54 protein-coding genes and 1 riboswitch (2 of these 55 running past the window's edge) are annotated in these 57,671 nt (G+C 53.5%); of the genes, 40 read left to right on the top strand and 14 right to left on the bottom strand.

Translation table 11 applies throughout. The features are described from left to right. A protein-coding gene (locus G462_RS0101335; protein WP_026957383.1) for an FIST signal transduction protein crosses the window boundary here: on the top strand, positions 1-1,068 show its 3' portion. Its footprint begins 279 nt before the window's first position; 1,068 of the gene's 1,347 nt are visible here — the last part of the coding sequence; its start codon lies off the left edge, out of view; the stop codon is at positions 1,066-1,068. 67 nt (positions 1,069-1,135) lie between these two features. Here G462_RS0101335 and G462_RS0101330 read toward each other — a convergent pair whose 3' ends face one another. Beyond that, complete coding sequence (locus G462_RS0101330; protein ID WP_026957382.1) at positions 1,136-2,464, bottom strand: anaerobic C4-dicarboxylate transporter; 1,329 nt, start codon at positions 2,462-2,464, stop codon at positions 1,136-1,138. Positions 2,465-3,109: 645 nt separating this feature from the next. On the opposite strand from G462_RS0101330, the gene G462_RS21395 reads away from it, so the two are divergent. From G462_RS21395 to G462_RS0101305, 5 genes are all read left to right on the top strand, one after another. Further along, positions 3,110-3,643, top strand: coding sequence for a GNAT family N-acetyltransferase (locus G462_RS21395; protein WP_051326442.1), 534 nt, complete (start codon positions 3,110-3,112; stop codon positions 3,641-3,643). A gap of 825 nt (positions 3,644-4,468) precedes the next feature. Next, a complete protein-coding gene (locus G462_RS21390) occupies positions 4,469-5,395 on the top strand; it encodes a glycoside hydrolase family 16 protein (RefSeq protein ID WP_051326441.1) in 927 nt (308 codons plus the stop codon). Between the two features lie 158 nt (positions 5,396-5,553). Further along, positions 5,554-6,696, top strand: a complete 1,143-nt coding sequence (locus G462_RS0101315; protein WP_026957381.1) for an S-(hydroxymethyl)glutathione dehydrogenase/class III alcohol dehydrogenase — start codon at positions 5,554-5,556, stop codon at positions 6,694-6,696. Between the two features lie 61 nt (positions 6,697-6,757). Next, positions 6,758-7,597 (top strand): S-formylglutathione hydrolase, encoded by an 840-nt coding sequence (gene fghA, locus G462_RS0101310; RefSeq protein ID WP_026957380.1) that lies wholly within the window; start codon positions 6,758-6,760, stop codon positions 7,595-7,597. Positions 7,598-7,931: 334 nt separating this feature from the next. Further along, the gene (locus G462_RS0101305; protein WP_026957379.1) at positions 7,932-10,916 is read left to right on the top strand and encodes a PKD domain-containing protein; all 2,985 of its coding nucleotides are present in this window, start codon (positions 7,932-7,934) and stop codon (positions 10,914-10,916) included. Between the two features lie 104 nt (positions 10,917-11,020). Here the strand turns inward: G462_RS0101305 and G462_RS25025 are convergent, their stop codons facing one another. The 6 genes from G462_RS25025 to G462_RS0101275 all read right to left on the bottom strand — a co-directional run bounded on the left by G462_RS25025 (position 11,021) and on the right by G462_RS0101275 (position 17,270). After that, entirely contained in the window at positions 11,021-11,539 is a 519-nt protein-coding gene (locus G462_RS25025) for a pilus assembly FimT family protein (protein ID WP_026957378.1), read from the bottom strand. A gap of 186 nt (positions 11,540-11,725) precedes the next feature. Continuing rightward, positions 11,726-12,238, bottom strand: coding sequence for a non-heme ferritin (gene ftnA / locus G462_RS0101295; RefSeq protein ID WP_026957377.1), 513 nt, complete (start codon positions 12,236-12,238; stop codon positions 11,726-11,728). A 189-nt stretch (positions 12,239-12,427) separates the two neighbouring features. Further along, positions 12,428-12,775 (bottom strand): DUF805 domain-containing protein, encoded by a 348-nt coding sequence (locus G462_RS0101290; RefSeq protein WP_026957376.1) that lies wholly within the window; start codon positions 12,773-12,775, stop codon positions 12,428-12,430. A gap of 238 nt (positions 12,776-13,013) precedes the next feature. Further along, a complete protein-coding gene (locus G462_RS0101285) occupies positions 13,014-14,636 on the bottom strand; it encodes an alpha-amylase family glycosyl hydrolase (RefSeq protein ID WP_026957375.1) in 1,623 nt (540 codons plus the stop codon). A 238-nt stretch (positions 14,637-14,874) separates the two neighbouring features. Next, positions 14,875-15,330, bottom strand: coding sequence for a lactoylglutathione lyase (gene gloA / locus G462_RS0101280; RefSeq protein ID WP_026957374.1), 456 nt, complete (start codon positions 15,328-15,330; stop codon positions 14,875-14,877). 59 nt (positions 15,331-15,389) lie between these two features. Next, on the bottom strand, positions 15,390-17,270 hold the full coding sequence (locus tag G462_RS0101275) for a hybrid-cluster NAD(P)-dependent oxidoreductase (protein WP_026957373.1): 1,881 nt from the start codon (positions 17,268-17,270) through the stop codon (positions 15,390-15,392). Between the two features lie 193 nt (positions 17,271-17,463). On the opposite strand from G462_RS0101275, the gene G462_RS0101270 reads away from it, so the two are divergent. Both G462_RS0101270 and dinB read left to right on the top strand, forming a co-directional pair. Further along, positions 17,464-17,952, top strand: coding sequence for a DUF1993 family protein (locus tag G462_RS0101270; protein WP_051326439.1), 489 nt, complete (start codon positions 17,464-17,466; stop codon positions 17,950-17,952). Positions 17,953-18,088: 136 nt separating this feature from the next. After that, positions 18,089-19,153: a DNA polymerase IV gene (gene dinB / locus G462_RS0101265; RefSeq protein WP_026957371.1), complete on the top strand. Its 1,065-nt coding sequence runs from the start codon at positions 18,089-18,091 to the stop codon at positions 19,151-19,153. Positions 19,154-19,200: 47 nt separating this feature from the next. Here dinB and G462_RS0101260 read toward each other — a convergent pair whose 3' ends face one another. Continuing rightward, entirely contained in the window at positions 19,201-20,655 is a 1,455-nt protein-coding gene (locus G462_RS0101260; RefSeq protein WP_026957370.1) for an aminoacyl-histidine dipeptidase, read from the bottom strand. 358 nt (positions 20,656-21,013) lie between these two features. On the opposite strand from G462_RS0101260, the gene G462_RS21385 reads away from it, so the two are divergent. The 11 genes from G462_RS21385 to G462_RS21360 all read left to right on the top strand — a co-directional run bounded on the left by G462_RS21385 (position 21,014) and on the right by G462_RS21360 (position 34,636). Further along, the gene (locus G462_RS21385; RefSeq protein WP_051326438.1) at positions 21,014-22,351 is read left to right on the top strand and encodes an NCS2 family permease; all 1,338 of its coding nucleotides are present in this window, start codon (positions 21,014-21,016) and stop codon (positions 22,349-22,351) included. A 176-nt stretch (positions 22,352-22,527) separates the two neighbouring features. Next, positions 22,528-23,757, top strand: coding sequence for an alpha/beta fold hydrolase (locus G462_RS21380; RefSeq protein ID WP_084404878.1), 1,230 nt, complete (start codon positions 22,528-22,530; stop codon positions 23,755-23,757). Positions 23,758-23,915: 158 nt separating this feature from the next. Beyond that, positions 23,916-24,311 (top strand): sigma factor-binding protein Crl, encoded by a 396-nt coding sequence (gene crl, locus G462_RS0101245; protein WP_026957369.1) that lies wholly within the window; start codon positions 23,916-23,918, stop codon positions 24,309-24,311. A gap of 101 nt (positions 24,312-24,412) precedes the next feature. Then, positions 24,413-25,522: a glutamate 5-kinase gene (gene proB, locus G462_RS0101240; RefSeq protein WP_026957368.1), complete on the top strand. Its 1,110-nt coding sequence runs from the start codon at positions 24,413-24,415 to the stop codon at positions 25,520-25,522. Positions 25,523-25,530: 8 nt separating this feature from the next. Further along, complete coding sequence (locus G462_RS0101235; protein WP_026957367.1) at positions 25,531-26,784, top strand: glutamate-5-semialdehyde dehydrogenase; 1,254 nt, start codon at positions 25,531-25,533, stop codon at positions 26,782-26,784. Positions 26,785-26,955: 171 nt separating this feature from the next. Continuing rightward, on the top strand, positions 26,956-27,741 hold the full coding sequence (locus G462_RS21375) for an HDOD domain-containing protein (protein WP_051326436.1): 786 nt from the start codon (positions 26,956-26,958) through the stop codon (positions 27,739-27,741). Between the two features lie 162 nt (positions 27,742-27,903). Then, entirely contained in the window at positions 27,904-29,529 is a 1,626-nt protein-coding gene (locus G462_RS0101225) for a methyl-accepting chemotaxis protein (protein ID WP_026957366.1), read from the top strand. Between the two features lie 64 nt (positions 29,530-29,593). Continuing rightward, positions 29,594-30,034, top strand: coding sequence for a GNAT family N-acetyltransferase (locus G462_RS0101220; RefSeq protein ID WP_026957365.1), 441 nt, complete (start codon positions 29,594-29,596; stop codon positions 30,032-30,034). 37 nt (positions 30,035-30,071) lie between these two features. Beyond that, a riboswitch (Fluoride riboswitch) is annotated at positions 30,072-30,155 on the top strand. Positions 30,156-30,229: 74 nt separating this feature from the next. After that, a complete protein-coding gene (locus tag G462_RS21370) occupies positions 30,230-31,450 on the top strand; it encodes a cation:proton antiporter domain-containing protein (RefSeq protein ID WP_051326435.1) in 1,221 nt (406 codons plus the stop codon). Positions 31,451-31,897: 447 nt separating this feature from the next. Continuing rightward, entirely contained in the window at positions 31,898-33,019 is a 1,122-nt protein-coding gene (locus G462_RS21365; RefSeq protein ID WP_084404876.1) for a zinc-dependent alcohol dehydrogenase, read from the top strand. 246 nt (positions 33,020-33,265) lie between these two features. Next, complete coding sequence (locus tag G462_RS21360; RefSeq protein ID WP_051326434.1) at positions 33,266-34,636, top strand: DEAD/DEAH box helicase; 1,371 nt, start codon at positions 33,266-33,268, stop codon at positions 34,634-34,636. Positions 34,637-34,667: 31 nt separating this feature from the next. On the opposite strand, the gene G462_RS0101200 is transcribed toward G462_RS21360, so the two are convergent. Beyond that, positions 34,668-35,108 (bottom strand): hypothetical protein, encoded by a 441-nt coding sequence (locus tag G462_RS0101200; RefSeq protein WP_026957364.1) that lies wholly within the window; start codon positions 35,106-35,108, stop codon positions 34,668-34,670. A 256-nt stretch (positions 35,109-35,364) separates the two neighbouring features. Here G462_RS0101200 and G462_RS24865 point away from each other — a divergent pair, with 256 nt between their 5' ends. The 4 genes from G462_RS24865 to G462_RS0101185 all read left to right on the top strand — a co-directional run bounded on the left by G462_RS24865 (position 35,365) and on the right by G462_RS0101185 (position 37,975). Then, on the top strand, positions 35,365-35,655 hold the full coding sequence (locus tag G462_RS24865; RefSeq protein ID WP_245579508.1) for a MerR family transcriptional regulator: 291 nt from the start codon (positions 35,365-35,367) through the stop codon (positions 35,653-35,655). 15 nt (positions 35,656-35,670) lie between these two features. Continuing rightward, positions 35,671-35,877 (top strand): MerR family transcriptional regulator, encoded by a 207-nt coding sequence (locus G462_RS24860; protein WP_245579507.1) that lies wholly within the window; start codon positions 35,671-35,673, stop codon positions 35,875-35,877. A 153-nt stretch (positions 35,878-36,030) separates the two neighbouring features. Continuing rightward, the gene (locus tag G462_RS0101190; protein WP_026957363.1) at positions 36,031-36,855 is read left to right on the top strand and encodes an SDR family NAD(P)-dependent oxidoreductase; all 825 of its coding nucleotides are present in this window, start codon (positions 36,031-36,033) and stop codon (positions 36,853-36,855) included. 244 nt (positions 36,856-37,099) lie between these two features. Then, positions 37,100-37,975, top strand: coding sequence for a B12-binding domain-containing radical SAM protein (locus G462_RS0101185; protein ID WP_026957362.1), 876 nt, complete (start codon positions 37,100-37,102; stop codon positions 37,973-37,975). 86 nt (positions 37,976-38,061) lie between these two features. Here G462_RS0101185 and G462_RS0101180 read toward each other — a convergent pair whose 3' ends face one another. Next, positions 38,062-38,955: a LysR family transcriptional regulator gene (locus G462_RS0101180; protein ID WP_026957361.1), complete on the bottom strand. Its 894-nt coding sequence runs from the start codon at positions 38,953-38,955 to the stop codon at positions 38,062-38,064. Positions 38,956-39,133: 178 nt separating this feature from the next. Between G462_RS0101180 and G462_RS0101175 the strand changes: the two genes are divergently transcribed. Continuing rightward, a complete protein-coding gene (locus G462_RS0101175; RefSeq protein WP_026957360.1) occupies positions 39,134-39,682 on the top strand; it encodes a redoxin domain-containing protein in 549 nt (182 codons plus the stop codon). Here G462_RS0101175 and G462_RS0101170 read toward each other — a convergent pair. After that, positions 39,679-40,293, bottom strand: a complete 615-nt coding sequence (locus G462_RS0101170; protein WP_026957359.1) for a LysE family translocator — start codon at positions 40,291-40,293, stop codon at positions 39,679-39,681. The genes G462_RS0101175 and G462_RS0101170 overlap by 4 nt on opposite strands. 131 nt (positions 40,294-40,424) lie before the next feature. On the opposite strand from G462_RS0101170, the gene G462_RS21350 reads away from it, so the two are divergent. From G462_RS21350 to G462_RS21340, 10 genes are all read left to right on the top strand, one after another. Next, on the top strand, positions 40,425-40,829 hold the full coding sequence (locus tag G462_RS21350) for an Lrp/AsnC family transcriptional regulator (protein ID WP_211234170.1): 405 nt from the start codon (positions 40,425-40,427) through the stop codon (positions 40,827-40,829). Between the two features lie 291 nt (positions 40,830-41,120). Beyond that, positions 41,121-41,678 carry a zf-TFIIB domain-containing protein gene (locus G462_RS0101160; RefSeq protein ID WP_026957358.1) on the top strand — a complete coding sequence of 186 codons (558 nt, stop codon included), beginning with the start codon at positions 41,121-41,123 and terminating at the stop codon, positions 41,676-41,678. Between the two features lie 308 nt (positions 41,679-41,986). Next, on the top strand, positions 41,987-43,321 hold the full coding sequence (locus G462_RS0101155; RefSeq protein ID WP_035476269.1) for a dihydroorotase: 1,335 nt from the start codon (positions 41,987-41,989) through the stop codon (positions 43,319-43,321). 227 nt (positions 43,322-43,548) lie between these two features. Further along, the gene (locus G462_RS0101145) at positions 43,549-44,304 is read left to right on the top strand and encodes a metal ABC transporter ATP-binding protein (protein ID WP_026957356.1); all 756 of its coding nucleotides are present in this window, start codon (positions 43,549-43,551) and stop codon (positions 44,302-44,304) included. Next, entirely contained in the window at positions 44,297-45,199 is a 903-nt protein-coding gene (locus G462_RS0101140; protein WP_035476267.1) for a metal ABC transporter permease, read from the top strand. Before G462_RS0101145 ends, G462_RS0101140 begins: the two co-directional genes overlap by 8 nt. Beyond that, on the top strand, positions 45,199-46,275 hold the full coding sequence (locus G462_RS0101135) for a metal ABC transporter solute-binding protein, Zn/Mn family (RefSeq protein WP_026957354.1): 1,077 nt from the start codon (positions 45,199-45,201) through the stop codon (positions 46,273-46,275). Before G462_RS0101140 ends, G462_RS0101135 begins: the two co-directional genes overlap by 1 nt. Positions 46,276-46,289: 14 nt before the next feature. Beyond that, a complete protein-coding gene (locus tag G462_RS21345; RefSeq protein WP_051326433.1) occupies positions 46,290-46,961 on the top strand; it encodes a DUF1007 family protein in 672 nt (223 codons plus the stop codon). Continuing rightward, positions 46,948-47,535 carry a nickel/cobalt transporter gene (locus G462_RS0101125; RefSeq protein ID WP_026957353.1) on the top strand — a complete coding sequence of 196 codons (588 nt, stop codon included), beginning with the start codon at positions 46,948-46,950 and terminating at the stop codon, positions 47,533-47,535. The genes G462_RS21345 and G462_RS0101125 overlap by 14 nt, the downstream gene beginning before the upstream one ends. 18 nt (positions 47,536-47,553) lie before the next feature. Beyond that, positions 47,554-47,982 (top strand): nickel/cobalt transporter, encoded by a 429-nt coding sequence (locus G462_RS0101120; RefSeq protein ID WP_245579512.1) that lies wholly within the window; start codon positions 47,554-47,556, stop codon positions 47,980-47,982. A 352-nt stretch (positions 47,983-48,334) separates the two neighbouring features. Next, positions 48,335-48,904, top strand: a complete 570-nt coding sequence (locus G462_RS21340) for an HNH endonuclease family protein (protein ID WP_245579506.1) — start codon at positions 48,335-48,337, stop codon at positions 48,902-48,904. A 17-nt stretch (positions 48,905-48,921) separates the two neighbouring features. Here the strand turns inward: G462_RS21340 and G462_RS0101110 are convergent, their stop codons facing one another. Further along, positions 48,922-49,746, bottom strand: coding sequence for a 23S rRNA (adenine(2030)-N(6))-methyltransferase RlmJ (locus tag G462_RS0101110; RefSeq protein ID WP_026957351.1), 825 nt, complete (start codon positions 49,744-49,746; stop codon positions 48,922-48,924). Between the two features lie 234 nt (positions 49,747-49,980). Here G462_RS0101110 and G462_RS0101105 point away from each other — a divergent pair, with 234 nt between their 5' ends. The 3 genes from G462_RS0101105 (at position 49,981) to G462_RS21335 (ending at position 52,412) form a co-directional block, all read left to right on the top strand. Continuing rightward, on the top strand, positions 49,981-50,310 hold the full coding sequence (locus G462_RS0101105) for a nuclear transport factor 2 family protein (RefSeq protein WP_035476262.1): 330 nt from the start codon (positions 49,981-49,983) through the stop codon (positions 50,308-50,310). A gap of 207 nt (positions 50,311-50,517) precedes the next feature. Beyond that, entirely contained in the window at positions 50,518-51,159 is a 642-nt protein-coding gene (locus G462_RS23720; RefSeq protein ID WP_051326432.1) for a cache domain-containing protein, read from the top strand. 11 nt (positions 51,160-51,170) lie between these two features. Then, positions 51,171-52,412, top strand: a complete 1,242-nt coding sequence (locus G462_RS21335) for a methyl-accepting chemotaxis protein (protein ID WP_157378524.1) — start codon at positions 51,171-51,173, stop codon at positions 52,410-52,412. A 72-nt stretch (positions 52,413-52,484) separates the two neighbouring features. Here G462_RS21335 and G462_RS0101095 read toward each other — a convergent pair whose 3' ends face one another. After that, the gene (locus G462_RS0101095; RefSeq protein ID WP_026957349.1) at positions 52,485-54,797 is read right to left on the bottom strand and encodes a glycoside hydrolase family 9 protein; all 2,313 of its coding nucleotides are present in this window, start codon (positions 54,795-54,797) and stop codon (positions 52,485-52,487) included. A gap of 111 nt (positions 54,798-54,908) precedes the next feature. Between G462_RS0101095 and G462_RS0101090 the strand changes: the two genes are divergently transcribed. The 3 genes from G462_RS0101090 (at position 54,909) to G462_RS0101080 (ending at position 56,952) form a co-directional block, all read left to right on the top strand. Next, the gene (locus G462_RS0101090) at positions 54,909-55,172 is read left to right on the top strand and encodes a hypothetical protein (protein ID WP_026957348.1); all 264 of its coding nucleotides are present in this window, start codon (positions 54,909-54,911) and stop codon (positions 55,170-55,172) included. After that, complete coding sequence (locus tag G462_RS0101085; protein WP_026957347.1) at positions 55,169-56,122, top strand: LysR family transcriptional regulator; 954 nt, start codon at positions 55,169-55,171, stop codon at positions 56,120-56,122. The genes G462_RS0101090 and G462_RS0101085 overlap by 4 nt, the downstream gene beginning before the upstream one ends. Positions 56,123-56,199: 77 nt before the next feature. Then, entirely contained in the window at positions 56,200-56,952 is a 753-nt protein-coding gene (locus G462_RS0101080) for a hypothetical protein (protein ID WP_026957346.1), read from the top strand. 113 nt (positions 56,953-57,065) lie between these two features. Here G462_RS0101080 and G462_RS0101075 read toward each other — a convergent pair whose 3' ends face one another. Next, positions 57,066-57,671, bottom strand: the end of a protein-coding gene (locus G462_RS0101075; RefSeq protein ID WP_026957345.1) for a methyl-accepting chemotaxis protein. 942 nt of this gene lie beyond the right edge of the window; the window shows 606 of its 1,548 coding nt (coding positions 943-1,548); its start codon lies beyond the right edge, outside the window; it ends in the stop codon at positions 57,066-57,068.

The raw sequence follows: 57,671 nt of genomic DNA, 5'->3' as shown, positions 1-57,671 counted from the left end.
CATGAGCCCAAGGTATTGATCCAAGAGTTCTCTAAGTCCCTGTTCGAGCGCGTTGAGATGGACACCATCGAGCTGCCCTGTGAGGATATCCTTGATGGTGAAAATCGCATCAGCCCGAGTGTGCGTCGCGAGCGCATCGCCAAGCAACTGAGCCAGATTAACCACGAGATATCTCCCGAGCCGGGGCGTAGCTTGGTGCTTACTTTGGTGAACGGCTTTAGCCACTGTGAGAACTGGCTGATGGAAGCGGTCTATCAAGATGGCCGCTTTAGCCAGCCGTTTATTGGTGGCTCTACCGGGTGTCTACCCGGGGCGGGGCATGCCCCCTTTCATGATGAGCAGGCTCTGCGTAACCAACACGCCTTGTTGTGCTTTATCGAGCTGCATGAAGACTTCTACTTTCGCTTGTTCAAAAGTGATAACTTCCTGCCGAGCGAGCATAACTGGATGGTGGCCGAGAGTGACCCCGCCGAGCGCACCGTTAGCAAGTTGTTGTGCCCGCAAGATAGCCGTCCGCGTGAAGCTATTGAAGTACTCTGTCAGCAGCTCGATTGCCAACCCGAAGAGCTGCAACAGCGATTGGTAAACTACAGCTTCGCCACCCCGGTGGCCGGTGAGTTATTTGTACGCTCGGTGTCGTGGGTTGACTTGGAAAAGCGTTGCCTGCATTTTTACTGTGATGTGCCCTTTGGCGCCGAGCTGATCTTGATGGAGCAGCAAAGCTTGTCGGAGCAGACCGAGCGTGACTACCAAGCCTTTGCTGAGGGATTGCCGCAGCCATTGGGTGGGGTATTGTTTGATTGCATTCAGCGGCGCAGAAACAACCCGGGCGAGCTGGAAAAGATCCAGTGCTTTAAAGACTTTCCCATCGCAGGCTTCTCCACCTTTGGCGAGCTGTTTGGGGTAAATCTTAATGAAACCCTGTGCGCGGTGTTCTTCTACTCGCACAAGGATGGCCGCGATAGCCAGCGAGATGCTGAGCTGGATGATTACAACGACTACTCAGGTTACTTCAAACGCCAGCAAAGTGTGGCGCGCAACCTGTGGCGGGCGATTCGTTTTCGCTAAGGGCATCGGCTGTTCATAAAAACGCCCGGCGAGTACCGGGCGTTTGTGTATTTATAGGATGAGAGCTTTACAGAATAATCCCTGCCAAGGTCACACCGATCACACAGGCGGAGCTCACGCCAATCAGGCCCGGCACCATAAAGCTGTGGTTAAAGTAGTACTTACCGATGCGGGTGGTGCCCGACATATCGAAGTTACAGGTCGCAATATCCGACGGGTAGTTCGGGATAAAGAAGTACCCGTAGGTAGCTGGCATCAAACCGATCAGAATCGCCGGCGACAGGCCCATGGCGATACCGACTGGCAGCATCATCCGTGCGGTGGCCGCTTGGCTGTTTACCACCACCGAGACGATGAACAGGGCAAAGGCGAAGGTCCATGGGTAGGCGCGCACGATGTCGATGATACCTGCCTCAAACGCAGGCATGGCGTATTGGAAGTAGGTGTCGCTCATCCAGGCAATACCGAAGATGGCAATCGCTGCCACCATACCGGATTTAAACACCACACCCTCAGGCACGGTTTGCGCTTTGGTACGAGTGGCCAGCAGGATAATACCGCCGAACGCCAGCATCATCATCTGGATGATCACACTCATTGAGATCGCTTTACCGTCGATGGTACGGATAGCCGGGAACATGGCCACGAACACGATGGAAGCAATCGCCAGCAAGAATAGCAGCACTGAGTTACGCGCAGATGCTGGCAGGGTTTCACCCAGCGTGGTGGCGGTGGTGTTGAGGATCTTGTCGCGCCATAGTGGGTCTTGCAGGCGGCGCTGGTATTCTGGATCGTCTTCCAGCTCTTTACCGCGGCGCGAGCTATACAGCGACAGCAGCAAGGTACCGCAGAAGGTAGAAGGAATGGTCACCATCAGAATGCCCATCAGGGTCAGCTCAGGCATTAGGCCATGTGAGGCGCCGATCTGTGATAGGTAGTACACCACCGCAGCAGAGATGGGGCTGGCGGTAATACCCATTTGCGAGGCTACCGAGCTTGAAGCCATGGCGCGTTCTGGACGAATACCGTTTTTCAGCGCCACATCGCCAATGATGGGCATGATGGAGTAAACCGCGTGGCCAGTACCTAGCATCACGGTCATGGTGTAGGTCACGATGGGGCCCAAGATGCTAATGCGTTTAGGGTTGTTACGCAGAATGCGCTCGGCAACCTGCAGCATGTACTTCAAGCCACCGGCTGCTTCTAAGATCGACGCACAGGTTACCACCGCCATAATAATCAGCATTACGGTGATGGGTGGTGAGGTGGGAGGCATGCGGAAAACAAAGACTTCAATCAGCAGACCAAGGCCGGATACAACCCCGAGACCGATACCGCCAAAACGGCTGCCTAAATAAAGCATTAGCAGCAGAAACAAAAACGCCATGATTAACATGCGGTGTTACTCCTTCAAACAATTTAATATATTAAATAAATTCATGCTCAGACTTGCATATTCATGGTGGGTAAAAATTGATCGGGCGCATAATCGGGAATTTGTTCCAGCTAGGAACGGTAATTCGTGCGCTGCTGCATGCTAATCGATGCTGTGTTTAACCTATCGGTACATAAGTTTTAATAAGGCGTTGACCTGCTGCGTAACAGTTGATTAACCAGCAAACTTCGCAATTGATAATGGTTTTCTAATGTCAAAATGCTCAGTTTTTTAACGTGGTTGATCAAGCTGTAAAAAGGGGTTTCTCTAGAAAAATCCACTAAGGTTTTAGCGGCTGGCCTAGCCCTTTACTAGGTGGCGTAAGATGGGATTTCGCTCACGAACTCAGAGGTTTATCGAAAGTTAGTGAGACCTGTCCCATAAGCCGGGAAGTTACAGGTAAACATTTGCGAGCCACCCTTTAGACTGGGGGCTTAGCTTGCTCAGTGTTACGGCATCGGCTCAACGCAGAGCTGACTTGTCGGCGTGCAAAAGTGGAATGACCCGATGACACCAGCCCCATACCCAAACGATCCCACTGCTATATCGCGGTTGTCGCTACGCCCCGCTAGGCGCGATGATCTTGCTCAGTTGCAAAGGATCTGTTTGCTTACCGGGAAAAACGGTAGTGATGCGACACCGCTGTTTAATCACCCCGGTTTGCTGAGTGATTACTTTTGCTCTGCCTACCTTTATTACTCGCAAACTAGCAACTGGGTGGTAGAAGCGGATGCGGTGATGGGCTACCTGGTATGTGCGCTGGATACGCGCGACTACAATGCTTGGCTGGAGAATGATTGGCTGCCTGCACTGCGCCAGCGCTATGCTCAGCAACTGACTTGTAACAGCCAGTTTGAGTCCTTCTTGCTTGAACTGATACATCAGCGACCACCACTGCCAACTTGGGTGGATGACTACCCCGCGCACCTACATATCGATTTGCTACCCGAAGTCCAAGGCCAGGGCTATGGCAGGTTGCTTATTAATACATTATTGGAAAGTCTCAGGGAGCAAGCAGTCAGTGGGGTTCACCTTGGGGTGGGGAAAGCCAATCCCAAAGCGATTATGTTTTACAAGGCGATGGGCTTTGAGCTGATCGAAGAAGATCAGTATGCCTTGTTGCTTGGTCAGCGCTGCTAGGCGCAATCGGTCGTAGGTGCAATCTGTCGCAGGTAATGGCGAGTATGGCTGTTTTTGTCGCGAGTTGGTGTCGTTGAACAAGCTTAGCGGGGTGGTCAACGTGAACTGCAATGGTGAAGCATTGCACTGAAAATGTGCGCCATGAGAGGGCGGTTGCTTAAGGCGTTAACTATATGCGGGCATATGTCTTAGTGATATTTTTATCCAAATGAGTTTATATGCAGCGTGACTCGCGTTTTCTCTGGGGTTTATGCAGTGCTTACCCATAAATTTGAATCTACTTAAAATATTTATCAGTGTTACTGCAACTTGGTCTGCTCTATGCAAACAGTGTAAGTGCAAGCAGGCAAAGGTGCTGTTAGACAGGACCAACAAGCACTTAAGCCAGGGGGGCTTGCATTTAATACAGTGGAGGGTGTGATTATGGTTTCAAGTTTTCGTGGTGCGTCAGGTGTGAGCTTCCGTCCAAGCCAAACGGAAAAGAAAAAGCGCCCTGAACAGCATAAGGCCTAGTCGCTCAGCGACAAGCCAACAAAAGATTCAATATTGCAGTGAGTCGATAGCCTTGTAACGAGGCCACAGAAGAACACAACATAGCGACCAGTAAAGCTGGCGAACAAGGGGGAAAGCAGGGTAGCCGCTTCGGTGGTTGCCCTGCTTTTTTTCTATTTTTGGCTACTTACGAGGTGATGAAAATTTTATCAATGGCAAAATAACTTAACGTAAACGATTAAGATCGTAGTTTCTGTTTTTGCTACTGCTGTAGGTTTACTCGGCATGCCAGACTAGGCCTTGGAATCCACTCACAAAGGAAGTTCGAAAAGGATGTCGAATCAGAATCACTCCGCTTGGTCGCGACTGTCTTGCGCGGCGCCATTTCTCCTTGCTGTTACCCTCAGCGCTTGCGGCTCCAGTGGCGGCAATGGCTCTGCGTCCAGTAACGCCGTGAACCTCGACTCGGCTGCCATGAACTGGGAGTTAGTTTGGAGTGACGAGTTCACTGACGCGGAGTTAGATAGCAATAAGTGGACCTTCGATTTGGGTAATGGCTTTACCATAAATGGTGAGTACATCAGCGGCTGGGGAAACAATGAGTTGCAGTACTACACCGCCAACTCGGGCAACCTAAGTATTACCGAGTCTGGGCAGCTGCGAATCCAAGCACTGGTGGAAGCCACCATAGATGCCGGTAATGTATTTGATTACAGCTCTGCTCGGATTAAAACCCAAGGGCTATATATGCCGCGTTTTGGCCGGGTGGAAGCGCGTATCAAACTGCCCGTAGGGCAAGGCTTGTGGCCCGCATTCTGGATGATGCCGCAGGACAATGTCTACGGCACTTGGGCCGCCTCGGGTGAAATCGACATTATGGAAGCGAAGGGCAGCAACCCCGCTGAGGTGCATGGCACCATTCACTACGGTGGCCAGTGGCCGAACAATACCTATACCTCTAATAGCTACACCTTTAGCGAGGGCGGTATAAACGATTACCACGTGTATCGGGTAGATTGGCTGCCGGGTAAGATAGTTTGGTATGTGGATGATGAGATCTACGCGACCCAGACTAACTGGTACACCTCGGGAGCGGATTTCCCAGCCCCCTTCGATCAGCACTTTTACTTGATCCTCAACCTCGCGGTGGGTGGCCACTACGATGGCGATCCGCAATCCGATGCTATCTTTCCAGCGCAGATGCTGGTGGATTATGTGCGCGTTTATGATGCGCCAGAGCTGGCAGAGTATCGCCAGTAATGCTTGCTGAGCGCGTACTTCGCTTGCAGCCATAAGTATCAATAGCTTCTGGTATACAGTGGCAACTGCACTTGCCACTGTACGAAAATAAAGTCCTACCGCCGGTGGGCGCGCGTCTATGCTTAGTTGCAGAGTCTGGCACTGAAGGATGAGCAGGTATGGCGATTCAACTCGAGGCAGGGCAGCAATCTATAAAATCGCGGGCCGCTGTAGCGTGGGGGCCCAAGCAAGCACTCAAGATGGAGCAGGTTGATGTCGCCCTTCCCAAGGCGGGCGAGGTGTTGGTGCGCATTGTTGCCACCGGCGTATGTCACACTGATGCCTTCACGCTGAGCGGCGAAGACCCGGAGGGGATCTTCCCTTCAATCCTTGGTCATGAGGGCGGGGGTATCGTGGAGATGGTCGGCGAAGGCGTTAGTAGCGTCGCGGTGGGCGATCATGTGATTCCCCTCTACACCGCCGAATGTGGCGAGTGTAAGTTCTGTAAGTCCGGTAAGACCAATCTGTGCCAAGCGGTGCGTGAGACCCAAGGCAAGGGCTTGATGCCCGATGGCACCAGCCGCTTCTCCATCAACGGCGAACCTATCTATCACTATATGGGCTGCTCAACCTTCTCTGAATACACCGTGCTGCCGGAGATATCACTGGCCAAGGTCAATAAGCAAGCGCCATTGGAAGAGGTGTGCTTACTCGGCTGTGGCGTGACCACCGGGATGGGGGCGGTGCTGAACACCGCCAAGGTGCAGCCGGGGGATAATGTGGCTATCTTCGGCCTGGGTGGCATTGGCTTGTCGGCGATTATCGGGGCGCGTATGGCGGGTGCCGGACGGATCATCGGGGTCGATATTAATGAGAGTAAGTTCGAGCTAGCGCGTCAGTTGGGGGCTAGCGATGTGGTCAACCCTCAAAAACTGGACAAGCCCATCGTTGATGCCATCATCGAGATGACCGACGGCGGGGTGGACTATTCGTTCGAGTGCATTGGTAATGTGAACGTGATGCGCCAAGCGCTCGAGTGTTGCCATAAGGGCTGGGGTGAGTCGGTGATTATCGGTGTCGCGGGTGCGGGCCAGGAGATCTCCACCCGGCCGTTCCAGTTGGTGACCGGCCGGGTGTGGCGAGGTTCAGCCTTTGGTGGAGTGAAGGGGCGCAGCGAGCTGCCAGGTATTGTCGAGCGCTATATGGCGGGCGAGTTTGGCCTGCAAGAGTTTATTACCCACACCATGGGCCTGGATGAGATCAATCATGCCTTCGAACTGATGCATCAAGGAAAGAGCATCCGCTCCGTTATCCATATGTAGCGTTGTAGCCGAACACGCATCCAGAGCTTGTTCGGGTATACATAAACTAAAGGAATAGGTTATGGGCTTAACGCGAGTTAATCACTATCAGGTATTTGCAGGGACGCTCAGTCAGTACGTCCACTCCTCAAGTGTGCTCAACTGCCAGATGCGATTTTCGGTGTTCCTACCTCCCGGTGTCACCCAGCATCAATCGTTGCCGGTTGTCTATTGGCTGTCGGGGCTCACCTGTAGCGACGAGAACTTCAGCCAAAAAGCGGGGGCGTTTCGAGTGGCTGCCGAGCTTGGTTTAGCGCTAGTAATACCTGATACCAGCCCACGTGGCGATAACGTTCCGGATGATGAGGGCTATGACTTAGGACAAGGGGCGGGCTTTTATGTGAATGCCACTGAAGCGCCTTGGAGCGAGCACTATCAGATGTACGACTATATCTGGGAAGAGTTGCCAGCGCTGGTAGAGGCGCAGTTGCCGGTGGGTAGCAAGCGTGCGATCAGTGGACATAGCATGGGCGGGCATGGCGCCTTGGTGATTGGCCTGCGCAATCCTGAGCGTTATCGCTCCATTTCTGCATTTAGCCCCATCGCCAATCCCTGCAGTTGCCCATGGGGAAACAAAGCCTTGGAGGCCTACCTAGGTGGCAACAAGCTTAATTGGCTAGAGTACGATGCCTGTGAACTGTTAAAGATGGCGCCATCACCGCTGCCAATTCTGGTCGATCAGGGCGAGGCTGACGACTTTCTTGAAGAGCAGCTCAAGCCTGAGCGCTTAAAAGCCGCGGCGGAGCACAACAACTCACCTCTCGAGCTGCGTATGCAGGCCGGCTACGACCATAGCTACTACTTTATCTCGAGCTTTATTGAAGACCACCTGCGTTTTCATGCTTCCTACTTATTTGATTAAGCAGTTGACTAAACGGTTTATTAATATTCATGTAATTAGCTATTGGCATTGGTGGTGCGCTATATTAGCAGATCTTAAGTCTGGATATTTATCAAGCCTATGCCTGCCCTGCCTTTTATTTATGCCCCCTCAATTTTGCTATCTTGTTTGTTTATCTCCTTTATTTAATTGCTTAATTGCTGTATCTATTTATTTGTAATTGATCACGTTTACATTTCAATAAAAACAATCCCGGTATTTGCTGAGTTACTTTGAGGATACTTGTATATTCCACTGTTTATGTTTGGCATAGGCAGTAAATATAATCAGCTACTTAAATATAGGGATAGGGATTGTGACTAATGTTAAGTTCATACCGTTTTTTCTATCGTTGATATTTGTCCTGTCTGCCTGTGGGGGCAGTGGCGGCGATGACAACGATGGAAAGAAAGACGAGATAATACTCAGCCCACAGATCGAGGTGAGCAAAAACCCGGTCAAGGTTGGTGAAATTGTGACGCTCAACGGTGATAGCTCAACGGCTGAAGGTGATGAAATCGCTAGCTATCAGTGGGACGTTGAGACCAAGCCATCGATCTTCGGCAGCGAGGCTAATTACAGTTTTAGCGAAGCGGGCGCCTATAAAGCGACCCTGACTGTGCGTGGTGAGTCAGGCCAGCGCGCCCAGCAGCATACCATTATCAATGTCACCGCATCGGAATACCAACCGCCACTTATTAGCATTAGCAACCCCGGTGGCTTTGAGGTAGAAGTCGATGAACTAATTGAACTAAGTGCTACACAATCGACATCTCCCAATGGTTATATTGTCGACTACCTATGGAATGTTGAGGGTGCCGAATACACGACTGAGAATATTTCATTTAGCTTCTCTTCGACTGGGCGTAAATCGGTGACTTTACAAGTAACTGATAATGTCGACATATCCACCATCGAAACCCTTTATTTTGATGTAAAGGAAGAAAATGTCGAGCCGGGTAATGAAAAGCCGGTTGCGATTATTGATGGTGCCTCTGCGGATGGCTATGAAGTGGGTGATACTCTTACGCTTAATGCCAATAAATCCTACGATAATGACGGGGCAATCGTGCTTTATCAATGGAGCGTTGAGGGCAAGCAATATACCGGTTCTAGCATGAGCCATACACTGGCCAATGCGGGCAATATCAAAGTAAGCCTGAGCGTGACTGACAACGCTGGCGCGATTGATACGGCTGATATCACTGTCAAGGTGGTTGATGGTGGTTCGGGCAGTGGCCCTGACCCAATCAACCCGGTTGCCAGAATCTCTCCATCCGGCACGGTTTCAGCCGACAAAGGTGCGCTACTTAACTTTGATGCCAGTGGATCCACTGCTGGCGCTGGTGATACCCAGGCCTTGAGCTTTGTGTGGAGTAGCGGCGAAACGACGGCCAGCATCAGCAAAACCGTCACCCAAAGCGAGCAGCTGTGTGTCACGGTTAACAGCGCCACTGGCGGTAGTGACCAAGCTTGTGTGTACATCCAAATGAAACAGCCACCGGTTGAGCCAAGCTCAACGCAGGTTTTCTATCAAGGCTCGCATAGCCATATCTACTTCTGGCTAATGCAGCCTAGCGTGGCAGATGTGAGCTGGCCGGGTGTCAAGATGGAAGAGCTCGATGATGGCTGGAAGATGTACGACTTTGACGTACTTGTCGACTCCGGCAACATCATCTTCAACGCAGGTAGTGACGCGGACAAGACCGGCGATCTGACCTTCGATGCCAGCAAGCCATGCTACAAAGGCGGCAGCTGGCAAACCTTGGAAGCTTGTGGTGCGCCGGGTGGTTCTGATACCACCGCGCCCGTTGTAGAGGCCTCTCCAGCTGCCGGTATCTACGAGCAGACTCAGCTGCAGGTTACCCTTAACATCATCGATAAGGACCCGCAGGCGAGCGCTTTCTACACCTTGGATGGCTCAGCGCCCACCACTAGCTCGCAGCGTTATACCGGTCCTATTACCATCAGCGATCAAGGCGATGGCGTGGATGCGACAATCAAAGTGATTGCCATCGACACCGCTGATAACCTTTCTCAGGTCTACGTGTTTGAGTACCGCCTGAATGAAGAACGCCCAGACACCGAAGCGCCGGTGGTTTCGGCTTCACCTAGTCCGGGTACCTACCCAGTGGCGCAAGAGGTGAAGCTTACGGTGAGCGATAACGCCGATCCTAACCCCGTTGTTTACTACACCACCGATGGCTCAGAACCTTCAACCAGCTCGAAGATATACGCCAACGACACCATCGTAGTGAGCGATGTGAATGACTCGGGTGTGGACATGGTGATCAAAACCCTGGCGGTGGATGCGGCTGGCAACCAAGGTCGTCAAAGCTTCTCCTACACCATCGGCGATGCCGGTCTGGGTGATAAGTTTGCCACTAACCCCAATGGTGGCGTGGGCAAGTTCAGCTCTGGCATGAACGTGAGCTGCTCACAAGAGCGCTCTGATGGTTTTGGTGATTGGTCAGAAGATACGCTGATTGCGCAAAGCGTGGGCCTGTCGGATGCTAAGTCTTTCCGAGGCATGCATGAGTACCCATCGTATGATTCCTATGCGCTGTATGCGGCTTGGGATGATAACAACCTTTACTTGGGTTGGCAGTTTGTTTATCTGAACGATGTTGCGGATCCGGCTAACAACGGCGGCAACGAAGCACGTCCTAGCAACGGTGATATTCCACAGATGCTGGTGTTTAACACCGATCCAAGCAAAGCCAGTGTGGGTGGCCAAGCCAGTGGTGATGATATCTGGGCGGCCTCTACCTTTAAAACCTTCGACTTGTCGATGGGCCTCGACACCATTGCGATGTTCTCGAGCAAGTGTGGTGTAGGCGAGCCCGCGCTGTTCTATATGGCGGGTGATGGCTTCTTTAACTACGACGACACACTTGGCTTTAACAAGGGTGGCATCGTGTTTGGCGCGGTACAAGGCGCGTTGCCTAAGCAAATCTGGGCGCAGAAATGGCAGTGGGGCGAGTACACCCCTGACAAGCTCAGCGATAGCGAAGGCTGGATGGATTACATCGCCGCCGGCCACGATACCGATATGGACTGGTTCTATGAGATGAAGATCCCATTCAGTGCGCTGGGTATCGATCGCCAGTATCTGGAATCAAAAGGCATCGGTGTTATGCATATCTCCACCTTTGGTGAGGCGGCGATTGCCTCAGTACCGTTCGATCCAACGACGGTGGACAATGCGATGGAAGCCTACGATAAGGATGAGTCCAGCTCGGCAGAGAAGAACGATGTAGATTACTTTACCGTGCCAATGGCGCGTATCGGTAAGCTCTAGTCATTAAGTTCTCCGCAAAGGGGCGTCAGTCATTGTTCGGCTGACGCCCCTTTTTCGTAGTTGCCTCTCTGCGGGTTCGGGCTGAAGGCTCCCTAAGGGCTAGGCTAGCAATCGACGGTGACTAAGGTGACGGTGCAGTCGGGGTCGCCGAAGGAGTCGTAGATGATGTAGCAGCCTTGATTGGTGGGAACGGAAAACCCCGGGATGTCGTAGCCAACCAGCGTGTAGCGGTTGTTGAAAGTGCCGGTTAACCCACCCGACTCGCCCAAGGTGATAAAGTCAATCATGGTCAGCTGGTCTCCCAACTCCGCACGGCTTTCGGGGCAAAGATTGCGCCAATCTACCTCTGAGCTAAAGCCGCCAAAATCGACAACCGGTTGTACCGAGTTTCCGGGGTTGCTGGCAAACACCGTGTACCCGGCGATGACCGCCTTGGCTTTGACTAGGCCAATGGTTGAGCGCATGGTGCCCGCCACACCATTGAGCGCGGCGATCTTGGCATCGCGCGAGAGATTGAGAAACTTGGGGGCAGCTACAACGGCGAGTATCGCGATTAGCACGATAACGGCTACCAGCTCAATCAGCGTAAAACCACGTTGGGGTGAGGGCAAGTCCCTGCTCAACTAGTGATATCCTTATCAAAAAAATCTTGCGACAAGTATAGTCGCTGGTTGGAACTTGTCCTAAGTCCACATATGCTGAAGGGTTTTCACCTGACAGCATAGATAAGGCAATGATTGTAAAAGAACCAGCGAGATAGTTTCAACCATCTCCCTGGTTTGGCAGGAAATGCTGAAGAAGCTGAGGGGTTAAGCGACCGCGTTAACGCCGCTACGAGCCAGTTCGCCCAAGTCTTTATCAATGAAGAACAAAAGCTTACTGTCGTTTTCTACCAGCGCAATCTTATCCAGAATGCCTTTGAACAGCTTCTCTTCTTCGTGCTGCTCGGCCACATACCACTGCAGGAAGTTAAAGGTTGAGTAATCTTGGGCGGTGAAGGCGGTATGAGCCAGTTGGTTGATCTTCTCGGTGATCAACTGCTCATGGCTATAGATCTCCTCGAACATCTGCTGCATTGACTCGAAGTTATGTGGTGGCGCTTCGATAGAGCCTAGTACTGGCAGGGCGCCAGTCTCACTAACATAGTTGAACAGCTTGTTCATATGCTGCATCTCTTCATCAGCGTGGCCGCGCAGGAATAGCGCCGCGCCTTCAAAGCCCTTGTCTTCGCACCAGGCACTCATTTGCAGATAAAGATTGGAGGAGTAAAACTCGAGGTTGATTTGATTGTTCAGGCAATCGACCATGGCTTGTGCCAGCATTGTTACTTCCTTATTAAGTTGCTTGCCTTGATAGATGCCAGAGCTGTTGCCAAAAAGCAAATACTAACAACCTAAAATTAACCTAAATCAACAAATTGCAGCTTCAAGGCGGGTAGATGTAGTGGGTAACAGTAGGGGAGTTTGAGAGGGGCACGCAGCCTTGGACAGGCTGCGTGCTAAAGCAATGAGTTAGGCTTCTCCCAACTTAGGATTCGGACCGAAGCGGTTGTCTTCCTTGCTGTCCAGCAGAGTGAATACCAGCAGTACAACCCAACCGATGAGTGGGATGAAACCAATCAGCAGCCACCAACCAGAGCGATCGGTGTCGTGCAAGCGACGAACTGCCACCGCAATGCTTGGGATCAGTACCGCTAAGCTATAAATGATGCCTAAAATGGCTGTACCCAATACTCCATCAACCATTCCTAGGATGAAGCTGGCGATAATGTTAAACAGCGCAAACATCCAGTACTCTTTGCGGCGGGCGCGGCCCGAAAATACAGCGTACTTCTTAAGTACGGTTAGGTACCATTCCATTTTTTCTCCTTAAACGATATGGAAGTTATCAAAGCAATTTGCTAACGATAATCAGCTAGCCCGAAGCGGTATGGCATTCCGCTCAGTTATCAATGCTGGCCGATTTTATCTGTCTTTGTATCGTTTAACCAGCTGAATTCATTAGCTAAATATAACTATTTTGGTTAGTGATAAAGGCCTGTTTGTCAATCCGCCGAGAAAGCGAACAAGGCTCGCTTACTCGGCTGTTATCGGTTTGTCACTCCCCGAGTTGGTAGATGCCAACTCCATAGGCGGGTTGGTTGATGGACAGTATGCCGCTTGCATTGGTGCTTAAGCCGTCTTGACCAAAGCCCGACAGGGCTAGCAGCGCAGTGTTCGCTTGGCCCAGTTCAAGCGACAGGCTCTGTGCGCTACTACCATAGTTGAGCACAACCAGTACCTGTTGTTGCTCATGAACCCGCAAGAACGCAAGGCTGTTCCCCGAGTGGGACAGTAGTTGCAGTTCGCCATAGCGCAAAGCAGGGCTTTGCTTGCGCAGTTGGATCAGCGCTTTGTAGTGGCTGTGCAGCGATTCCGGATCGCCGATTTGATCGGCAACGTTAAACTCAGCCCGGTTGCTGGCTGGCTCGCGGAACAGCGATTCTGACTCGCTAAAGCCGCCTTCTGCGGTCCAACTCATAGGGGTACGCAGGCCCCAATCTCCGCCTTGGCTGTTGTGACCCATACCGATCTCTTCGCCATAGTAGATGAATGGTTGGCCGGGCAGGGTTAACAAGCTGGCGCTGGCCAGTTTGTAGCGCTCTATATCGCCGTCAAGCTGCTCATACACCCGGTCTCCGGCGAAGGCATCGTGGTTAGAGAGCAACAGCCCCATTCGAGATAGCGATGGCGACTGTAACCAGCTGATGAGCGATTGAGAAAAGGGCCCACCATTTTTCGCCGCTGCCATCAGCTCTGCATTCAGGTAGAACGCGCAGGCGTCATCTTGCGCTGCGGCGATGGAGGCGGATGAGTCCTCACACAGCATATAGCGGTTCTGATAGTCTTCCCTGACCACCTGTTTGACGGCAAACATCACGTCTTGGTTCTCGGGTTGTCCGAACTGCCCATCGCCGGGGCCGTTCTCCACCAAGTGGCTGGTGGCGTCGAAGCGGAAGCCATCGACAGCGGCATTCAACCAGTAACGGAGGTTGTTATGATGAAAATCGACCACCTGAGAGTTGCGGAAGTTAAACTCCGGCATGTTTGATTGGAACCAGCCGTAGTAGTAACCGCTTTGCCCCGGATGCCAAGGGGTGGGCGAATACCATGGGCCGCCCCAGTTGGTGGGCTGGGTGTTGCGCCACACATACCAGTCTCGTTTGTTCCCGGCGTTGTTATCGGAGTCGATAAACACCGGATGTTGGCCCGAGCTATGGTTGAGCACGTAATCGATGATAATCCCGATACCGCGCTGGTGAGCTTCGCTGATTAAACGATCGAAGTCTTCACGGCTACCGAAGTCGCGCTCGATGGCTCGGTAGTCGGTGACCTCGTAGCCATGGTCATTGTCGGAGCTCTGATTGATTGGCAGCAACCAGATCCCGCCGATGCCAAGATCTTGTAGATAGTCGAGTTGCTCTATCAGGCCGTTGATATCGCCGATCCCATCCCCGCTGCTGTCCTTGTAGCCGCGAACGTAGATCTCCATAAAGGTGGCACCTTGGTACCAGTTGGCGGGCATACCGGGTTGGTCATCAACGGCTACCGCGCTCATATCGACCAGATTTTCGGCTTCACCTTCAATGAAGGGGGGGGCTTCTCCCCCGCTGCTGCTGCCGCCGCAGCCAACTAGAGTTGCCAAAAGCAACCCCGCAATTCCTTGTTTGCTTGTATTCATAACGCTTCCTTTCCCATTTAATAGTTTTTGTATAAAGCGCTGATATTTTGACCATTTAGGGATAATGGCTAACAAGTTAATTATCGGTAATTGTGCATTGAGTCACTAAAGGTGTGGCGTGTGAGTCAAGGTGGTGGGAGAGCAGATAAGAGGAAGAAAGCTAGCGGAGGGTAAATGAGAAAGAGGGCTAACCAAAAAGAGCGGGAAGCCCCGCTCTTTGTCTACCAATGATGGCGACTTACCACTCGCCGGTGTTTTGCATGCTAGCCCACGGTTCTTGTGGTGCTAGCTTGTTACCTTTTTGCAGCAACTCCACTGAGACACCATCGGGAGAGCGAACAAAGGCCATGTAGCCATCGCGTGGTGGGCGGTTGATCACTACGCCATTGTCTTGCAGGTGTTGGCAGGCGGCATAGATGTCTTCTACCTGAATGGCGATATGGCCGAAGTTGCGGCCGCCGGTGTAGGTCTCGCTTTCGCCGTTTTCATCGGGCCAGTTGTAGGTCAGCTCCAGGCAGGGCGCTTTTTCAACTTTGGCGCGTTCGTAATCTTCCGGGGCCGCCAGGAAGATCAGGCTGAAGCGACCGCTTTCGTAATCATCGCGGGTAACCAGTTTAAAGCCCAGCAGGTCGCAGTAGAAATGTAGCGACGCATCAACGTCTTTAACGCGTACCATGGTGTGTAAAAATTTCATTGTTTCATCCTAATTTAAGTCGTTAGGTCTTGGTTGTTTAGGTAGTTCGTTGTGTTGGTTTAGCCTTGGGTAATCACCAGGTCAGAGCGCGGTTTACAACTGCACGCTAACACAAAGCCGTCTTGTTTATCTTGTTCGCTCAATCCGCTGTCTTCGATCACTTTCACCTCACCGGACTCGAGCTTGACCCGACAAGCGCCACAGAAACCGCCGCGACAGGAGTAGGGCAGATTGATACCGGCATCTTCTGCTTGCTCGAGCAAGGTCTGCTGGTCGTTACCTTGCACATAGCTGTCCCAGGAGTCGAACAGGATGTTGTGGGCGGTGGCCGGGGCATCGCTGGCGGCTTGCTCATCGCGATGTCCAAAGCTCTCTTCAAAATAATCACTCTCATGCAACCCTAGCGCCAGAAGCTGTTCTTTGGCGCTCTGCATAAAGGCCTGTGGCCCACAAACAAACACGCTGTGCTGCTCAAGCTCGGCCACATCCAGCAGCATGCCGCGATTTAGGCGGCCGGTATAGCTCTGCCAGTCACTGGGCGCTTCCCGGCTTAGGGTGTAGCGAATATCGATGTTATCGAAGGTGTTTAGATAGTCGAGTTCGGCGCGATTAATCAGGTCTTGCTCGCTGTGAGCGGAGTGCAAGAAGGTCACCTGATAGGGCAGCCGCCGGTCAACGATATTGCGCAGCATCGACAGCGTTGGGGTGATGCCGCTGCCGGCGCTAAGCATCAGCAGCCGTGGCTGGCTGGCACACTCGAGGTAGAAATCCCCAGCCGGCGGCAGTGCCTTTAGGTGCATACCCGCTTGGATATTGTCCAGTAACCAATTGGAAACCCTGCCGCCTTCAACCCGCTTTATGGTGAGCTCCAACAGCCCTTGGCGGCTGGGGCTGGATGACAGCGTATAGTTGCGATGCACCGGGTGGCCATCGATCTCGACCTCTATCGGCAGGTATTGCCCGGCCAGGTAGTGACAGCGCAAGCCATCGGGCAGGGCCAGCAAGATGCGTGATACATCGTGGGTGACCGGCTCTACTGCGACACACTCGAGGCGTTGCTGGCCGCTTTGCCACAGCCCGCTACTGGGCGGCTGCGCGCCGGGGCGTTTCGGGGCATGGTCGGGGTAGGCCTCGCCCTGTTGGGTTTCTAGCACCTCGATAGGGTCATAGAGGCTGATCTTACCTTTGTTCAGGGCAACCATATTCTGGCCAAAGTAGAGCTCGCCATCGGCGCCTTTGCGGTAGTTGGCCAGAGTGCGTAGCGGTTCATTCAGCTCGTTATATTGGCCGGTCTCAGGATCGAGAGTGGTGAACACGCAGCGTGAGCAGGGCTTGGTAATTTCAAACTCCACCTCTCCGATACGAATCCGCTTCCAGCTATCCTCGGCAAAGGGCTCGGTGCCCTTGACCACGATGTTGGGGCGAAACTGGCTCATGAGGATGTGATCACTGGCGCGCTGATTAAGATCATCCAGCGATGCCTGAGAGATAAGTAGCAACGGATAGCCATCGGCGAAGGCCACTTGGCTGTCGCGGCGCTTCACCTTGCGCTCGCTGTGCTTGCCGAAAAACAGCAGTTGGCAGTCCATGCCCAAATAGTCGCTAAACCACTGGTCGTAGTCACTGTTGCAGTGCTGCGCATCGATGGTGGAAGACCACACCTGAACTTGGGTATAGCGGGCGCTGAAGTGCTGATATTCCACATCCAAAGGTGGCATATCGGGGGCGCGCAGGTGCAGACCATCTTGCACCAGGGCGCAGTGGATCTGATTCAAACGGGGATGAGTGCGAGCGGTGAGAAACTTGCCTTCAGGGGTGGCAACCACAAAGCGGCGGTCGAAGGCCAAACCGTGCTCTTCCACGAGAGCGTGGTTCAGGTGCAGGCCGGTACAGGATTTTATTGGGTAAACACTGAGTTGACTGATTCTAGCTGTATTCACACGCAGTCCTTTGTATTTAAAGTGTTAGCCCGATTGTACTGAGGCTACTCCCTGAGAGCCAGCTTTGAACCATGAAGTTAGTGAGTCAGAAATAAATAAAGCCGATAGAGCGGCCTTGCGGCGAGCGAAACTGCTGCTTTTTTGATAGGCTAGGCCAACTGTAAAGCTCGAAAGCTCGCCAAGGACGGAACCGTTGGATATCAAAGCGCTTTTCTCGCACCACCTCAGCCAGTTACAGATCATTGTTGAAAAGACCCCCGAGTCCTTGTTTGAGCAGGCTTTATGTGCAGATATGCTTAATCTGGCGATGCACGCCAAGATCGCGGCAAACTTTGCCATTCGCGGCTATGCCCCCTTGGTGGGGATCGAGCCGGTATTGGTAGAGACTGATAGCAATGATAAAGCCGCGGTGTTGGCGCATATCGAGCAGGTTGTCGGCTGGCTTGAGCAAGCGCCAGATAAAGAGCAACTCTCTGCGCAGCGTGCCCACACCGAGCGGCTCGGCTTCGCTACCGCCGAGTTGGCCGAGCCACAATTTATCCATCAACTTGTCCTGCCTAACCTGCTATTCCATATGGCGATGGTCTATGCGATTGCCCGCAGCCATGAGGTGCCGCTCAGTAAGGGCGACTTCGATGGCCTGCACTCCTATCCTGCGGGGTTTAGCTTCGTTGAACCCTAATTAATCGACGCCAACATTACCGGCGCTGGCGCGTTAACCCCTGCGGCAGAACTCGACGCTTGGCCTAAGCACTAATCAGCGCTACAATGATACTGTTTATATATACAGGTTTGGTGAGCAGGTTATCGTTTAGCCCATGCGAAAGATTATTCATGTCGACATGGATTGTTTTTATGCTGCCATTGAGATGCGGGATAACCCGGCATTGTATGGCAAGCCCGTTGCTATTGGTGGCCTTGCCAGTGGCCGCGGTGTGCTGTCGACCTGCAACTACGAAGCGCGCAAGTTTGGCCTGCGCTCGGCCATGCCGACGGTACAAGCATTAAAGCTATGCCCGCATGTGATCTTGCTGCCGGGTCGCATCGACTATTACAAGCAGATCAGCGCCCAGATCCAGGCGATCTTCCATCACTACACCGACAAGGTTGAGCCCCTATCGCTGGACGAAGCCTACTTAGATGTCAGCGACAGCCCGCACTGCTCTGGCTCTGCCACCTTGATTGCCGAGCAGATCCGACAAGATATCTTCAAAGAGACTGGCCTGACCGCCTCGGCAGGCGTTGCGCCGATTAAGTTTCTGGCCAAGATCGCCTCTGATCTCAACAAGCCCAATGGCATGGCGGTGATCCGCCCCGAGCAGATGGCAGAGTTTATCCATAGCATGCCTTTGGAGAAGATATCCGGCGTGGGCAAAGTCAGCATCGAGCGCCTGCATGCGGCCGACCTGTTTACTGGCGCCGATGTGCTGGCCGCTGACCCCGCTGAGCTGGAACGAGACTTCGGTAAACTGGGTAAGAGTTTATGGAAGCGCTGCCAGGGTATTGATGAGCGCGAAGTGAGTGCTCACCGAGAACGTAAGTCGGTGGGGGTAGAGCGCACCTTCAGTGGCGATATCACCAACCGTGAGGTGCTGGAGCAGCGCTTACTCGGCTTACTTCCCGAGCTGGAGCGGCGCAGCGCTAAGCACCTAAAAGAAGCCGCCATGAACAAGCTTGGGGTAAAGGTGAAGTTTGCCGACTTCCAGCTCACCACCAAAGAGCAGCAAGCGCGCGATATCGACCAGTCTTTGCTATTGGCGCTGTTCGATGAAGCGCTCAGTCGTGGCCACGGTAAAGCGGTGCGGCTGATTGGGGTGCATATCGGCTTAGAGCACGATCAAAAAAGCCAGCTTACCCAGCTGGCTCTTCCTTTAGCTAATTAGCAGCGAACTAGTCTTACACTCATATCGCCGTAAGACTAAGTACTCACTTAGCCTTTAGCTGGCGTGTTGGCTAGCACCGCTTTCATCAGCTCCCAGTATTTCTCCACCGAGGCGATGTTGACCTTCTCGTCGGGGCTATGCGGGAACTTAATGGTTGGGCCAAATGACGCCATGTCCCACTCTGGGTAGGCAGCTTTGAACAGGCCACACTCAAGTCCGGCGTGGATCACCATGGTATTGGGGTGCTTATCAAACAGCTGCTGGTAGCTTTGCTCAATCACGGTTTTCAGTGCTGAGTTTGGATCGGGCTTCCAACCTGGGTAGGCACCGCTGTGATCCACCTCTGCACCCGCCAGCTTGAACAGCGACGCCAGGCTTGATTCCACCATCAGGCGGCCTGAATCTACCAGTGAGCGAACCAGGATTTGCAGCTTGATGTTGCCTGACTCATCGGTGCGGATAACGCCTACGTTTAGCGAGGTCTCAACCACGCCTTCGATGTCTTGGCTCATGCTGATCACGCCATTAATACAGGCGTTCAGGCTGGCAATCAGCTTATCGCTCATCGCCGGGCTCATTACCTGTGCCGGTGCGGCGCTTTCAACCAGCTCAATGCTGAGGGTGTCTTCTACGCGGGCGTACTCTGCGGTGATCGCGGCGATCTCGCTATCTAGTAGCGCCTTGGCTGCCGCCACATCGGCTAACTGGATCTGTGCTTTGGCTTCACGCGGGATGGCGTTGCGCAGGCTGCCACCTTCGATAGTGGCCAATGACAGGCCATCGGTTTGCTGCAGCTTGGCCAACAGGCGGGCCAGTAGCTTATTGGCATTGGCCCGGCCGGTGTGGATATCGCAGCCAGAGTGGCCGCCTTTCAGGCCTTTGATCACCAGCTCAAAGCTGGCCGCATCGCTGGCATCGATATAGTCAGCGGTAAAGGTTACGTTAGTGTCGCCGCCACCGGCGCAGCCCATGTATACCTCGCCTTCTTGCTCTGAGTCGGTGTTGAGCAGCAGCTTGCCTTCGAGCAGGCCAGGCTTGAGGCCAAATGCGCCGTCCATGCCGGCTTCTTCATTAATGGTCAGCAGCGCTTCCAGTGGACCGTGCGCAATATCATCGCTGGCCAGCACCGCTAGAATCGATGCAGCGCCAATGCCGTTATCGGCGCCTAATGTTGTGCCTTCGGCGGTCACCCATTCGCCATCGATGTACGGGCGGATAGGGTCGGCAGTGAAATCATGCTGAGTATCGCTGTTGGCCTGCGGCACCATGTCCAGGTGGGCCTGCAGAATCACGCCTTCACGGTCTTCCATCCCTTTGGTGGCAGGTTTGCGGATGATCACGTTACTCACTTCATCCAGTTGCACGTCTAGGCCTTGGTCTTTGGCCCAGCTCACCACCCAGTCAATCAGGGCTTGCTCGTGGTATGAAGGGTGGGGAATGGCGCAGATCTGGTCGAAAAACTTCCACAGTGCGTTTGGCTTTAATTCAGAAATCGATGACACGATTGTTCCTCTCGGTCTTTAATATCCAGTCAATTCTAACCCGAATTGACCAGTAACTTGAATTTATCTCTATTAGTTGACCATTTTAGGACTACGTTTTAAAACAAAAATCCATAATCTGGCATTGGCGTTATGGATAAATTCATATATTTATCAATGAGATATCAACCTTTCATGTAACGAAGTTGTAGTATTTGACCTAGATCTAAAGCTCAAATTCTGTACACTGAATTTTGTGGCAATTTGCAGTTCGAATCATATAATGCCCGCGGTGCTGTGGGGCTTTTACCAGCAGGGAAAAAGCACAGCGTAGTTAAGCCCCCGGTTAACTAAAGCTCGCCTAGGAAAATACACAAACATGTTAGAAAAACTCTTTCAACTGAAGGATCACGGTACCGACGTGCGTACCGAGGTGATTGCAGGTTTAACCACCTTCCTCACCATGGCCTACATTATCTTCGTGAACCCCAGCATGCTATCAGCGACCGGCATGGATCAGGGCGCAGTATTTGTTGCGACCTGTTTAGCTGCAGCGATCGGCTGTTATGTGATGGGCTTCTACGCAAACTATCCAATCGCCCAAGCACCGGGTATGGGCCTGAACGCCTTTTTTACTTATGGCGTTGTTGGCGGAATGGGCTATGACTGGGAAGTGGCATTGGGAGCGGTATTTATCTCCGGTGTTATCTTTATGGCACTTAGCCTGTTTAAGGTGCGTGAGTGGATCATCAACTCGATTCCGCAGGCTCTGCGGGTGGGTATTGGCGCGGGTATCGGTCTGTTTCTGGGGCTCATTGCCCTGAAGAATGTCGGCATCATCGTTGATAACCCAGCGACCTTGGTAAGCTTGGGGCATGAGAATGTTCCTCAGATGCTGCTGGCTGCTCTGGGCTTTTTTCTGATCATCGGTCTGGAATATCGCAAAGTTAAGGGCGGCGTACTGATCTCCATCTTGGCGATTACCGTGCTGTCGATTGCGCTGGGCTATGTTGAGTTCGGTGGTATCGTGTCTATGCCACCAAACCCTGCCCCGACCTTCCTACAGCTGGATATCGCCGGTGCTTTTGATGTTGCCATGGTGAGCGTGATCTTCGCTTTCTTGTTCGTTGACTTGTTCGACACCGCCGGTACTCTGACTGCGGTTGCCCAGCGTGGTAACTTGCTGGACGAGAACGGCAAGCTGCCACGCCTGAGCAAGGCGCTGATGGCCGATGCAACCGCCACCATCTCGGGTGCGGCGCTGGGTACTTCAAGCACCACCTCGTACATCGAAAGTGGCGCGGGTGTGGCAGAGGGCGGCCGTACCGGTCTGACGGCTGTGGTTGTGGGTACCTTGTTCCTGGCCGCGCTGTTCCTTGCGCCGCTGGCAGGTATGGTTCCCGCATACGCCACCGCTGGTGCCCTGTTCTATGTCTGTGTGTTGATGATGTCTGGCCTTATTAACGTCGATTGGACTGATCTGACTGAAGCGGCGCCAGCTGCAATTGTGGCGATTATGATGCCGCTGTCGTTCTCCATCGCCGACGGTATCGCGTTAGGCTTTATCTCATATGCTGTAATTAAGTTGCTGGCTGGTCGTCATCGTGACGTGCCGTCTAGTGTTTGGGTACTGGCTGTAGTATTTGTGTTGAAGTATGCGGCACCGCTTTGGTGGCCATATGTTCTCATGTTCTTTGAGTTTATTGGCTTAGCATAGAGCAGTCATTGCTATTGCGTGATTACCAAGTACAAATACATGTTGAGCATGTAGTATTTATGTTGAAGTTCTTGTTCTTCTAAAAGGAAAGTGAACTTCTGTTGCGAAAAGCCATTCCTCGGAATGGCTTTTTTGTTTATATTGGCCGGACGCAATAAGTACAAGTAGGACGTAGTGTGTCGGAAAATCTTTCTGAGAGCTTGTTTAAGCCACGCGTAACCGTAAAAGAAACCTCTACAATTTCCAATTCTAAAGCCCGCCAACTAATCGCTGAAAACCAGTACGATGGCCGGCCTTGGTACCGTATTCAAAGGCCGTGGTTATGGCAGTGGATGGGCATGTCCTGGATTGACATTCAATCTGTGTTTTCTCGTATATCTGCCTGTGATAAGCCACGTACCAGCGAGATGTTGGATACAGTTGGCGGCTATCAGCCAGGTAGCTGGAGCTTCGAGTTTATGAAGCTCTCCTCGTCGTCAGCCAGCATGGCCAAGGCCTTCGCTGAGGCCCACGATGAACCGCAAGCCCACAAGCAGTACCTGATGGCGAGCTATTACGCCACCATGGCGGGCTTCCCGCACTTTAAGGGCGATCAGATCGCAACGGCGACCCATGCTCTGTCCTATACCCACCTGCTCAGTGCAGTGGATCACAGCCCTTACTTGGTGAAAAAGCTGAATATTCCGGTGGATAACCGGCATATTGAGTGTTACCTGCACCTGCCTGATGATGACAGCCCCAAACCCGTAGTTATCGTCAGCGGCGGTATCGACAGTATCCAACCTGAGCTGTACCCGATCTTCCAGCACTACTTCGCTAAAGCCGGTTTTGCCATGCTTAGCGTTGACCTCCCAGGTGTAGGGCACAGTACTCAGTGGTGCCTGCAGCAAGATAGCAGTCATATCCATATGGCTATCTTGGATCACCTGGAAGAGGTGCCATGGGTGGATCACACCCGGGTTGCGGTACTGGGCTATCGCTTTGCCGGTAACATTGCCGCACGCATGGCTTTTTTGGCGCCAGAACGTCTTAAAGCTGCGGCGATTTTAGCTGGGCCGGTGGACCGCATCTTTAGCGATATCAACCGGATGAAGGCGCTGCCGCAGATGTATCGGGATTGTCTGGCCAATCGCCTGGGTATCGACAGTGCCGACCCCGAAGCGCTGTTCTATAAATGCCTACCGTTGTCTTTGAAAACCCAAGGTTTGCTGGGGGCGATGCATACCCGCTTGCCACTTTTCGTGTTGGGGCGGGGCGGCGACTACCTATGTCCGGCGGAAGATCTTAACTTGTTATCCCATGCCTCTAGCGACTGCACGGTGAAGGTGATGGACTCGATTGCGGAGAATCACGCCTTTAATAGCATCTTCGCAGATGTGACCAAGTGGCTGCAAAAGCATTTGTGATTTAATTTTAATCGGGTCATTATAGTTCTTAGGTTGCGCAAGTTGTTGGTTCGTAAGGTGCTAAAAGACTGCCTTTAAATAAGCACTGATAACTGCCGCAACCCTAAGCTATGAAGGATATCTAGCAGTTGATTTACCATTTGGGAGGGTAAACAAACATGGATGTAAAATGGCCAACTCACGGCAAACTGGTAAAGAAGTTTACCGAGCTTGGACCTTACCTGCGCGGAGAGCAGAGTAGCAAGGAATGCTATTTCTTCGATTGTCTGGCCGCCTGTGTAAGTGCCAAACCTGCAGCTGAAGTCAGAGAGTTCTACGGTTGGTGGATGCAGCTAGTTGTGACCGAACAAGGCTTCGAGTACAACTACACGTGGGGCATCTACAACGAGAAAGGTGATTGGGATGAGTGCGCTATCCCGAAAAAACATCAAGAAGAAGTGACCAAGTCACTGGATGTGTTTTACCAAAAGCTGCTTAATCTGTTAGACGAACTTTCCTTGCCCATCGAAGCATCGGCTTCGCTTTCGCCGAGTCAAGCACTCCCGGCAGCCTAAATACCACATTTCGTTTTAATTGGGCGCAGCTATTGGATGCGCCCACCTTCAATATTCAGTTAGAATAAGCCCCTTTGATTGGCTCAGTACATGCGGTGAAAATGTCAAAGCAAACAATCGTTGTTAAATTGGGTACCAGTGTACTCACTGGCGGCACCTCCAAATTAGATCGTGCCCATATGATTGAACTGGTGCGCCAGTTCGCCCTGTTACGCAAAGCAGGACACCAGTTGGTGGTGGTGAGCTCGGGCGCACAGGCGGCCGGTCGTGAACACCTGTCGCACAAACTCGGCGCTATCTCGCCGACTATGGCGAACAAGCAGATGCTGGCGGCAGTAGGCCAGATCCAACTGTTCCAGACCTGGGAAAACCTGTTCAATATCTACGGCCTGCACGTTGGCCAGATGCTGCTGACCCGCGCCGATATGGAAGATCGCGAGCGCTTCTTAAATGCCCGCGACACGCTTAAAGCGCTGCTTGATCACGGCATTGTGCCGGTGATCAACGAGAATGATGCGGTTGCCACCGCTGAGATTAAGGTGGGTGATAACGACAATCTATCGGCACTGGCGGCGATTCTGGCCGAAGCCGATAAACTGGTGCTGCTGACCGATCAGCCGGGACTGTTCACCGCAGATCCCCGCTCTAACCCCGACGCCAAGCTTATCGAAGAAGTGCAAGAGATTGACGAGTCAATCAAAGCGCTGGCTGGCGATAGTGTGAGTGGCTTGGGCACTGGTGGTATGGCCACCAAGCTACAGGCGGCCGATATTGCGCGCCGCGCTGGCGTTGAGGTGGTGATTGCCGCTGGCCATGCCGAGCAGGCGGTGACCAAAGCGGCTGCCGGTGAAAATGTCGGCACCCGTTTTCGCGCCACCCAAACCCCGCTGGAGAATCGCAAGCGCTGGTTGTTGGCCGGTCCCCCTCCACAAGGCGAGCTGGTACTCGACGCTGGTGCTTGCCGAGCGGTGGTGGAGCGCGGCTCCAGCTTGCTGCCAAAAGGCGTGATTGCGGCGCGTGGCAGTTTTTACCGTGGCGATGTGGTGCGCCTGACCAACGAGAATGGTCAAGAGATTGCCCGCGGCATCTGTCGCTACCAGTATCAAGATATTGATAGAATCAAAGGCCTACACTCGGAGCAGATCGAAGCTGTTCTCGGCTATGTGTATGGGCCAGTTGCGGTACACCGTGACGACTTAGTGTTGAAATAGGAAGCAACATGGATATGCAAATTTTGGGGCAACAAGCCCAGCAGGCCAGCTTTGAGCTGGCTACCGCCTCAACGGCGCAGAAAAACGCCGCGCTGCTCGCCATCGCCGATGAGCTGGAAGCGCGCGAAGCGGAGATCTTAGCCGCCAATGCCAACGATTTGGCCGCCGCACGTGAAGCCGGTATTGGCGAAGCGATGCTCGATCGCCTTACCCTCAACCCCGAGCGCTTGGCCGGCATTGCCAGCGATGTGCGCAATGTAGTGAACCTTAACGACCCGGTTGGCAGTGAGATTGATTGCCGCGTGCTGGAGAATGGCATGCGCCTGTCACGTCGCCGTGTACCACTGGGTGTAGTGGGCGTGATCTACGAAGCCCGCCCTAACGTGACCATCGATATCGCAGCGCTGTGCTTGAAGACCGGTAACGCCAGCATCTTGCGTGGCGGTAAAGAGACCTTCCAATCGAACATGGCCTTGGTGGCAGTGATTCAAGCAGCGTTGGAGAAATCTGGCCTGCCAGCCCACTCGGTGCAATATATCGCCAAGCCAGATCGCGAGTTGGTGGCTCAGCTACTTAAGCTCGACCAATATGTCGATATGATCATTCCTCGTGGTGGCGCAGGCCTGCACAAGATGTGTCAGGAGAACAGCACCATTCCAGTGATCATCGGTGGCTTTGGTATCAGCCATGTGTATGTGGATGGCAGCGTTGATGTCGACAAAGCGCTGGATGTGATTGAGAACTCCAAGGTGCAACGCCCTTCAGCCTGTAACGCGCTGGATACCTTGTTGGTGGATCAAGCGGTGGCCGATAGCCTGCTACCTAAGCTGGTTGAACGGATGAACCAAGCCAAGGTTAGCCTGGTGGCCGACGCCAGCGCCTATGCAGGCCTAAGCGGCGCTGCTGAGTTGCGCGAAGCTGCCGACGGCGATTTCGATACCGAGTGGCTGAGCTTCACCCTTGGGGTGAAGGTGGTTGCCGATGTGGACGAAGCCATCGCCCATATGCGTGAGCACAACGCCAGCCACTCCGATGCCATCCTGAGCTACCGTATGCCTGCCATCGAGAAGTTCGTTAACGCAGCCGGTTCGGCGGCGGTGTATGTGAATGCGTCTACCCGCTTTACCGACGGTGCACAGTTTGGTTTGGGCGCCGAAGTGGCGGTGTCGACCCAGAAGCTGCATGCCCGTGGCCCAATGGGGCTGGAAGAGCTGACCAGTTACAAGTGGATTGGCGTGGCCGACATGCTGGTGCGCAGCTAAGCTGCTCATAGTTAATGACTAATCATCAGGCCTCGCGATGCGGGGCCTTTTTGTGTCGATTAGCTAGGAGAGCGTGCTGGTAAAGCTGTGCGACTGGCCTATTCTGATAGATGTATTACTAAAGCTGAGGCGATCCCCTCGTCATTTCTTTTCTATCAGGGATGGATGCTTATGAGCACTGATGCTGTGATATCTAATATCAATAAACTTCCGAAAATCAGAAAGATCGTTCAGGACCTAATCAATGGCTTCGATGACGATGAGCTAGATCTTGAGTACATCGCCCAACAAATTTCTTTAGACCCGGTTATCTCCATTAAGGTACTGCGTTTGGCGAACACCGCGCGCTTTGGTGGGGCGAGAACCATCGCCTCGATGGACGAAGCAGTGGTGCGTTTGGGCTACAACACTGTACGTACCTTGGTGATAGCCTCAGGCATGGCTAGCATGACCAAATCGATTCCCGGCTTTGACCTGAAGGCCTTTTGGACCAGAAGCTTTCAGGTGGCCACCATCAGTAAAGAGCTAGCTCGTCCTGCCAAGCTTAACCCGGACGTGGCCTTTACCTGTGGCATGATGTATGACATCGGCAGTGTGCTGCTGGCCTATACCGAAGTTGAAACGCCCCATATCGATACCACGGGGGTGAGTAGCGCTCAGGTGGGGGCGACATTAGCGGAAACCTGGAACTTCCCCGATGATATCGTTAGCGCCATCGAGGCGCAGGGCAGCTCGGTGGGCAAAAACTCTCAGGGCTTCCCCGCCTTGGTGTACTTTTCAGCTGCGTTAGTGGATTGCCTGGCAACCGAACCGGATTGTGAGGAAAACGAAGAGCTGAACCGACTGCTTGGCTCTATCTTGACCCTGCGTTTGGGCGTAGCGCCGGATAAAGTGATAGAGCAGTTGCCAGATCTAATGACGGCTGGCGCTGAGTTTGCTTCATCCATTGCGGATTAGCCAAAAATAAGGGAGCAGAGCTTTGCTCCCTCTTGACTTGTAACAGCCTTCCTCGTTTTTATAACAATAAAGTCAATAAACCCTTCCTAGTCATAGCACTAGCATCTATGCTTTTGTTGAGCTTTGTGTTATTTGCAAGAAATGTAAGGAAGGGAGTCCTCCATGAATGCGCTTTCTATTCGCCAACGCCTGTTGTTGCTGATTGCTCTTGCTAGCATCTCAATTGTACTGGTGGCCGGTGTAACGCTACTTAATAAGAAACACGGAATGTTGGAGGAGCGTCAGCTCCAGATCAAGGTACTGGTGGAGACTGCCTACACCTTGGTCGAAAGCTTTGCAGAACAGGCCCGCCAAGGTCAGCTCTCTTCAGAAGAGGCCCAGCAACGCGCGCTGCAAGCCCTGGATGCGATGCGCTATGGCGACAATGGCTACTTCATGGTGTACAGCTTTGACTCTGAAATGGTCCACCACCCCATCGCCAAGCAATTGATTGGCAAAGACTTGAACGACCTCAAAGACGTGAACGGCGTGCACATCGTGCGTGATGCAGTGAATGCGGCGCGCCAGGGCGGTGGTTGGGTCGATTACTACTGGCCTAAGGCTGGCGAAGACAAAACGCCCTATCACAAGGTGAGTTATTCACTGAGCTTTAACGAGTGGGGCTGGGTGTTGAATACCGGCCTTTATGTCGATGATGTAGAGCGCAGCTTTTGGCACGATGTAATCTGGCTGTTGCTAGGCGTGGCCATGCTCACCGGTGGCTTGATCGGCTTCTCGTTGGTGATTGCGGCCAGTATTGTCAGGCCGTTGCGCTACCTGTCGAACTCCCTTTCGCAAGCTGAAAACGACCTCGATTTATCGCTGCGCTACCCGCAAGATGGTCGCAATGAGATTGCTCGGGTAGGGGTGGCATTAAACAACTTGATGAACGCCTTTTCTCAGACATTGTCGGGTATCCATAGTGGGGTGAAACAGCTCGATGATCAGGCTGACAAGCTGGCTGGGCTGTCCAGCCATATTGTGCAGGCCTCCAACCGCCAGTCCGACGATACCAATACCATCGCCGCGTTGGTGGAACAGTTTACCCAAAGCATCAATGTTATCTCGGATGACGCCAGCAAGATGACTGACCTGAGTAATCAGAACGGTGAGGAAGCGGAGAGCGGCTCAAAAAGCATGCATCAAACCTTGGTGGATATGCAGCAGATCCACCAAAGCGCCAAGGCATCCAGCGAGGCAATCACCGAGTTAGGCAAACACTCCAAAGAGATCGAAGGGGTGGTGAAGGTGATTAATGATGTGGCCGAGCAAACCAATTTACTGGCGCTTAACGCAGCGATTGAAGCCGCAAGGGCGGGCGATCAGGGGCGCGGCTTTGCGGTAGTGGCTGAGCAGGTCAGGGCACTGGCTGAGCGCACCTCGGAGTCGACCAAGCAGATCGCCCAAACCATCCGCTATGTACATGAAGGCATCGATAAAACTGTTACCCATATTAATAACAGCATGGGCTTTGTCGAGCAAAACATGCAGCAAACCGAGCAGGTGGAGCAAAAGGTCTCCCATATGCGGCAGCTATCTGAGCAGCTGGTGGCGATTATTCGAGAAGTGACCCATTCCCTGCAAGAGCAAACCTCGGCCAATATGGAGCTGGCAGACCGAGTCAGCCAGATCACGGCAATGGCGATGAACAACCACCAAAGCGCCGCAGAAGTGCAGGATACCGCACAGCAGGTGAATACTTTGGTGGATGATTTCTCCAGTTCTGTCGCGCGTTTCAAGCTGTTCTGAGTGCGCGGCCCAATTTGGTTCGTTGGTTTAGGTATAATCGAGGGCAGCAGACAAGGAAGTGCCCATGATTGTTCGGCTTGCAACTGAAAGTGATATTCCCGCACTCACTCGGCTACTGGCTCAGCTGTTTGAGCAAGAGGCCGAGTTCCATATCGACCCTGAGCGTCAACGGCGGGGTCTTCAGTCCATCTTCCAACACAGCAGTGGTGAGGTGTTGCTCGCTCTTGAAGGCGAGCAGGTAATCGCTATGGTCAGCCTGCTGTATAACTTCTCCACCGCCTTAGGCGGGCGAGTGGCCATGTTGGAGGATATGGTGGTATCGAAGGCCTACCGCGGCCAAGGCATTGGCAGTGCCTTGTTAAAGGCGGCGATAGAGCAAGCGAAGTTTCGACAGTGCGGGCGAGTGACCTTACTGACCGACCACGACAATCATCCTGCCCAGCATGTCTATCAGCAACAGGGCTTTATCCGCTCATCCATGCAGGCATTTCGCTTGCCTCTATAGCGGTGGCTTGTCCTCGCTGGACTTTGCTGTAGAATGCCTAACTTCCGGCGATGGAGTTCCGCCGTATAACCGCCCTATGAGTACCTGACAAGCTCATACAGCTGATGACTCCTGTGTATCTTAACCCTTTGTTGTAGTTAGGGGATTCACAGGACAGATCGGTCCGTTGTATCCCCCCTCGAGTTTGGAGGCCACGTGTCCCTCGGTATCGTTTTCTTTTGTGTATTGTTCTTTGGCCTGTATGCCAGCAAGCTGGTGAATCTACTGCGCTTACCCGGCGTGTTGGGCATGGTATTTGTTGGCATAGCCCTGGGCTACTACGTCGGCGATGCCTTGCCGCCGTCGCTCGAGGAAGGGGCTGGCTTTCTCAAAACGTTGGCCCTAATCATCATCTTGCTCAAGGCGGGGCTGGGGATCAGCCGGGCAACCCTGTCGCGCGCGGGCCTACCGGCCTTGCTCATGACCTTTATCCCCTGCCTGTTCGAAGGCATTGCCCTGAGCTTTGTGCTTCAAGCGCTGTTCGATTTCGATGTAGTGGTCGCCGGACTTACCGGCTTTATGCTGGCAGCGGTGTCGCCGGCGGTGGTGGTGCCGAGTATGTTGGAGCTCAAGGCTGAAGGCTATGGCTCTGAGCGTGAAGTGCCCACCATCGTCCTGGCCGGCGCCTCAGTGGATGATGTGATTGCCATTACTCTGTTCTCCTTGTGCTTAGGCATGGCTACCACCGGCGATGTTGCCTGGCACGCGGTGGCCTGGCAGATCCCGGTTTCGATTATCACCGGCCTGCTGCCCGGGCTGGCGCTGGGCTTACTGCTGGCGTGGGTGTTCAAGCGCTACAACCTGCCCTTGGTTGAGAAGATCTTGTTGATGCTCACTTTGGCTGTGTTGCTGGTTGAGTTTGGCCACTGGATCAACGCTGCAGCGCTGCTTGGGGTGATGGCGATGGGCTTTATCTTGCTTGAGAAAGCCGAGCAGCAGGCCACCGAGCTCTCCAGCCTGTTTGGCCATATCTGGTACTTCGCCCAGATTGCCTTGTTTGTGTTAATTGGTCTGTCGGTGGATGTTGGGGTTGCGATTGGCGCAGGGGCCACTGGCTTGCTGGCCATCATGCTTGGCTTGGTGGCGCGCTCTATTGGTGTGCTGCTAGCCACCCAGTTCTCCTCGCTGACCTTTAAAGAACGCCTGTTCTGCGTGATTGCCTACTCTCCAAAAGCGACAGTACAAGCTGCGTTAGGCGGCGTGGCATTAGCAGCCGGGGTCCCCGAAGGAGAGATTATCCTCGCGCTGGCGGTGATGGCGATCATCTTTACCGCGCCCATGGGGCTTATCGGCCTTAATCTATTTGCCCGTAAGCTGCTCACCACTGCTCGACCAGCCACTCAAGCCTCGCAAGGTAGCGAGAAGCGGGCGCCTTAGTCGCCCAATGGCGAAGCAAAATCAGCGCTTCGCCATTTTTCCTCCATTTTCATTTCTACGCCATATTCATCACAGTTACGCTTTAGTCTTTCCATAACTGGCAAATGCGTACAGTTTTTGCCTAATCCGGCATTCATCGTCTGTCTCAGCGATAGGGTAGTCTTTGCATCATTAATCACCTGGATTGAATGCGGGTATTAACGATTTTGCTGTAGTGAAGCAGCAGTTCGTTAAGCCGTTATGCGGGTTAATGTCAGAGAAACCGGGTTGTTTCTGCTCGATTGTGGCCACCTTGCGACTAGTGTCTATTCCTGCACAGATAGACATCTATCTCCTCTCAGTAAGTGGGGCGCAATGGCGGGAATAGCCCGGTTTTTCTGCGCCTCAGCATCCTTTGCATTCAGTCAGGTCAAGAATCTGAAGCTATATCGAAAATGGAGAGAAAATATGTCAGTGGAAATCCCGGAGAAGGCCAAGGTCGCAGTACTTACCGATCTGAAAACCTTTAAGTTTGAGGAGTTTGCTATTCCTCAGATCGGCGACGATGAGATTCTGGTTAAGATCGAAGGCTGTGGCGTTTGTGGCACCGACGTGCACGAATACCGCAACGACCCCTTCGGCATGATTCCGGTGGTGCTGGGCCACGAAGGTACCGGTGAAATCGTAAAACTGGGCAAGAACGTGACCTGCGATACCACCGGCAAGGCGGTCGCGCTGGGTTCGAAAGTGATCACCAGCATTATCCCTTGTGGTGAATGTGAGCCTTGTAAGGCTACCCCGGGGCGCACCAACCTGTGTGAAAATATGGGCTGCTACGGCTTGATGGGCGAGCAAGAAGACAACCGCTTCAATGGTTGGTTTGGCGACTACTTGGTACTGAAAGCCGGTTCTACTTTCTTTAACGTGTCTGAGTTCAACGTCAAAGAGCGCATTTTGATTGAGCCAGTAGCAGTCGCGGTGCACGCCGTGGAGCGCGCTAAAACCACTAACCTGATCAACTTTGCATCACCAGTGCTGATTCAAGGCGCTGGCCCTATCGGTCTGTCGATTATTGCGGTGCTGAAGACGCTGGGCGTGCAAAACATCATCGCCATCGATGGCCAGGATTCTCGTCTGGAGCTTGCCAAAGAGCTTGGCGCTACCGAGGTGCTGAACTTCACCAAGTTTGCGGGCACCGAGGGGCTGGTTGAAGCCGTTCAAGCCTTGACCAACGGCCGTGGCGCGCAGTTCGCCTTCCAATGCACCGGCGTACCGGCGGCCGCATCTGCGGTATGGAAGCTGATCGCCCGTGGTGGCGGCCTGTGTGAGCTGGGCTTCTTTGTGGACAACGGCGAGGCGGCCATCAATCCGCACTTCGACATCTGCAACAAGGAGATCACCTTGGTGGGCTCTTGGGCCTACAGCCCGGAAGACTACCCGAATGCCATCGAGTGTATGAAAGGCATTAAAGCCATCGGCCTGCCCATCGAGAAGCTGGTAACCCATGAGTTCCCACTTGAAGAGCTGACCGAAGCGGTTGAAACCAACATCCGCATGGAAGGGATCAAGGTTGTCACGCTGAATAGCTAAGCGACGCTACACCTCCTTTAATTACTACAAAGCGCCTTCGGGCGCTTTTTCCGTCTTTAAGAGGCAATGCGTGTGGTTGCGTCTCGCTGTGACCGGTAGCGCCTACGTTTTGCCGGTTCAACTGCGACCTCTTGGATAGATTATCTGCTGGCCCCTGAGCTGTGCTTGCTGTATGCTGCGCGCCCTACTTAGCGGTGGAGTAGGTTTCAGATTCCACAGTGCACCGCGCCAGCAACGAGAGCAATTATGAGTTTTACTTCCCTGGGTCTGTCACCTGCCATCCTTAAAGCTATCGAAGAGAAAGGCTATACCACGCCATCTCCCATTCAACAGCAAGCCATCCCTGCGGTCATCGACGGCCAGGATGTAATGGCTGCTGCGCAAACCGGTACCGGTAAAACTGCCGGTTTTACCTTGCCACTATTGGAGCGCCTACTCGGTGGGCAACGTGCTGGTAGCAACAATGTACGCGCCTTGGTGCTTACGCCAACCCGCGAGCTCGCCGCTCAGGTGGGGGAGAGCGTATCGGTATATGGTAAGCACACCCCGCTGCGCTCACAGGTGGTGTTTGGTGGGGTGAAGATCAACCCGCAGATGATGGCGCTGCGTCGCGGCTGCGATGTGTTGGTGGCGACACCGGGTCGCCTGCTCGATCTTTACCAGCAAAATGCGGTGCGCTTTAATCAGCTAGAGGTGCTGATCCTCGATGAAGCCGACCGTATGCTGGACATGGGCTTCATCCGTGATATCAAAAAGATCTTGGCCCTGCTACCGGCCAAACGTCAGAATCTGCTGTTCTCGGCGACCTTCTCCGATGAGATCCGCGCCCTGGCCAAAGGTCTGGTGCACAACCCGGTTGAGATCGATGTCAACCCGCGTAATGCCACCGCGCGCACCGTTGAGCAGTGGATCTACCCGGTTGATAAGAGCCGCAAAACCGGCGCGCTGGCCAAGCTTATCAAGCAGGGCGACTGGCAGCAGGTGTTGGTGTTTAGCCGCACCAAGCACGGCGCCAACCGTATTGCGCGTAAGCTGGAAGAGCGCGGCATTAGCTCTGCCGCCATTCATGGCAATAAGAGCCAGAATGCTCGTACTAAAGCGTTGGCCGATTTTAAATCGGGCGCCATCCGCGCACTGATTGCCACCGACATCGCCGCACGTGGTCTGGATATCGACCAACTGCCACAGGTAGTGAACTTCGACCTGCCGAACGTGGCGGAAGACTACGTGCACCGGATTGGCCGTACAGGTCGCGCGGGTGCCAGCGGTCATGCGATCTCCTTGGTCTCGGAAGATGAGCACAAGCTGTTGGTGGCGATTGAACAATTGACCCAGCAGCACCTGGAGCGCCAATCGTTGGAAGGCTTTGAGCCGACCAATCCTTTGTCTGCGTCCAAGCCATTGAAACCGGTTAAACCGAAGAAGCCAAAGAAAAATAAGCCAAAAACCGGCGCTAACAGCTCTGGCAATGCGGGTAGTCAGCAATCGGGTGAGGGCGCTTCAGAGGCACCACGTAAGCCGCGCAATAACTCTCGTAACAGCAATCGCCGCCGCAACCCTAACTCGCGTGGCCAAGCCAACGGCAATCGCCAACGCAGTCAAAGTGGCAACCGCTAGTTTACCTCAATAGCAATCACCTTCTCATCGCTTAGGCGTGGGCATCGATGCCGATGGCCATGCCTTGGTGGCGATGCATCACCTCAAGCGCTTGCTCTAAGTGCTGTTTCGTCTGGCTATCGCCGCTGCTGCGTGCCGCTTCGATGGCGGTTTCGGCTCGTTCTATAAAGTTAAGGCAGTTGCTATCGTCATCCTGCCATTGCATCTCGTTGTTGCGGCTGGTGACGGGGATCTGCAGGGTCATATCGGCAAAGTGTTGCCGTAACGGCAGCGCCATATGGCCTTCGGCGACTTGTTCATCCACCCAATCCATCAAGGCCTTGCTGGTGGTGTGGCTAAAGTCGATGCGTTTCAGTGTATCGCCACTGCATTGGTGCTGTGGCTCAATGGCGGTGTCGTAGGACAGCTTTTTTGGTAGCTGCTTAGGTGTGGCCTCGCTATACAAGGTAGCGGCATTGCTATCAATCTTCATTATCGGCTCGGTTGCTTGCCGTACGGCAGTGATTGCTAAAATGTGATCTGGCTAAGCAAGTTGCGATCCACTAATGCGCCGGATTTTTGAACATTAACCAGCTTAGGCTCAATTCTTCACTTAGCGCGTGAATAGCCACCACTGTGCCAACTGGGTACTTTTTAGATGTTATTCATCAATGACGCTATCATCCCTGTTGACCCGTCTAAAGGTTTAGCCTTGATACTCTCCGCTCGATTAGCAAACAGGTAATACGATGATAACGGTCACTGACTTAGCAAGACGCTGCGGTATTTCTCGAGCCACGTTGCTGTACTACGAACGCCAAGGATTGATTGCGCCTAAGCTGCGTTCTGCCAATGGCTATCGTTGGTACGGTGAAAGCGAGCTTACGCGGTTGCAAACCATTGTTGCTTATCGCAGTTATGGTTTGTCGGTGGCAAGTATTAACAGTCTGCTCAATCGACAGGCATCTACGGATCAGGCCAAAGTGCTCAGAGAGCACTTTGAGTTACTGGAAACCGAGATAAGCAAACTACGTGAGTAGCAGCGAGCAATCGTTGTGTTGCTGCAAGATCCGAAGCTATTGGAGAGTAAAATGGTCACTAAACGACGTTGGGTAGAAGTAAGGCAGGCTGCAGGTTTTGATGAAGCTGCGATGACGAGTTGGCATAGAAAGTTTGAAGAGATGGAGCCTGAGGAGCACCAAAAGTTTTTGGAGTCTCTTGGCATTGATCAGCAAGAAATCCAAGCCATCCGAAAGCTGTAAACCTCATAGGCGTATTTAAGATTTCAGGGCGGCGTTTGCTGCCCTGATTATCTTCCGAATCTAAATTCTCTTTAATGGTTAGGCGTTGTAATCAGCTTCACTGCGATTCGCTATGCTTATCGGTAGTTTTATCTAATCACACAATGAGACAACATGAGCAACCCTACCGTTAGCAAGACCATATTGATAACCGGCTCTACTGATGGCATTGGCCTGGAAACCGCCAGCATGCTGGCCGAGCAGGGCCATCATGTGCTGTTACATGGACGCAATGCCGCCAAGTTAGCGGCCACCCGCCAGGCCTTAAGTGAACGCTATCCCGGGGCTGCCATAGACGCTTATCAAGCAGATCTGTCGCGCTTTGCCGAGGTGCAGATCTTGGCTGATTCCATTAAACAGCAGCATTCGCAGTTGGATGTATTGATCAACAATGCCGGTGTCTACAACACGCCAAATACCGTGGCGGATAACGGCTTAGATGTGCGCTTTGTGGTGAACACCTTGGCGCCGTACCTGCTAATGCAGAAACTGGCGGACTTGCTGGGCCCTCAAGCGCGGGTGGTGAACCTCTCGTCTGCGGCGCAGGCCAGCGTTAATATCGCTGCCCTAAATGGCGAACAGGCACTCTCCGATGGCCAAGCCTATGCCCAAAGCAAGCTGGCGCTTACCATCTGGTCGCGGGTGATTGGCCTGAACAATCAGCAAGACCAACGTGGCCCGCTGGTGGTGGCGGTCAATCCAGCCTCAATGCTCGGCAGCAAAATGGTCAAAGATGCCTTTGGGGTGGCCGGTGGCGATCTGCGCGTGGGGGCCGATATCCTCTGCCGAGCAGCGCTTTCCGAAGAGTTTGCCGATGCCTCGGGAAAATATTTCGATAACGATAGCCACCGCTTTGCCTCGCCCCACCCAGATGCGCTCGACCCTGATAAGAGTGCAGCGGTGATGGCGGCGATTGAGCAATTAACCTTAGTCCTTTAAGTCATCCAGCTCCTTTGAGGCACTGATACCTTTAGGGGGCAGTGCCTTTTCTTTTGCCTCCCGCCTAGCTTTACCCGCTGTGCTTACTTGGCGGCGACATTAACCCTCGATTCTCAACAAATTCTAAAAACTGATTCACAAGCTGTCAGGATTATCGCCTGTATAAGTGCCTGCTAATCTTCGCTGCATCGTTCATCACGCCGAGCAACTAAATCCCTGAGGCGTGACAACCGGAGATTTCAAGATGCGATACGAAGGCAAGATTTACCGCCCGTGGACAGAAGCGGAGAGTGTATTGATTCAGGTAACACTGGGCTGCTCCATTAACACCTGCACTTTCTGCAACATGTTTCGCGATAAACGATTTACGATCCGCGATCTTGACGATGTGTTTCAAGATATTGAGGGTTTACGCCAGCGCTATCATCGCGTGGAGTCCATATTCCTTATCGATGGCAATGTGATGGCGGCGCGCACCGACTGCTTGGTTAAAGTACTGAACAAGATTACGGCTACGTTCCCAGAGGTTCAAAATATCTCGATGTATGCGGGGTTTAACGATTTGCGGCGCAAGAGTGTGGAAGAGCTTATCAAGATCCGTCAAGCGGGGTTGAACATGGTGTACGCCGGGCTAGAGTCGGGCGATCGCGAGGTGTTGGAGCGCATTGGCAAACGCATGACGCCGGAGCATGCCATCGAAGGCATGGCACGTGCAAAGCAAGCCGGTATTCGCGTGTTAGCCTCGTTTATCTTTGGCTTGGGCGGGCGCGAGCGCTCCAAACAGCACATCGAGGCGACCACAGCGCTGGTAAATCAGCTAAAGCCAGAGGAGATTGCGCCAATGGCGCTGGCGATACAGCCGGGCACTGAACTGGAGCGTGAGGTGGAGCAGGGGCGCTTTAGCTTGCCCTCTCCGCTGCAGATCTTACAAGAAGAGCAGTACTTATTGGAGAATCTGCAAGACTTTGAGTGTTACTACTGGGGGGATCATGGCAATAACATCTCACCGATGCGCGGTATGCTGCCACAGGCACGTCATGCATTCTTAGAGCGCATCAATCACGAGGTGGCGACTAACCCCATTACCCAGCAGCAGATCATTCAGACCTTTTCTTGGTAAACGCGAGTGCTGCTACCTCGGTGGAGACTAATGCTCGATGGCTGCCAATGCTCGTCGACTGAAAGGAATCGGCCTACAGAGCGGCCTTATTGCTCCCAATAATAGGGCTCGGCAAAGCGCTCAGCAAAGAAGTCGATAAAGGCCCTGACCTTGGGCGCTAACAAGCGCGAGCTAGGGTAGACCGCCCAGATTGCAGTATCTGAGAGTAATGGATAGTCTTCGAGCACTGGCACTAACTCGCCACGTTGCAGCTGCTGATAGCAACACCAGGTCGAGCTGATGGTGACGCCCAAGCCATTAACACTGGCATCGCGCACCGCCTCGCCATTATCGGTGCGCAGCAGCCCTGAAACCTTAACCGCTAGTGGGCCAGTGGGACTGTCGTAGTGCCAAAGATCCAGGCCCGAAAGGGTGATGCATTGGTGCTGGCTTAGCTCATCCGGGTGCCGCGGCTGACCGTGTTTGGCCAAGTAGGCGGGGGAGGCTACCGTCAAGCGCCGGTCACTGGCCAGCTTGCGTGCCACCAAGGTAGAGTCTTTTAACACTGCATCACGAATGGCGATATCGAAGCCGCCTTCAACCAAATCCACGATGGTATCGCTGAGGCGCAGGTCAAGCTTAAGCTCTGGGTACTGGGATTGAAAATCGCTCAGTGCCGGTATCAGGTGCATGCGGCCGAAAGAGGCGGGGGCCGTTACCCGAAGAATGCCAGAGGGTAGGGTATTCCCCGCTCCCACCGAGGCTCGCGCCGCTTCCACCCGGGTGAGCACCTCCTCGGCATGGGGCAAGAAGGCCTGACCCTCCTCGGTAAGCGAGACCTTACGGGTGGTGCGATGCACCAAGCGCACCCCTAGGCTCTCTTCGAGCTTGGAGACATGGGTGCTGGCCACTGCCGGCGATAGCCCCAGCTCCTGACCTGCCTGGCTGATGTTGGCGGTGCTGGCCAAGCGTACAAACAGTTTTAGGTGATCAATGTTCATTAGATAAAAACTAAATCAAGTTCATGGACTTACCTTAGATGTCCAAGCCAGTCACTGCAACGCGAAAGCCTGTCACGGTAGGTAAATTCTGCGCAGGTTACTAAAAGTTAACTGCTTGAACTTCAAGGAGTCGGCTTCCACACTTACGGCTGTGCGTTCAACAATCCACGGAGTAAACATGGCGTATTCGAACAAGTTAAAAGCAGGCGATGACTTTCCACATATCAGTGCGGTGCTGCTTGATGACAACGAGGTGGTACTGGGCAAGCCGCAGGGTGATGCCACCTGGCAAGCGGTGTTTGTGTATCGCGGTAAGCACTGCCCGTTGTGCACCAAATACCTCAACGAGCTAGAAGGCTACAAGCAGGCCTTTGCCGATGCCGGGGTCGACATTTTAGCTGTATCGGCTGATTCCAAGGCGCAGCTCGAAACCCACCTGGAGAAGTTAGAGGTCAGTTTCCCAATTGCTTATGGCTTAAGCGAAGAGCAGATGAAAACCTTGGGCGTGTACATATCGTTACCTCGCTCTGAACAAGAGACCGACCATAACTTTGCCGAGCCGGGACTGTTTGTGGTGAACGAGTTCGGCAAGCTGCATGTGGTGGATATCTCGAACAATCCCTTCGTACGTCCAGAGTTAGGTGCCTTGAGTCGCGGCCTAGCGTGGATCCGCGACCCCGATAATCACTATCCAATCCGCGGCACCTTGGACTACAACTTGGCCTAGTTGGCCAGCATAAACACCACCGTTATCGCCAAGGTCAGCCCCAGGCCTTGGCTTACTCGACGCACCTGCCGTGGGGACTGCAGCAGGCGCATCAGTAGTGACCCGCACAGTGCCCAGACCGACGTGCAGAGCAGTGTCACCAGCGTAAACGCTAAGCACACCACCACTGCCTGTTGTAGCAGGCTGTAGTTCGGATTGCTGAACTGGGTGAACACTGTCATCGCTGCTATCCAAGCTTTGGGGTTGAGGATCTGCAGCAACGCGCCCGATAGCATGCCTGAGCCGGAGCTCGATTCTGCATCTGCACTTGCATCTGCGCCAGCATCGTTTTGAAAGCGACTGATACCCCATGCCATATACAGTAAGTAAGCGGCGCCTACGTACTTAAGTGTCAGAAAGAGTGCGGGGTAGCGCGTCAGCACACCGAGCAGCCCGGCGCTGGTGCCGGCAAACACCAGCAGTACCCCTAAGCTGGTGCCAACAACAAAGGGAATCGCGCCAGAGAAGCCGTAGCGATTGGCAATCCCCAACAAGGCAACGTTTCCCGCCCCGGGGGTAATACACATCGAAAAGGCGAACACCAAAAAAGCGATGACAAGTTGTGTATCCATAGCGTTCTTCCCTAAGCAGACCATTTACAGAGTTAATCTGGATAGTCTATGCAATTACCCTGAAAGAACGTTGCCTTTTGCATTATGATTAGACCTTGTGAGGAAGGAATCTTTTAAATATGGATTTATATATGAAGGAAAATGCTCAAGCGAAGTTGGATGATACCGACATTACCATGCTCAAACATATCCAAGCTGAAGGGCGAATTAGCAACAGCAAGCTTTCCGAGAAGGTAAATCTGAGCGAAACACCCTGCTGGCGCCGCTGGAAGCGCCTGGAAGACGAGGGCTATATCAGTGAGTACTCTGCGGTGCTCAATCGCAAGAAGCTGGGCTTTACTATGGTGGGCTTTACGCAGGTGACCTTAAGTAGCCACGAGGTAGAGAGTACCGATGCGTTTGAGGCCTTTGTGGCAGCTACCGAGTGGATACCGATGTGCCATTGCACTGCTGGTGGGGCGGATTATATCGTTCAGGTGTCATCGCCCGGGATTTGGATGAGTACTACGACCGCATTCACCAGTTGCGTCGGGTAAAAGGGGTGAGCGCGCTTCACTCCAGCATCTCGGTGAAAGAGATAAAGAGCCAGCAAACGCTCCCCTTGGAGTAGGGCTTGAGGATTGGCATCTGGCTGGTTTAAGTAGTGGCGCACATCACCAAAACATCACCACCCTCACCAAAATATATAGCTTTTAAGCGTCTGATAGATAAGAAAAATCGATAGTGTTAATCTTGGCCCGTATCGCGAAGATGGCCCGCGTCAGCACAATCGCTGAGCGCTCGCCAAACGCATGAATAAGAATTTTTAACGAGTTGGAGAGGGTAGTATGAAGTGCACTAGCTGTAAGCAAGGAGACTTGACGCCTTGTTTTATTGAGGGCCAGTTCAGAGCCCATACGTGTACACATTGTGGCGGCAATTGGATTCTGATCGAGGACTTTGTGGCCTGGAAAGAGCGTAACGCCGATTACGTGTTTGCTGAGAACATTGCCTTTGAGTCAGATGAAGCCTCCGACACTAAGAAAGCGCTGATTTGTCCGGTATCTGGCGCCATCATGCGCAAATTCCGTATCTCATCCACCAACGAACACCGTGTTGACTACAGCGCTGCCGTAGGCGGTATCTGGTTGGACAGTGGCGAATGGGAGCTGCTGAAATCTGAAGGCCTGGCCGGTTCGCTAAACGCGCTGGTGACCAAGCAGTGGCAGAATCAGATTAAAGAGCAGAGCGCTAAGCAAAGCTTCAGTGATATCTATAACGATAAGTTTGGTGACGAGACCTACGCCAAGGTTAAAGCAATCAGAACCTGGCTGGAGAGCCAACCACAACGCGCTGATTTGCGCGCTTATATCCTCGCTGAAGATCCCTATTCAGCAGAGCGATAGCAAAATAAGCCGGTGTGGCGCTAGTCCACCGGCATCCTGCCCTGCTTGCACTTCTTGTGGTCTACGCGGCAACTCTCTTTCCCTCTATCGACTCTCCTCATTCATCACGTCGTCCCAACGCCGACCTGGTTACTGACAATCATCAAAGATGCGCGGCTTTACGCTGCACATCCAACACGTAATGGGTTAGCATAGGTTCTAAATGATACGTTGTAACATATTGTTTTATCGCCTTAGGTTTGTCAGACCGATGGTGAGCGAATGGCACTCAATATAGCTGGCAAGATTAGATACAGGAGAACAGGCTTATGGCTGCGGCTACCGTGATTAAGAACGTCCGAATCGTGAACGAAGGTAAGATCAGCGAGGGAGATCTTCGGATTAGTGGCCAACGAATCGAGCGCATTGAGCGCGAGATTACGCCGCAAGCCAATGACACGGTAATTGAAGGCGGTGGCCGTTACCTGCTTCCCGGTATGATTGACGATCAAGTGCACTTTCGTGAGCCGGGGCTCACCCACAAGGGCAATATTGCCAGTGAGTCGCGCGCAGCCGTCGCGGGCGGTATCACCAGCTTTATGGAGATGCCCAATGTGAGCCCCGTTACGACTACTATTGAAGCGCTGGAGGCAAAGTACGCGATTGCCGCGAACAGCGCCTACGGCAACTATGGCTTCTACTTGGGAGCCACCGAAGACAACCTAGAGCAGATAAAGCGACTCGACCCCACCAAGCACTGCGGCGTGAAGGTGTTTATGGGGGCATCGACGGGCGATCTGTTGGTGGAAGCGCCGCAGGCGCTGGACGATATCTTCCGTGAATCGCCGGTACTGATTGTCACCCACTGCGAAAGTGGTCCGGTAATTAGCCGCAATCGTACTGAGTTACTCAAGCAAAAGAGCATCTTCACCATCGACGATCACCCGCGTTTGCGCGATGCCGAAGCCTGTTATGCCTCCTCGTCCTATGCGGTTGACTTAGCCAAGCGCCATGGCAGCCAGTTGCACGTGCTGCACATTACCACTGAGAAGGAGCTGAGCTTGTTCAGCGCCGGCCCCATTGCGGGCAAGCACATCACCGCTGAAGCCTGTGTGCATCATCTGTGGTTTAGCAATCAAGACTACACCGATCGCGGCAATCTGATTAAGTGCAACCCCGCGGTGAAGTACCCCAGCGATCGCGATACCTTGATTAAGGCGCTACATAGCGGCCAAATCGACATTATCGCCACCGATCACGCGCCGCATACCTGGGATGAAAAGCAGGTGGATTATGACAAGGCGCCGGCTGGTTTGCCGCTGGTGCAACATGCCTTACTCAGCTTGCTGGAGCATGTAAAGCAGGGGCGTATGAGCCTGCCGCAAGTGGTTGAGAAAGTTTCGCACAATCCGGCACTGCGTTTTGCGGTCGCCGAGCGTGGCTTTCTCCGCGAAGGGTTCTTTGCTGATTTGGTACTGGTTGATTGTGAGTCCTCAACCCACGTTACCCACGAGAACAGCCTCTATCACTGTGGCTGGTCGCCATTTGATGGCGTGACCTTTGGCGCGCGTATCGAATCAACCTGGGTGAATGGCCAGCAAGTCTTTGATGGGCAGACGGTAGGTGCGCGACCAGAGGTAATGCGCTTGCGTTTTGATCGTTAGTTAAACGCGCGCGGTTGCAAAGAATAAAATCTCACTAAGTGATAATGGTAATCATTTACTTTAGCTTGATGTTTTTTCACTTTGAACGTATCGTTTGATGATATGTTGTAACATTTTGTATAAGGGAGCGGCATGGGGTTTTACTATTTGGGCTTGGGTGGCCGTTGTTTGGTCTTACTTGGAATTGCCGCGTTGTTGCTGTTTTGCGCAAACGGTGTGCTGCAGTAGTGACTAAGGTTGCCGCTGTCACTGAGTTGGCATTGGGTTACGATCCGGCCCAGCCGATACTCAGCCAAGTGAGCTTTGCGCTAGCCAAGGGCCAGAGCCTTGCACTGGTTGGGCCCAACGGGGCGGGTAAGTCGACCTTGCTGAATGTGCTGCGTGGCGCGATGAAGCCGCTAGCAGGCCAGCTCGACTACTCGCTCAACCCAAGGCGTGATATCGCCTATCTGCCGCAAGCCAGCATGGTCGACCGCAGTTTCCCGGTGAATGTGCGCCAATTTGTTAGCACTGGCCTGTGGAACCAGCTTGGCCTTTGGCGAGGCTTTCGCTGCTCGCATCGGCTGCAAGTGAATGCGGTGCTGGAGAAACTCAATATTGCCGATCTGGCCGATAGTATGCTCGACCAACTCTCTGGCGGTCAGTTCCAACGGGTATTGTTTGCCCGCACCATGCTTCAGCAGTCCAAGTTGATGCTGCTAGATGAACCCTTTAATGGCGTCGATGAGGCTACCGTTAGCCTATTGCTCGATGAGCTCGCTAGCCTGCAGCGCCGAGGCTGTACGGTGGTCGCAGCCATCCATGATTTAGAGATTGTCCGCAGCCACTTTGAGCGCTGTTTATTGCTAAGCGGTGAAGCCATTGCCTTGGGGCCGAGTCGTGAGGTGCTGGTGGCTGATAACATTGCTCAAGCGTGGGGAGAAACGTCGAGTCACCTCAAGCCTGTGCCCATCGAAAAAGAGCCTGCCAGTCGTTATGCCTGAGTTGTTTAATCTTTTCTCCTTACTTTTTGACCCATTCGTTGAGTTCCAGTTTATGCGTCGGGCGCTGTTTGGCTGCGCGGTGCTATCACTTGGTGCTGCGCCGGTTGGGGTATTTTTAATGCTGCGCCGAATGAGCCTGACCGGCGACGCGATGGCCCATGCGATCTTGCCCGGAGCGGCCTTAGCCTACTTGCTGTATGGCTTGTCAGCGGTTGCGATGACACTTGGCGGGCTGGCTGCGGGTCTGCTGGTGGCCTTACTGGCAGGGGCAACCGCGCGGCAAACCAACAACAGTGAAGACAGTACGCTGGCGGCGTTTTACTTGGGCTCTCTGGCGCTTGGGGTCCTGCTGATCTCCGCCAAGGGCAGTAACGTTGACCTGCTGCATGTGCTGTTTGGCACCGCCTTAGCACTCGACAATACCGCTTTAACCCTGCTGCTGGTGACCAGCTTGGCAAGCTTGTGCCTGCTGACCGTTGTCTACCGCGCGTTGGTGCTCGAGTGTCTCGATAGCGAGTATCTCAGTAGCTTTGGTGGAATGGGCAAACTGGCTCACTTTGTTTTCTTGGTGTTGGTGGTGGCCAACCTGGTGGCCGGCTTTCATGCCCTCGGAACCTTAATGGCGGTGGGCTTGATGATATTGCCCGCCTGCATCGCACGTTTCTGGTTTAAGCATTTGGGCAGCCTTTTAGTGGCGGCAACCATTATTGCTGCCAGTGCCTGTTGGCTTGGCTTATTGCTGTCGTTTTATTTTGGTTTGGCAACCAGTCCGAGCATCGTGCTGGCCTTGGCGGTGGGGTATGTATTGTCGGTGCTATTGGGGCCACTGCGCGGAATACTGCGCCGCCCCAGCGCGGCTTCGCTTTCAAATTCAAATAACAGGGAGGTTATCTAATGGGTAAACGTTCAACGATTTATGGGGCGCTGGCCTTGTTACTCGGCGCGGCCGCACCGCTGGGGGCAGAGCCGATTAAGGTGGTGACAAGTTTCAGTGTGCTGGAAGACTTTGCTCGCCATGTGGGCGGTGACAAGATCGCGCTGTCGAACTTGGTCGCTGCCAATGGCGATACCCATATGTTTCAGCCCTCGCCCATGGACGGCAGGCTGGTTGCGCAGGCTGACGTGTTGATCGTCAACGGTCAAGGCTTCGAGGGTTGGATGGAGCGTTTTGTTGAGTCGACGGAATTCGATGGATTGCTGGTCGAAGCAACCCGTGGCGTTGACTTGATAGACACCGAGCACGGTGAGCATCACGACGATAAGGATGAACATCACGATGGTGAAGACCAGCATGATGATGAACACCACGACAAAGACGAGCATCACGCTGACGAGCACGATGACCATCATGAGGACACTCATGCTAAGCATAGCGATGAGCACCAAGGCCTCGATGAAGAGCATCATGACGATCATCAAGAGGAAGGCGGCCATCATCATCACGGCCGTTACGATCCCCATGCTTGGCATAGTGTCGCCAATGCCAAGCTATATGTTGCCAATATTCGCGATGGCTTGATTGCGGCTGACCCCAGTAACGCTGATTACTATCGCCAAAATAGCCAAGCCTACCTTGCTGAGTTGGATGCATTGGAGCGGCAACTACAGCAGCAAGTAGCGACGCTGGCCGACGACCAGCGCCGAGTGATTACCTCCCACGATGCCTTTGCCTATCTCGGGCAGGCTTACCAGCTCGACTTTACCGCTCCTCAGGGCTTAAGCACCGAGTCAGAGGCCTCTGCTGAAACCGTCGCGAAGATCATTCGTCAAATCCGCGAGCAAGGTATACAGGCGGTGTTTGTAGAGAATGTCTCCAGTCCTCGCTTAATTGAGCAAATTGCTCGAGAAACCGGCGCTAAGGTGGGCGGTAAGCTCTACTCAGATGCCTTGTCTGCGCCGGCGGAAGGGGCGGGCAGTTATGTTGAGATGATGACCCACAATATCTCAACGATTGTACAAGCCTTGGATTAGTGTAAAGGATAGTGATGAAGTGGTTTGGTGATAGCCAGCGATGTATGTTTGGCCTGAGAGTCGTGGCCGCTGTTGTGAGCATGATAGCGAGCTTGAGCGGCACGGCGCTAGCCCATCCGCACTCTTGGATTGATGTAAAAACCCTGTTGGTGGGTAAAGATGGTCAACTCACCGGTATCTCCTATATCTGGCAGTTCGACCCGATGACATCGGTGTTCATGCTCGATGGAAAGGACCTTGACGAGCCGCAGCGTCAGCAAACCCTCGATAATATGGCAGCTCATATACTCAGCAACATTCACTATCACCACTACTTCTCCAAGCTAAAGCAGGGCGAACAGTTAGTCGCATTTGGCGAGGGGAGCCAGCCGCGGGTGAGCTTGCAGGGGCGGGTGGTCAGCTTTAGCTTCTATCTGCCGCTGGCTGAGCCGGTATCGTTGTCGGAGCAGAGCCTTTCACTGCGTGTCTATGATCCCAGCTACTTTATCGATATGAGCTGGCGGGGGGAGATGGACTTGGATCTGTCGATTGAGCTACAAGGGCTGTGCGAGGTGGATATCATCGAGCCAACACCCAGCCAAGAGCTGATAAACTACGCCTTGTCACTGCCTGCCGATGCCGACCCCGACGACAGTCTGGGCGAGATGTTTACCCAGCACGGTGAGGTTCGCTGTGATTTACTCTGATTCCAACCTGAAGTTTGCGCGTTTGCGTGCCCCCAAAGCGTGGCGGGGGCTCGCTGTGTCTATGCTGGTGTTTGGCGCATTGTGTGCGGCGCTTTGGCATTACTTCCCGCAGCTGCTGTTCCAGTCGAAGCTACTGCAGATGCAGCTCAACCGCGAAATCAGCCAGTTGTTTAGCCAAGTGCATTTGCATCCTTGGAAGACGGCCTACTATGCGGCCACCGCCAGCTACGTTTACGGGGTTATGCATGCCATTGGACCGGGCCATGGCAAGGTGATCATCTCCGGCTATCTTGCCACCCATCCCACCAAGCTTGCCACAACGGTAGGCCTATCGCTGGCGGCTTCGCTGATGCAAGCCGCAGTCGCTATTACGATGGTAACGGTGTGTATGTTGGTGCTGGCCAGCAGTACCACCGAGATGACGGAGCAATCGCAACATCTTATTCGCATCAGCTATGCGCTGATGAGTTTGCTGGCGGTGCGTATTGCCTGGAATGGCCTGAAGGCGTTTAAAAGCAGCGCGCCAACCCTTAAGGTGAAGAAGATATCTAGCTTGGTTGTCGAAGGAGGCTAAGCGTTTTCCTTGAAACCGGTGGCACATCAGCATTCGGCAGTGTGTTCCTGTGGGCACAAGCATGTGGCTGATAGCGAGCAGGTGGCTAAAGCGAGTCGCCTGAAAGACTATGCTTCAATCGTTGTGAGTATTGGTATGCGCCCGTGTAGCGGCGCCTTGATGGTGTTGGTGTTCTCTCAGGTCTTGGGCTATTTCTGGCTGGGAATAGTGAGCGCGTTCGCTATGGGGCTGGGCACTGCCACAGCGGTGGCCTTCCTCGCGCTATTTGCCCGCTTCGGTGGTAGTGTGCTGCGCCGGTATATGGGTAGCGACTCTGCGTTTGGCCGCTACCTGTTTTTAACGCTTACTCTGAGTTTTGCGCTGCTGCTTGGGGCAATGGGCCTGCTGATGTTTAGCCAGCCAGCGGTGATGGTGTCACCGGTGAACTCGCCTATCTTTGCCCGCTAGCTCATCTACCTTGGTCCGCTAGCGTCGCGGCGTTGTTGATGGTGGCAGGTTGATGATGAGAGCTTGTCGCCGTTCTCATTCGGGGGCTTATGTGCTGTAATGGCCCCAATCGATTTTTGCTTGTGATGTTAGTGTGTTACCGCGTTTTAAGGCTATTGCTCTCCCCCTGCTACTGATTGTCTCCGCTTATTCAGTTTTCTTTTCTCCAGTTTTATTTCCTTCAGCTCACGCTTCCCCGGTAAAGCTTAGCCGTTCCGGGATCTGCCACGAGCAAAGCTCACCGAGCTATCTGCGCACCAAGAATTTCACCGCCTTTGACTGCTTAGCGGCCTGCTTACAAAGCGGTGGTAGGTTGCCGAAGAATGCCGCCGCCCCCGCTCAAGCTATCGCTGAAGCAGAGCAGGAAGGGCGGCTCTACAGCACGCCTTATAATCGCCGTGATTACCCCCATTGGCTGGACCGCAACGGTGATTGCCGCAATACCCGCGCCGAGCTCTTGGTTGCTATGTCGGTGAAGCCGGTCAGCTACCGGGACGAGCGCGAGTGTGTGGTTGATGGCGGTAAATGGCAGGGCGTGTATTCAGGGGAGAAGCTCTATGCGGCCAGTGATATCGATATTGACCATATCGTGCCACTGAGCTGGGCCCACGGACGCGGCGCCTGGCGCTGGAGCCGCGAGCAAAAGGCTGAGTTTGCCAACGATTGGGACAACCTGCTGCCAGTTTCCGCCTCACTCAATCGCCAAAAAGGCGACAAAGGACCGGATGAGTGGATGCCGCCAGCGCATGACTATCGCTGTGAGTACCTTAGCGTGTTCGACAGTATTGTGGACAAGTACCAGCTCGAGTATGTACCTGCAGAGCGGCGTATTATCTCAAGAATGCTGCAAGCCTGTGGTGAAGCTTTGGCGTTGGCGGAGTAGTGCTCCGCTAAAGGCGTTTATTCAGCAGTCAGTCGCTCATAACGACAGCGCGATACTCCATCCACTGCCAGCTGCTCTGATACGGCAGGCATCACTTGCTTGAAGCGCTCGGCTAAGGTCCACGGCGGGTTCACCGCAATGATGCCGGATGCGGTCATGCCTTGTTGATGGTCTTCGTCCACTGCCAGCTCAAACAGGTGCACATCACGCATATTGCTGTCCTGAATATCACGCTCCAGTTGGTCGATGGTGGCGCGATGCACCATGGGATACCACAGCAGCAGCATCGCTTGCGGGGACTTTTTGTAGGCTTGCGACATCACCTTGACCACGGTTTGGTAGTCGGACTTGATCTCGTAAGAGGGATCTATCAGTACCAGTGGACGACGGCTCGGGGTGGGCAGCAGGCGCAGCAGGCCTTTAAAGCCATCTTCTTTGTGGACCATGCACGAGCGGCGCTTGGCGCAGCTTTGCTCCAGCTTGGTGATGGTTTGCGGGTGCATCTCAAACAGCCAGGCGCGGTCGCCTTGGCGTAGTTGCTGTTTGACTAGCATGGGCGAGCCGGGGTAGCGCTGCTGACCCAAGTGCTCACTCACCAGTTGGTGGTAGGCTTCCAGGCCGGGTTGCTCGGCTAAGTCGAACTTGTTCACGCCGTGATCGCTCTCGCCGGTTTTGCGCGCTTCCTTGGAGTTCAGGTCATACAAGCCAGCGCCGGCATGGGTATCGATGTAATCAAAGGGCTTATCTTTTTTCTGTAGGTGCTGAACGCACTCGATAAGCAGCCAGTGTTTTAGGACATCGGCGTGGTTTCCGGCGTGATATTCGTGTTGATAACTTAGCATGACAGGCTCGTCTGGAAGTGAGGCGGGCAATTTTACCACCCGCGGCGCTGGTGTCGACTGTTTTGCCGAGAGGGCTATCTCCGGGGCAATCCAATGGTGGATACAGCAGAATGGCAAACTTTCAGTGGTAGTGCCTAGCTGCACATATTAATATGATAACTATCAGTGGCTACTGGGTATCAGTTGTGTTGTCGAGCCAGCAGTCATCTCTTTGCCCACAGAAGGTGTGAGTTGATGATCCCGTTGATTGAGGCGCTTGAAGAGCGTTTACGTTTGGCCATGCTCTACTCCGATACCACCGAGCTCAGCCAGCTGTTGGCCGATGACTTGGTGTTCACCAACCATCTCGGGCAACGTATGGATAAGTTGCAAGAGCTGGATTTTCATCGCCAGCGGCTGTTTCTATTCCACAGTATCGAGCTGGAAGCGATGCAGATCAGCCCCATCCAGCAGGCTGCTGTGGTGGTGGTGACCGCGCAGATAAGCGGTATGTTTGATGGTGAGCAAGCCAATGGGCGCTTTAGCTTCTCTCGCGTTTGGGTTGAGCTCAACGGGCGTTGGTAAGTGCTGGTCGCCCACAGCACCTTGATTACGGCGTAGCTGCCTCACTTGGCTTAAGCCCCTGCGAACTTGCCAACACGCTCTCAAAAGGGCGCGCTGCTCGCTGCAATTCTCCCCACATTTCTCCTTCGTTTACTAGGCTTAGGTCCATCCCCCCAAGAACAACAGTAACAAGGGGGCTGCTTGCGACAGGGAAACAGGGAGAAACACATGTCAGCCAAGGCCAAAATAATTAGCTGCATCGCAGCGCTTTTTGTCATCAGCATTTTGCTGATATCGGTGACCAGTTATATTAACTTTCGTTCGGCGTCGGTTAGCGCCTACACCTTACAGCTCGAGAGTAGCTCCAAGTTGATTACCCACGCACTAGAGCAAAAAATGGAACGCTACTTCGACTCGCTTAAAACAGTGTCGGAAGAGCTACCGGTTGACGCTTCGGGCATCACGGATGAGAAAGAGTTGCTACGTCTGCTGCTCTCCTTGAAAGAGACCAACAAGGTGTTGAACTCTTATGTTGGGCTGGAGTCCGGGGCCACATTCGCAGCCAATAACGGCGGCTTTATCCCAGATTTTAACGCCAAAGCGCTGAACCGAGAGTGGTATCGGCGCGGGCTAAACGATGAAGCCTATATCATCACCACGCCCTATTTAAGTGCCAGCAAGAACATTGTGATGGCGATGGCGGTGCCGGTGAAACGGCAAGGCAAGATTGTCGGCATCCTGAGTATGAACCTTGGCCTTGAAGACATTACCCGATTTGTGGATGGTCTATCCGATGACCTTCAGCTATGGGTCACACGTGAGGATGGCTTCTTGCTGGCTTCTTGCTGGCTTCGGCAATACCTGAGCTGATCGGTGAGAGCTTGTTTGATTCTTATCCCTCTTACCAGCCATATAACTCAGCACCTTCCAGTGAACACAGCTATAGCCATGAAGGCGACGAGTACTTTGTGGTTTCCCAGCGCATCCCCAGCCTAAAGTGGACTGTGTGGTCGTGGGATAAGTGGGACGAAATCACCGAGGCCTCCACCGACAATGCCTTGACGACGGTATTGCTTTCACTAGTCGTAATTGGCTTGAGCCTGGTTGGTACCTACCTGCTGATTACCCGCATCATGTACCTGCCGATTGGTGGCGAGCCGACAGAGATTGAAGCGATGGTGCGACGAGTCGCCAAAGGCGACCTGCAGCTAGAACCCGGCACTGGCAAAGAGACCGGGGTATACGCGGCAATGCTGCAGATGGTGGAGAATCTGCGGGCAACCATTACCAGCATCAATCGCTCTGCCGAAGACGTGGCCAGCTCATCGCAGGCGATGGCAACCTCCTCTGGCGAGGTGTCGGCAAGCTCGGAGGAGCAGATGCAGCAACTCGAGCAAACCTCCACCGCGATGCACCAGGTGACGGTGACGGTGGAAGAGGTGGCGCGTAATGCGTTGGAGGCTTCGAGCGTAGTTGATGATGTGAGTCATCGCTCCAAGGACGGCATGGAGGTGGTGACTTCGATGAATGCCCAGCTCAATGAGCTGCTGCAAGGGGTGGAAGAAGTGCAGGGGGTGATCAACAGCCTCGAGCAATCCACCCTGAGCATTGGCAGTATCCTCGATGTGATTGATGGCATCTCCGAGCAGACCAACCTGCTGGCGCTCAACGCAGCGATTGAGGCCGCCCGTGCTGGCGAGCAAGGCCGTGGTTTTGCGGTGCTTGCCGATGAGGTGCGCAGCTTGGCTAATCGCACCAAAGAGAGCACCAATGAGATTCAAGAGATGATCACCCGCTTGCAGGGCGAGGCGAAAAAATCGGTGAGCTTAATGGGGGGTAATGTACAGAGCGCGCAAAGCACCGCTGAGCGTTCTGCTGTGGCCAACGAGGCGCTGACTGCGATCCAAGAAGCGGTACAGGTGATCCAATCGATGAACAGCCAGATCGCCACCGCTGCTGAGCAACAAACCAATGTAGCCAGTGAGATCAACGTGAGCATTGTTGAGATTAACGACCACGCCAAGAACACCTTCGAGAATGCCCAAGGTAATACTGAGCTAGCCGGGCGCTTGTCTGAGGTGGCGGGGGATCTGAATCAGTCGGTGGAAGTGTTTAAGTTGTAGCCGTGCTAACAACCAGAAAGGGCCTGCAATATCGCAGGCCCTTTTTATTGGTAATACATCTAAACGAGCGGCTTACTTATCAGCAACCGCCAGTGCTTGCTCATCCAGTACGCTGGCTACCCACATCAGTGGCGCGTTCCAGTTGATGGTCACCTCGTTCAAGGTCCATGCGCCAATATCGTCCAAGTAACAGGTCTGCATGATGCAGCGGCCTTTCAGCGATGCGGCAGCGGGGTCGCTGAAGCTAATCGAGTTCGGGCCACCACTTAGCACGCCTGGTGGTACTAGTGGGTAGTTCTCATCAACGATATGCGCCCAGAAGCGGTGATGCGGATTTTTCAGCGCATCGGTGCCGTAGCCACTCACGTAGGAGAAGTTCTGCGGGTTACGACCTAGCAGGTAATCCATACCGTGGGCTGCGGCTTGCAAGTAACGGCTGTCACCGCTGAAGTCGCTGGCATAGGCGAGGAAGATACCGCGATTCACCACGTTCGAGTTCGAGCCCCATGGGTACTCCTCGGTTTGGTAGGGCAGGCGATAGCCTTGGGTATAGACTTGTGCTGCGTACTTATCGGCGGTTTCGATGATCGCCTCGCGGGCTGCTTTCACATGCTTGGCATCGAGTTTCGAGGGGACAACTGCCAGGCTGATGGTGCCCAAAGGACCCACTTGTTGCCAGAAGATATCACCGGTGGTTTGAATATCCCCTTTAGGCGTGTTCAAGAAGAAGCTCGAGCTGGTTACCGCATCCAGGTAGTCTTTGTTGCCGGTGCTTAGGTACAGCTCAGCCGCCGCCCAGTAGAACTCGTCTTCAAGGTTGAAGTCATCATAGGGGCCAGAGCCGGTGAAATTATCGTAGGCATAGACCTCTGGGTAGCGCTTGGCTGCTTGCCAAGCCTGCTCCGCTGCGGTTAAACACTGCTTGGCAAAATCGCCGTCGATGTCTTTCCAGATACGTGCACACTGCGCCCCTACCGCTGCCAGGTTAAGGGTTGCGGCAGTACTTGGTTGGCCTACATAGCGATTTTCATGGCTGTCAGCGGGAGACAGTGGCTTGCCGGTCCAGCGATCGTCGGCAATCTTGTGAAAGGCCATACCGCCGGCTTCCAGTTCGCTTAGCTTGAGCTGGTGAAGGCTGTCTAGCTGGTTACCCACCGGGGCGTAGACTTTCTTGCCCTGTGGTACTTGCATGGCCAGCATAAACTCGACATTCCAGCGCGCTTCAGAGAGCAGGTCATTGACGCCGTTCCCCGCTTCTGGAATGGGGTGACTGCCATCGGCAAACGGCTCTGGCTTGTCGAGGTATTGGCTGCGCTCATACAGGTTGAGCAAGGTCCAGGTGCTGATGCCGCTGTTCACCACGTATTTGCCGTGGTCGCCGGCATCGTACCAGCCACCGGTGGTGTCGATGCTGAAGTCACAGCCTGGCCACTTGTTGCCTTGCGCATCGGTCTTATCAAAACAGGTCACCACGTCTTCTGGGTGGCCGGCTGGGCGGGCGAGATCTGGGCGCTGAACAAAACGCTCCTCAATCGCGACGCCAGAGCGGTTGTGGTAGTAGTAACTCAGCGCATCGTGCTTGAGTTGGCTGTAGATATCATCGGCGATATCGAAGGGGTAGCTCTCTTTGCCATCGACAATCAGTCGTACCTGACGATGAGGTTCGGTAACAAAGCTGAAATCGACCAAGTGCAGCCATTCGCCCGACTCAGGGTTGGTACCAAAGATCTGGGTGGCGCCAGCTTCAATCAGCTCGCCGTCGCTGTCCACCAGATCCCAGAATATTGGCTGCTGGCTCTCGTTGGCCACCGAGGCAATCTTCTCGCCACCGGTAAAGTAGCCCACTTGGTTAATCCGCACCGGCTCGGCGAAGCGGGTCATGGAGTAGCTTTCGCCAATCAAAGAGAAATCAGTCCCGCAGATAGTTGCAGGTTTTTGGGCGCCCATCTGGAAATGGAACTCACCCTTCATGTCACTGGGGTGTTCCATGGTAAAGGTGAAGCTGAACTCTTTAGGCTGTTTACCCACCGCGATGTCTTGAATGATGTAATGGGTGTATGGAGGACCACCATGCTGAATAAGGGCTTTAAGTTCGGTCTCTTTGTCGGCCCAGGCTTTAAAGCTCAGTTGGTATTCTGCACCCTCTGCTAAACCCATCCCGCTATGACCGAGAATAATGTCCCAAGGGTTGCTGCCAGTGTGGTCGAAGGTGACACACACCGCGTTATCTTCTGCTTCCATGCGGCCGCCGGCCACCCACCAGGCGTTAGTTCCATCGCTGAAATCGCCGTTATTGAATAATTGATCTGCCAAGGCCGCGTGCGGCATCACCAGTGGGCTCAGGCCCAGCAAAGTGGTGGCGAGCAGATAGCGAGGTGCTTTCATAGCTACTCCTTTGTGTCGTGAACTGTATCCAAGTCCGATTTCTATTCTCCATCGGATGGCTTGGATAATGCCCACTCAAAGGTGAATTTTAACCAGTCAAATTAATTTATTTTGAGAGTCGACATTAATTATACGAAAGCGGATGAAACAGATTTCCATGTTGCGGGGAGAATCGCTGAAAACTGTGAAACAGATTTACGCCAAACGGTAAGTCAGTCATTACTGACCTGTACTGAAGGGGGTTATGGGCTGAGTGTGGAGGAGAAGTATAAAGAAGAAGCAATAACCCGCAAAACCGAAGGCTTTGAACAGTTCCCCAAGCAAAGCAGTGCTAAGATAGGTGCAGCTCTTCGCCGCGTATACTGCCTGCAATGAACAAAGACCTGTATCAAAACCTCGACCTTAATTTGCTCAGAACCTTTTTAATCCTCTCTCAAGAGCTGAATATGCGCAAAACCAGCGAGCGCCTGCGGGTATCCCAGCCAGCCATCAGCCAGGCGCTGGTCAAACTGCGCCATCACTTCGACGATGAGTTGTTTGTGAAGGTCCCACGTGGTGTCAGGCCCACTCCGTTTGCTGAGAGTCTGGCCAAATCTATCGAGCCGCACCTGCTTGGCTTGGCTGAAGTACTTAACCAATCTGCTGAGTTCGATCCAGCAAACCTGGAACAAACCCTGAAGATTGCGCTATCTCCGGTAATGATGTCGGGCGGAGCAGGGATTTTATTCAAACGGATCCGTGAGTCCGCGCCAAAGGCGAACATTGAACTGGTGGGCTGGAACACCGCCACGCTAGCTGAACTGGAAAATGGCGCGGTACTGTTAGGTGTTCACTACGATATCGGTACATCAAAAACCTTGTTTACCGAACCGCTGGTGAAGGTCAGGGGAGTGGTGTTTGTCAGGCAAGACCACCCGTTGAACAAAGCCAAGGTGGAGCTTGAAGACTTGGAAGACCTAGAGATTGCCTCGCTAATTATTCCAGACTGGAATGAAGACTACATCATGGTTGCGGAAGCGATGAAACGACGTAACCTGAAATACCGAGTTGGCTTTCGTTCTGAGTTTGTTACTGCGTTGGCCGATGTGGTGCAATCCAGCGATATGTACATGGGACATACTAATCTGTTTCCGGCCGACCACTGTCCGCAACTACGAGCGATGACAATCTGTTCCGCAGATCAGCCATATGAAATAGAAGCATTTAGCTACTGCCATGTACGTAACCGACACAACCCGGTGAAGAAGTGGTTGCACACACTTGTCTCTGAGGTACTCACTGAACAGATGGATAAGTTTGATAAGCAGTACTTATCACCAAGATAAGCACTGCTGCTTAGCCTTGTTAAGGGATGCTCACTAATCTGTGTCCCGTGTTTAATTATCGATAGGTGATTCCTGATATGAGCTTCAAGTCGTTAACTGTCCCAGTACTCTTCACCTTGGCCGTAAGCGCCTGTTCCAACATCGATCGCGAAGACCCCAATGCGGCGACCAAGCAAGGTGCAATGGGGGGCGCCTTGTTAGGGATGACCATGGGGGCACTAACCGGCGACGCCGAACTGGCAGTAAAAGGCGCGGTAGCTGGTGGTGTGGCTGGTGGCGTGGCTGGCTCAAGTGAAGATCTCCGTCATCACCGCAGCAGCGAGCAAAACGCCAGCCGCGACGCCGCTATCGCCAGCATCGGTGGTGGTAACACCGAGCAGCAGCTTCAGCAGTGGCAAGAGTTGGAAAACTTCGTTGGCCAGTGGCATGCCAATATTCAAAACAAGGCGATTAGCGGTAGCATCGATAATGTATCTGCTGAAGGTACATTAAGCTCGCTATCCAGCGCCGAGGTCGCGATTACTGCTGAGCAAGGCTTGGCGCTTAACGCCAGTTTCGCTTTCTCGCCTGAGCAGGGCCATAGCTTGCAGCTGGTGAATCAGGCCACCGAGGTGGTGGTAAGCTTTGCAGGAGAAGCGATTGATGGTGGTCAGCGCATCAGCTTCTATCCGACCGATGTAGACGCCACCATATACCAAGGTATTGCTAGCAGCGATGTGCGCATCGAGCTGAGCTTTGCGGGCAACCAAGTGTGGAAGATTGATACCTACGCCTTTATCGAGGGCAGCGAGCAAGCGCTGCAAACCTTCCGCTTTACTAAAGCTGGCTAGCAAGCACACGATCATCTGACGCATTGGTCCGAGTATTGAGCCTCCGCTCGGTCAACGCGTCGATAAGCAAACAGCGACCTAAGGGTCGCTGTTTGTGTTTCTGCTCAGCCAGATCAACGTGCGAACTGTTCGACTAAGCGGCGCAGCGCTTGTAACTGCTCGACCAGCTCTGAGACGTGGCTCACCGAGTCATCGCAATGGGCGTTGGTCTGATCGGCCAGTTGGTTAATGCTTTGCAGGTTCGTGTTCACCGCTTGGCTCACCTTGGCCTGCTCGTTGGCAGCGGTGGCGATCTGGTAGCTGGTGTCGCTCAGCTCGGCGATCAGCTGATTAACTTGCTCAAGGCTGTTAGAGGTTTCAGCGACCCTGTCTAAGCAGTCATTGGAGCGTTGCTCACTGCTGGTTAAGCTGTCGATGGCCTGCGTCGCCGTGCCCTGTAGAGCGCGGGTGATATCGTGGATCTGTTCGGTGGATTGATGGGTTTTCACTGAGAGTGCCCGCACCTCGTCGGCGACCACTGCAAAGCCACGACCGGCCTCACCGGCGCGCGCCGCTTCAATCGCGGCGTTTAATGCCAGTAGGTTAGTTTGCTCGGCGATACTGCCGATCACCTCAACGATGGTTTCAATCTCTTTGCTGTTTTGCTCAAGTGCGGCGACTACCTGTTGTGCCTGATTCAGCTCTTGATGCAGCGCCAGCACCGCATCGTTGGTGTGCTG

It is taken from the genome of Aliagarivorans taiwanensis DSM 22990, from assembly GCF_000429505.1.
Classification (GTDB): Bacteria; Pseudomonadota; Gammaproteobacteria; order Enterobacterales; family Celerinatantimonadaceae; genus Aliagarivorans; species Aliagarivorans taiwanensis.
The sequence above is the reverse complement of the archived record's forward strand: the minus strand, read 5'-3'. Positions and strand labels throughout refer to the sequence as shown.

Bases quoted from the DNA above. Each gene is read 5' to 3' on its own strand.
- G462_RS0101095 (WP_026957349.1), bottom strand. From the start codon at position 54,797: ATGAAAGCACCTCGCTATCTGCTCGCCACCACTTTGCTGGGCCTGAGC.
- G462_RS0101190 (WP_026957363.1), top strand. From the start codon at position 36,031: ATGAGCAACCCTACCGTTAGCAAGACCATATTGATAACCGGCTCTACT.
- G462_RS21350 (WP_211234170.1), top strand. From the start codon at position 40,425: ATGAAGGAAAATGCTCAAGCGAAGTTGGATGATACCGACATTACCATG.
- ftnA (WP_026957377.1), bottom strand. From the start codon at position 12,238: ATGCTGGCACAAGCCATGGTCGATTGCCTGAACAATCAAATCAACCTC.
- G462_RS0101290 (WP_026957376.1), bottom strand. From the start codon at position 12,775: ATGGAATGGTACCTAACCGTACTTAAGAAGTACGCTGTATTTTCGGGC.
- G462_RS0101085 (WP_026957347.1), top strand. From the start codon at position 55,169: ATGAACAAAGACCTGTATCAAAACCTCGACCTTAATTTGCTCAGAACC.
- proB (WP_026957368.1), top strand. From the start codon at position 24,413: ATGTCAAAGCAAACAATCGTTGTTAAATTGGGTACCAGTGTACTCACT.
- G462_RS0101185 (WP_026957362.1), top strand. From the start codon at position 37,100: ATGCGATACGAAGGCAAGATTTACCGCCCGTGGACAGAAGCGGAGAGT.
- G462_RS0101220 (WP_026957365.1), top strand. From the start codon at position 29,594: ATGATTGTTCGGCTTGCAACTGAAAGTGATATTCCCGCACTCACTCGG.
- G462_RS21375 (WP_051326436.1), top strand. From the start codon at position 26,956: ATGAGCACTGATGCTGTGATATCTAATATCAATAAACTTCCGAAAATC.
- G462_RS0101080 (WP_026957346.1), top strand. From the start codon at position 56,200: ATGAGCTTCAAGTCGTTAACTGTCCCAGTACTCTTCACCTTGGCCGTA.
- G462_RS0101200 (WP_026957364.1), bottom strand. From the start codon at position 35,108: ATGAAGATTGATAGCAATGCCGCTACCTTGTATAGCGAGGCCACACCT.
- G462_RS0101160 (WP_026957358.1), top strand. From the start codon at position 41,121: ATGAAGTGCACTAGCTGTAAGCAAGGAGACTTGACGCCTTGTTTTATT.
- G462_RS21360 (WP_051326434.1), top strand. From the start codon at position 33,266: ATGAGTTTTACTTCCCTGGGTCTGTCACCTGCCATCCTTAAAGCTATC.
- gloA (WP_026957374.1), bottom strand. From the start codon at position 15,330: ATGAAATTTTTACACACCATGGTACGCGTTAAAGACGTTGATGCGTCG.
- G462_RS0101225 (WP_026957366.1), top strand. From the start codon at position 27,904: ATGAATGCGCTTTCTATTCGCCAACGCCTGTTGTTGCTGATTGCTCTT.
- G462_RS0101175 (WP_026957360.1), top strand. From the start codon at position 39,134: ATGGCGTATTCGAACAAGTTAAAAGCAGGCGATGACTTTCCACATATC.
- G462_RS0101140 (WP_035476267.1), top strand. From the start codon at position 44,297: ATGCCTGAGTTGTTTAATCTTTTCTCCTTACTTTTTGACCCATTCGTT.
- G462_RS0101330 (WP_026957382.1), bottom strand. From the start codon at position 2,464: ATGTTAATCATGGCGTTTTTGTTTCTGCTGCTAATGCTTTATTTAGGC.
- G462_RS0101110 (WP_026957351.1), bottom strand. From the start codon at position 49,746: ATGCTAAGTTATCAACACGAATATCACGCCGGAAACCACGCCGATGTC.
- G462_RS0101135 (WP_026957354.1), top strand. From the start codon at position 45,199: ATGGGTAAACGTTCAACGATTTATGGGGCGCTGGCCTTGTTACTCGGC.
- G462_RS24865 (WP_245579508.1), top strand. From the start codon at position 35,365: ATGATAACGGTCACTGACTTAGCAAGACGCTGCGGTATTTCTCGAGCC.
- G462_RS0101155 (WP_035476269.1), top strand. From the start codon at position 41,987: ATGGCTGCGGCTACCGTGATTAAGAACGTCCGAATCGTGAACGAAGGT.
- G462_RS0101235 (WP_026957367.1), top strand. From the start codon at position 25,531: ATGGATATGCAAATTTTGGGGCAACAAGCCCAGCAGGCCAGCTTTGAG.
- G462_RS21390 (WP_051326441.1), top strand. From the start codon at position 4,469: ATGTCGAATCAGAATCACTCCGCTTGGTCGCGACTGTCTTGCGCGGCG.
- G462_RS0101315 (WP_026957381.1), top strand. From the start codon at position 5,554: ATGGCGATTCAACTCGAGGCAGGGCAGCAATCTATAAAATCGCGGGCC.
- G462_RS0101105 (WP_035476262.1), top strand. From the start codon at position 49,981: ATGATCCCGTTGATTGAGGCGCTTGAAGAGCGTTTACGTTTGGCCATG.
- G462_RS21365 (WP_084404876.1), top strand. From the start codon at position 31,898: ATGTCAGTGGAAATCCCGGAGAAGGCCAAGGTCGCAGTACTTACCGAT.
- G462_RS0101285 (WP_026957375.1), bottom strand. From the start codon at position 14,636: ATGAATACAAGCAAACAAGGAATTGCGGGGTTGCTTTTGGCAACTCTA.
- G462_RS21385 (WP_051326438.1), top strand. From the start codon at position 21,014: ATGTTAGAAAAACTCTTTCAACTGAAGGATCACGGTACCGACGTGCGT.
- crl (WP_026957369.1), top strand. From the start codon at position 23,916: ATGGATGTAAAATGGCCAACTCACGGCAAACTGGTAAAGAAGTTTACC.
- G462_RS0101180 (WP_026957361.1), bottom strand. From the start codon at position 38,955: ATGAACATTGATCACCTAAAACTGTTTGTACGCTTGGCCAGCACCGCC.
- G462_RS23720 (WP_051326432.1), top strand. From the start codon at position 50,518: ATGTCAGCCAAGGCCAAAATAATTAGCTGCATCGCAGCGCTTTTTGTC.
- fghA (WP_026957380.1), top strand. From the start codon at position 6,758: ATGGGCTTAACGCGAGTTAATCACTATCAGGTATTTGCAGGGACGCTC.
- G462_RS21345 (WP_051326433.1), top strand. From the start codon at position 46,290: ATGAAGTGGTTTGGTGATAGCCAGCGATGTATGTTTGGCCTGAGAGTC.
- G462_RS0101170 (WP_026957359.1), bottom strand. From the start codon at position 40,293: ATGGATACACAACTTGTCATCGCTTTTTTGGTGTTCGCCTTTTCGATG.
- dinB (WP_026957371.1), top strand. From the start codon at position 18,089: ATGCGAAAGATTATTCATGTCGACATGGATTGTTTTTATGCTGCCATT.